We start from the raw sequence: 57,671 nt of genomic DNA, 5'->3' as shown, positions 1-57,671 counted from the left end.
GTCGCTCAAGATACGTTTATGTGCATTTCCGTCCGGAGTCGCGCTGTGGGAGGTCGACGCCGATGAGTCCGACGAGCCCCTCCGTCTCGCTCCCCTCCCCCAAGGAGCGGCGCCGACTGCGGGAGGCCCTCTCCCTCGGCGAGGACCAGGTCGCGGAGGCCCTGGGCGTCACCCGGGCCACCGTCCGCGCCTGGGAGACCGGCCGCAACTCCCCCCGCGGCCGCAAGCGCGAGGCCTACGCCAGACTCCTCGGCATCTACCCACCCCCACCCACCCGCCCGACCCCCGACGCGACCCGCCCCCGCCCGGCGACGAAGGGCCCCGCGCGCCCGCCGAAGGGAACGGGGACGACGGCAACGGGCCGCCCGGAGCCGGTGTGGCGGCCTGCGGCCGCCGCGGCGGCGGAGGCGGCCGGTGGCGGGCCCGCGGGCCCCGCAGGGCCTGCGGACTCTGCGCCGTCCGCGAGCGCGTCAGGGCCTGTGGAGTCTGCGCCGTCCACCGGACCCACCGGGTCCGCGGAACCCGCGGGGCCTGCGGGGCCCTCGGGTACCGCCAGGGCCACCGAAGCCGCGGCGAGCGGCGGATCTGAGGCATCAACGGCTCCCGCAGGGCGCACCGAGACTGTGGGCTCCGGCAAGCCCGCGGCGGGCGCCGGGGCTGGTCCCACAGGACCTGGTGCTCCCGCGAGCACCGCCGACCCCACCAGCGCCGTGGGCCCCAGCAAGCCCGCAGCAGACGCCGAGGCCCAGGCCAGGACGTCCACGACGCCCACCGGGCCTGGTGCGCCCGCAAGCACCGCCGACCCCAACAGCACCGTGGAACCCACCGAGCCCGCAGACACCGAGGCCCGGGCCAGGGTGTCCGCAAGCGCCGCAGGACCCACCGAGTCGGTGGGGTCCGCCGGGGCCGCGACGTCCGCGGGATCCGCCAGGCCCGCCGGGCCGACGCGAACCTCCCGGTCCGGCAAGGCCGACCCGCGGTCCGTCACCCGATCGGCCGATCGGCCTGAGCCGGCCGCCTCCCCGCCCCGCGAGGGGCGTCTGAAACCGTCACCGGCGCCCGCGCCCGCGGAGGCCACGGCCCCCTGGCCGACCCCCGAAGAGGCCTTCGACGCGCTCTACGATCACGCCGCGCCCGGGCTGGTCCACCAGACGTACCTGCTCACGGGGCGTCGGCGGCTCTCGCGCGAGTCGGTCGAGTACGCGTTTCATCACGCCTGGCAGCACTGGCCCGAGGTGGCCCGGGACGGCGACCCCGTCGGCTGGGTGCGGGCGACGGCGTACGAGTACGCGCTGTCGCCGTGGCACCGGTTCCGGCGGCGGCACCGGCATCCGGACGCGCCGCCGACCGAGGCGGCCCGGCGGGCGCTCCTCGGAGTGCTGCTCGACCTGCCCGCGCCGTACCGCCGCACCGTCCTGCTCTACGACGGTCTGGGCCTGGACCTGCCGGAGACGGCCGCGGAGACGGAGGCGAGCACTCCGGCCGCCGGGAACCGGCTGCTGCACGCCCGTACGGTGATCGGGCAGAAGATCCCCGACCTGGCCGAACCCGAGGCGCTGCAACGGCGGCTCGCCGCGCTCGTCGCAGAGGCGCCGACGGCCACGCTGCCCGCCGCACACGCGGTGCGGACCCGCAGCGAGCGGCGCCTGCGGCTGTTGACCCGGGCCGTGGCGGGCGTGTCGGCGGCGCTGATCGGCGTCACGGCCTTCACCGCGGCGACCGCCCCGACCCGCTACATCCCGGTGAACGCGCCGGGCGCGGCCGTCGAGGGCGTCCCGGTCCGCGGCGGCCCGCAGAAGCTGCGCCCGGAGGACAAGGAGCTGCGCGAGCGGCTGCGTACGGCCCCGAACCCGGGCCCGGAGCGCCTGGTCCCGGCCGCGCGGTAAGCGCACGTACGCGAGTGGGCCCCGCCACCCGCCCGGGGAACCGGGAGGGGGCGGGGCCCACTCACGCGTGGTGCTGGTGCGCGCCGAGGCGCGATCAGCCCGCGAGGATGGCGCGCGCCAGCTTCGCGGTCTCGGTCGGGGTCTTGCCGACCTTCACACCGGCGGCCTCAAGGGCCTCCTTCTTCGCCGCGGCGGTGCCGGAGGAGCCGGAGACGATGGCGCCGGCGTGGCCCATGGTCTTGCCCTCGGGGGCGGTGAAGCCCGCGACGTAGCCGACGACCGGCTTGGTGACGTTGGCCTTGATGAAGTCGGCCGCACGCTCCTCGGCGTCGCCGCCGATCTCACCGATCATGACGATCAGGTCGGTGTCGGGGTCCGCCTCGAACGCCGCGAGGGCGTCGATGTGCGTGGTGCCGATGACCGGGTCGCCACCGATGCCGACGGCGGAGGAGAAGCCGAGGTCACGGAGCTCGTACATCATCTGGTACGTCAGCGTGCCGGACTTCGAGACCAGGCCGATGCGGCCCGGCTTCGTGATGTCGCCCGGGATGATGCCGGCGTTCGACTGGCCCGGGGTGATGAGACCGGGGCAGTTCGGGCCGATGATGCGGGTCTTGCCGCCCTTCTCCACCGCGTACGCGTAGAACGCGGCGGAGTCATGGACCGCGATGCCCTCGGTGATGACGACGGCGAGCGGGATCTCGGCGTCGATCGCCTCGACCACGGCGGCCTTGGCGAAGGCCGGCGGGACGAAGAGGACGGAGACGTTGGCGCCCGTCTTCTCCATCGCCTCGGCGACGGTGCCGAAGACCGGGATCTCGGTGCCGTCGAAGTCGACGGACGTGCCGGCCTTGCGCGGGTTCACGCCGCCGACGATGTTCGTGCCGTCACCCAGCATGAGCTTGGTGTGCTTCATGCCCGTGGCACCGGTCATGCCCTGGACGATGACCTTGCTGTCCTTGTTGAGGAAGATAGCCATGGCTGTTTAGTCCTCGTCCCTTACTTCGCAGCCGCGAGCTCGGCGGCCTTGTCGGCCGCGCCGTCCATGGTGTCCACGCGCTGAACGAGCGGGTGGTTGGCGTCGGACAGGATCTTGCGACCCAGCTCCGCGTTGTTGCCGTCGAGTCGCACGACCAGCGGCTTGGTGACCTCTTCGCCCTTCGAGGCGAGGAGCTCCAGGGCCTGCACGATGCCGTTGGCGACCTCGTCACAGGCGGTGATGCCACCGAAGACGTTGACGAACACGGACTTGACGTCCTTGTCGCCGAGGATGATCTCCAGGCCGTTCGCCATGACCTCGGCGGAGGCGCCGCCGCCGATGTCGAGGAAGTTGGCCGGCTTCACGCCGCCGTGGTTCTCACCGGCGTACGCGACGACGTCCAGGGTCGACATGACCAGGCCGGCGCCGTTGCCGATGATGCCGACCTCGCCCTCCAGCTTGACGTAGTTGAGGCCCTTCTCCTTGGCAGCGGCCTCGAGCGGGTTGGCCGCCGCCTTGTCCTGGAGAGCCTCGTGGTCCGCGTGGCGGAAGTCGGCGTTGTCGTCCAGGGAGACCTTGCCGTCGAGGGCGATGACCTCACCGGAGGCGACCTTGGCGAGCGGGTTGACCTCGACGAGGAGCGCGTCCTCGGCGACGAAGGTCTTCCACAGGGTCACCATGACCTCGGCGACCTTCTCGGCGACCTCGGCCGGGAACTGGGCCGCGGCGACGATCTCGCGGGCCTTCTCGATGTCGACGCCCTTGTTGGCGTCCACCGGGACCTTCGCGACCTTCTCGGGGGTCTCCTCGGCGACCACCTCGATCTCCATGCCGCCGGCGACGGAGGCGATGGCGAGGAAGGTGCGGTTGGTGCGGTCGAGGAGGTACGAGACGTAGTACTCCTCGACGATCTCCGGAGCGGTCTCCGCGATCATCACCTTGTGGACCGTGTGGCCCTTGATGTCCATGCCCAGGATGTCCGTCGCGCGGGCGACGGCCTCGTCCGGGGTGGCGGCCAGCTTGACGCCGCCGGCCTTGCCGCGGCCGCCGACCTTCACCTGCGCCTTGACGACCGACTTGCCGCCAAGCCGCTCGGTGGCCTCGCGCGCCGCCTCAGGCGTGTCGATGACTTCACCGGCCAGCACCGGTACACCGTGCTTGGCGAAGAGGTCCCTCGCCTGGTACTCGAACAGGTCCACGCGCGTCCCTTTTCTAGATGATCGCGGTTCGTTGTCTGCGTGGGCGTGCCGCGGAGGGCAACGTGACTGCGCTGTCACTAGGGAGGCGTACACGGTGTCCGTGGACGCGGCATGTCCGTCTCGCAGGTTATCCCCGTGGGCCGTGGGTCCCTAAATCGCGGATCACCGAAGAGCGGTGATACGGGTCACAGACCGTAGGCACGACGGGGCGGTCCGGAGCGGTGGCGGCAAGGGCCGCCCGGCCCTTTGTGGCAGGCGGGAAACGGGGTTCGGCCCACTCACGGCGCGCCGGTCGGCACGGTGAGGGTGGGTGGGGCGCAAATGTGATATGGCCCTCAGTGCCGGGGGCGGCACCCGTCCGGGTGGGCGGGCAGGCGGGCGGGCGGGCGGCGACGGAATCCGTACCTGCGCCGGGGGCTCCGCTCAGGCCTCGGGTATCGGGAGCGGGCGCTTCTCCAGGGCGGCGGCCATGACCTCGGGGAAGAGGTCGGGGGTGCAGGCGAAAGCCGGGGCCCCGAGTGCGGCGAGCGCGGCCGCGTGCTCGCGGTCGTAGGCGGGCGCGCCCTCGTCGGAGAGCGCGAGCAGGGTCACGAACTGCACGCCCGAGGCCTTCATGGCCGCGACCCGCTTCAGCATCTCGTCGCGGATGCCGCCCTCGTACAGGTCGCTGATGAGGACGACGACGGTGTCGGCGGGCCGGGTGATCCTCGACTGGCAGTAGGCGAGCGCCCGGTTGATGTCGGTGCCGCCGCCGAGCTGGGTGCCGAACAGCACGTCGACCGGGTCGTCGAGCTGGTCGGTGAGGTCGACGACGGCGGTGTCGAAGACGACGAGGCGGGTGGCGATCGCCCGCATGGAGGCGAGGACGGCGCCGAAGACGGAGGCGTAGACGACGGAGGCGGCCATGGAACCGGACTGGTCGATGCACAGCACCACCTCCTTCTTCACCGCCTGCGAGGCGCGGCCGTAGCCGATGAGCCGCTCGGGGACGACGGTGCGGTGATCGGGGAGGTAGTTCTTCAGATTGGCCCGGAGGGTCCGGTCCCAGTCGATGTCCCGGTGCCGCGGCCGGCTGATCCGCGCCGACCGGTCGAGCGCCCCGGTGAGCGTGGCGCGGGTGCGGGTGGCGAGCCGCTTCTCCAACTGCTCGACCACCTTGCGGACGACCGCGCGGGCGGTCTCCTTCGTCGTCTCCGGCATCGCCTTGTTGAGCGACAGGAGCGTCCCGACGAGATGCACGTCCGCCTCGACCGCGGTCAGCATCTCCGGCTCCAGGAGCAGGTTGGCGAGTCCGAGGCGGTCGATGGCGTCGCGCTGCATGACCTGGACCACCGAGCTGGGGAAGTACGTCCGGATGTCGCCGAGCCACCGCGCGACGGACGGCGCGGACCCTCCGAGCCCGGCCGCCCGGTCCCGCCCGCTGCTGCTGCCGCCGCTCGCGCCGTAGAGCGCGCCGAGGGCCCCGTCCATGGCGACGTCGCTGCCGGTCAGCGCCCGCCCGGTGCCGTCGGCCTCCCCGCCCCCGAGTACCAGCCGCCAGCGGCGCAGCCGCTCGTCGTCCGTGCGGATCGTGGTCATGCGGGCACCTCCGTGCGGGGGTTGGGGTGGAGTGGGGCGGACGCGGGCGCGACCGCCGCTGCCGTACGGGCGGTCATGCGGCGGCCTCCGTGCCGAGGATCAGCCGGAGCAGGGGCAGTAGGGCGTCGGCCCCATGCGCGTCGGGTACGGGCGCGGGCGCTCATGCGGCGGCCTCCGTGCCGAGGATCAGCTGGAGCAACGGCAGGACGGCGTCGGCCCTCTGCGCGTCGGGTACGGGCGCGAAGCCCGGTGCGGTGACCGTGGCCGCCGCAGGACCTCCGGCGCCCGGGCCGCGGGCGACCAGTTCGCCGAGGGTGCGGCGGACGCCCGGCTCGTACGCGGCGAAGGTGCGCCGCAGCAGCGGCAGCACGTCGGTGAACGCGTCGGCGCTCACTCCGCTCAGCCAGTCGTCGACCAGTCCGAGCAGCCGCTCGTCGTGCACGAGCAGCAGCCCGCCCCCGGAGGCCCCGCCGACGAACCCCTCGACCCAGGCGGCGGCCTCGGCGGCCGGCGTCCCGGGCGACAGGGCGAGCCCCATCAGCCGGGCGGCCTCGTCCGCGCCGAACCGCCCCTCGTCGAGCAGCAACCGCACCGCTCTCCCCCGCACCACCCCGGGCACCCGGTCCCGCCCGGCGAGCCGCCGCAACACCCCGGCCCAGCGGTCGGCGAGACCGGAGCCGCCCTCGGCTCCACGTTCCCCTCCGCCCTCCTCCCGGTCGGCCAGCAGCGCGATCGCCGCGTGGACGCCGTCGACGCGTTCCCGCATCTCCGTGGCGGCGTCCGTGTCCAGGCCCGCGCAGGCGGGCGGCAGGCCGACGCAGATGCGGTCGGCGAGGCCGGTGGCGACCTCGGCGAGGGCGGTGGTGTCGGTGGCGCGGACGTCGCCGTAGCGGAGGGAGCGGGCCAGGGCGGGGAGGGCGTGGGCGAGGTGGGCGACGTCGGTGTCGAGGGCGGCGCGGTCGGCGAGGGCGTGGAGGACGGCGGGCAGGGCGTCGGTGAGCCCGGCGAGGAGGCAGTGCTCGGCGAGGGAGGTGATGGCGGCGAGTTCGCCGGCGGCGGCCGCCTGGGACTCGGCCCGGGCCGTCGCGGCGGCCTCGACGGTGGTCCCCCAGACGCCCGCCTCGGCGACCTGGACGTGGAGTTCGGGCTCCCAGCGCAGCCGCCAGCTCTCCCGGAAGGTGCCGGTGGAACCGCGGCCGGCGACCGGCGTGCCCCAGGCGACGCCGAGCAGCCGGAGCCGGTGGAGGAGCCGGCTGCGGGCGGCGTCGTTGTCCTTGCGCAGGTCGAGGTCGAGCTCGCGCTCCTGGGCCTCGGGCTTGAGCCGGAGCCCGCGCTGGAGTCGTTCGAGGTCGCGCTGGAGCGGGACGGCGGGCGCGCCGGCCGGGACCGTGCCGAGGACGTCGCCGACGACGAGCCGGTCGCGGACCAGGTCGAGGGCGACGTCGGAGCCGTCGCCCATGACCGCGCGGATCGCGTCGGTGGTCTCGCCGAGGCCGGGCAGCGGGCGCCCGCGCAGCACGGCGAGGGTGTCGGCCAGCCGTACGGCCTCGATGACATGGGCGGAGGAGACGGGCAGGTCCTCGTCCCGCAGCAGGCCCGCGACCTTGGTCATCCAGCGTTCGACCGGCCGGTCCGGGGCGGTGAACAGGTGCGCGTACCAGCCGGGGGCCTCGATGCCCGCGCCGTAGCCGGAGCGGCGGGCGAGCCGGCGGTGGGTCCAGGGCACCCAGGTCAGTTCGGTCTTCACCTTGGGCATGCCCTTGAGGAGGGCGCGGTCGGCGGCGAGGGTGGTCCGGCGGAGCAGCGCGGGCACGTGCCAGGCGCCGCAGACGACGGCGAGGTCGTCGCCGTACTCCTTCTGCGCGGCGCGCAGCCGGATCCGCATGTGCGCCTCGCGCACGAGGTCGCGGGGATGACCGCCGTGCCCGTACGCCTCGCGCAGCGCGCCCATGGCCTCGGCGAGGGCCTCGAAGGGGGCGAACGGGTCGGTGGCGCCGCGCAGTTCGACGACGTCCTCCCACCAGCGTTCGGCGTCATCGTGGCCGGCGGTACGGGCGAGTTCGGCGATGGGGTCGACGCGCAGCCCGTCCGCCCCCGCGTCCTCGGGGGCGTACTCCTCGCTGTCGTCCCAGGTGGGGTCGGAGGCGGCAAGGGTGTGGGCGGCGGGCAGGTCGATGAAGCGGACCTCGGCGCCGTGCGCGAGGGCCCAGCGGATCGCGGCCCATTCGGGCGAGAACGCGGCCATCGGCCAGAACGCGGCGCGCCCCGGGTCGTCCACGGCGTGCGCGAGCAGCGCGACCGGGGGCCGCATCTCCTCGTCTGCGGCGAGCGCCACCAGGGCGTCGGCCTCGGGCGGGCCCTCGACGAGGACGGCCTTGGGCCGCCCGGCATCAAGCGCGGCGAGCACGGCCCGCGCGGACCCGGGCCCGTGATGCCGCACACCGAGAACGAGCGGACCGCCCGCGGGCCGCGGCCGGCGGCCGGCGGTGGCGGCGGGTTCCGGGTGAGCGGCGGGGCCGGGACGGCCGGCAGTCGGCCCGGCGGGCGCGGGAGCCGTGCGCGTCGCGGCCAGGGGCGTGGGGGCGGCGGGGCGGGGGGTCATGCGCTCACCTCGCGGCACGCGCGGTAGAAGTCCTTCCATCCGTCTCTCTCGCGGACGACCGTCTCCAGGTACTCCTGCCAGACGACCCGGTCGGCGGCCGGGTCGCGGACCACCGCGCCGAGGAGTCCGGCGGCGACGTCGGCCGAGCGCAGCACACCGTCGCCGAAGTGGGCCGCGAGGGCGAGGCCGCCGGTGACGACGGAGATCGCCTCGGCCGTGGACAGCGTCCCGGAGGGCGACTTGAGCTTGGTGCGCCCGTCGGCGGTCACCCCGTCGCGCAGCTCGCGGAAGACGGTGACGACCCGGCGGATCTCGTCGACGCCCTCGGGCACGGCCGGCAGGTCGAGGGAGCGCCCGATCTGGTCGACCCGGCGGGCCACGATGTCGACCTCGGCGTCCGGCGTGGCGGGCAGCGGGAGGACGACGGTGTTGAAGCGGCGGCGCAGCGCGCTGGACAGGTCGTTGACGCCCCGGTCGCGGTCGTTGGCGGTGGCGATGAGGTTGAAGCCGCCGACGGCCTGCACCTCCTCGCCGAGCTCGGGGATCGGCAGGGTCTTCTCGGACAGGATGGTGATGAGGGTGTCCTGCACGTCGGCGGGGATGCGGGTCAGCTCCTCGACGCGGGCGGTGATGCCCTGGGCCATGGCCCGCATGACGGGGCTGGGCACGAGGGCGTCCCGGCTGGGGCCGTGGGCGAGCAGCTGCGCGTAGTTCCAGCCGTAGCGGATGGCCTCCTCGGGCGTGCCGGCGGTGCCCTGGACGAGGAGGGTGGAGTCGCCGCTGACGGCGGCGGCCAGGTGCTCGGACACCCAGGTCTTGGCGGTGCCGGGCACGCCGAGCAGGAGCAGGGCGCGGTCGGTCGCGAGCGTGGTGACGGCGACCTCGACGATGCGGCGCGGGCCGACGTACTTGGGTGTGATCACCGTGCCGTCGGGGAGCGTGCCGCCGAGGAGATAGGTGGCGACGGCCCACGGCGAGAGCTTCCAGCGGGCGGGCCGGGTCCGGTCGTCGTGGGCGGCGAGCGCGGCGAGTTCGTGCGCGAAGGCGTCCTCGGCGTGCGGCCGCAGCGCGCGGTCCTTCGCGCTGCCCGCCGCGGTGGTCGTGGTGGTTTCGGGCAGGGTCATGGGTCCCCCTCCAGATCGTTCGACCTGCTGTGGGATCCACGGTGCACCATGCCACTGACAATCGGTCACGGGCGATGGAAACCGCAGGTGGAAGGCGTGAGAGGAGGGTTTGTCAGTGGCGGCCCGTACGGTCGTTCGCATGACTGAGCAGGGGGTGCGCTGGACGGCGGACCAGGTGCTGGCACTGGCTCCTGACGACGCGTCGCGCAGAGCGGGAAGCAAGCTGGGTGCGCCCGGCCCGTGGTCCGGTGCGGGCTGCGACGGCCGGGCCGTCTGGGGTGCGTGCAAGGGCAGCGGGCGGACGCCGTACCGCACGGTGGTGGACACCACGGGCCCGGCGTATACATGCAGTTGCCCGAGCCGGAAGTTCCCGTGCAAGCACGCGCTGGGACTGCTGCTGCTGTGGGCCGGCGACCCGGACGGTACGGCGGTGCCGACGGCCGGCGAGGCGCCGGACTGGGCCGGGACCTGGCTCGCGGGCCGGCGCGCGCGGGCCGAGGCGGCACGGACCGCGGCGGACGCCGGGCCCGCCGACCCGGAGGCCGCGCGCCGCCGGGCCGAGCGCCGGGCGGCCCGGATCACCGCGGGCGCCCAGGAGTTGGAGCAGCGGCTCGCGGATCTGCTGCGCGGCGGGCTCGCGGCGGCGGAGCAGGCGGGGTACGGGCTGTGGGAGGAGACGGCGGCCCGCATGGTCGACGCGCAGGCGCCGGGACTCGCGGGCCGGGTCCGGGAGTTGGGGGCCATACCGGGCTCGGGCCCGGGCTGGCCGGTACGGCTCCTGGAGGAGTGCGCACTGACCCATCTCCTGGACCGCGCGTGGCTTTCGGCGGACCGGCTGCCGGACCCGCTGGCCGCGACCGTACGCAGCCGGGTCGGCCTCTCGGCGCCACCGGAGGGCCCGGCGCTGCGGGACCACTGGCTGGTGCTCGCCCAGTACGACACGGCGGACAGCCGCCTGACGACCCGTCGTATCTGGCTGCATGGCCGCGGCAGCGGACGTACGGCCCTGCTCCTCTCCTTCGGCGCCGCGGGCCGGGCACCCCAACTGGCCCTGCCCGTGGGCGCCGTCCTGGACGCGGAGCTGCGCCCGTACACCTCCGGCGGCGGCCTGCGCGCCGAGCTGGTGGAGCAGTTCGCCCCGCCCGCCCCCGCCGGCCCGCCGCCCCAGGGCACCCCGGTGGGCGCCGCCCTCGACGCCTACGGCCGCGCCCTGACCGAGGACCCCTGGCTCGACGCCTGGCCGGTCACCCTGGCCCACGTGGTCCCGGCCCACGCGGAGTACGGCTGGCAGCTCGCCGACACGGACCCGGGGCCCCTGCACCGCGAGGCGATACCCCTGACCCGGTCCGCCCAGCAGCACCCCGGCCTGTGGCGGCTGATCGCCCTGTCGGGCGGCGCCCCGGTCAGCGTGTTCGGCGAGGTCGGCCACCAGGGCTTCACGCCCTTGGCGGCCTGGTCGCCGGAGGCGCCGGGCGAGACCGTGCCGCTGGTGTAGGGGGGTGTCCGACGGCTCAGCGGCCCGCACGGCCCGCAGCGCCCGCCGCCCGGGCCCTCCTCGGCTCCGTCCTCCCACGGCCTTCGGCCGAGCAGCCCCCGCACCCGGCACAGCTCTCTCGACCCCGACCCCGACCCCGACCGAACAGCATCGCCCCCCTCTGGAGGAGTTCATGGACGCCTGGGAAGACCTCGTCACGTCGGCGCTGCTGGGCACCGACCGGAAGCCGCTCGCGCGCAGCGGCAGGGACGCGGCGCCCGCGGCGCTGCTCGATGCCGCCGCCGTGCACACCGTGCGGCGGCGGGCGGGGCTGCGGCCGGGGGCGGCCGCGGCGGCGTTGGAGCCGGCGCCCGAGGACGGCCGGGCGGAGCCGCCGGTGGCGGCGCGGCGGCGCCTTGGTCAGTTGCTGGCGGGCCGGGCCGCGCCCGCGCCGTCCGGGGGGCGGCGCGGGGCGGCACCGGATCTGACGGAGCTGTTGCCGCAGTGGCTGGCGGCCGCCAACGAGCGGGGCTATCGCGCGCCGTCCGCCGCGCTGCCCGCACTGCTCGACGCGGCCCGCGCCCGGACCGATCTGCGGCCCCAGGCGCTGGCTTTCGCGGGGCCGCGGGGGCTGTGGCTGGCCCGGCTCAACCCGGAGTGGAAGTTCGCGCTGCGCGGCGCGGCGGGCGGCGGTGCGGGCTCGCTGCCCGATCCGGCCGATCCGGACGCGGTCCTGGCGCTGTGGGAGGAGGGCCTGTTCGCGGAGCGGGTCGCGCTGCTCGGAGCCGTACGGGCCGAGGACCCGGCGCGCGGCCGGGAGCTGCTCGCTTCGACGTGGGGCACGGAGCGGGCCGAGGACCGGCTGATGTTCCTGGACTCGCTGCGGGCGGGGCTCGGACCGGCGGACGAGGAGTTCCTGGAGGCGGCCCTGTCCGACCGCAGCCGCAACGTACGGGCGACGGCCGCCGAGCTGCTCTCGGCGCTGCCCGCGTCCGCGCTCGCCGCCCGGATGGCGGGGCGCGCGGCCTCCTGCGTGTCCCTGGACCGTACGCGGGGCGCGGAGACGATCGTCGTGGAGGCGCCGCACGAGTGCGACGCGGGAATGCGGCACGACGGGGTGGTGCCGACGCCGCCGGCCGGACGCGGCGAGCGGTCGTGGTGGCTGGGCCAGCTGGTGGAGGCGGCGCCGCTGGACTGCTGGGCGGCCCGGTTCGGCGGGCGCGGGCCTGCGGAGATCGTGGCGCTGCCGGTCGCGGACGACTGGCAGGCCGAGCTGCACGCGGCCTGGTGCCGGGCGGCCGTACGGCAGCGGGACGCGGACTGGTCGCGGGCCCTGCTCGGTGCCCCGGCGGCCCCGCAGGCCGGCGGGCCGGGCACGTCCTCGCTGGCGGAACGGGCGCAGCTGCTCGCGACGCTGGGGCCGGCGGAGCGGGCCGGCTGGGTGGCCTCGTTCATCGCGGCGCACGGCCTGTCGGAGGCCTTCCAGCTGCTCGGGGTGTGCGCGGTGCCGTGGGCGGAGCCGCTGGGCCGGGCCGTCGTGGACGCCCTGGACATCGCCCGGGACGCCGGCAGCTACCCGTGGAGCTTCAGCGGGGTGATGGGGCTCGCCGAGCGCTGTCTGTCACCGGACACGGCGCCGCAGCTGGCGGCGCTGACCACCATGGCGGCCGAACCGGAGGACGCCTCCCCCGGCGCCGCCGGCTACTGGTCGGAGGCCTTCCAGCGCCTGGTGTCGACGCTGGAGCTCCGGGCGGCGATGCACGCCGAGCTGCGGGAGCCCCGGAAGCGGGAGCCCCAGGGGCCGGAATCAGCCGTTCCCTGCGCTCCCGGTGCCTCCGTCGCTCCCGTCACTCCCGTGGCTCCCGGCGACGCCCCCGGACTCCGGGGGAGGTGAGGCGTCAGGCCGCCACGCGCACGTTGGCGTTCACCCAGTCCACGATGGACGCGGTGGTCGCACCGGGGGTGAAGATCGCGGCCACGCCCTTCTCCTTGAGCGGGGCGATGTCGGCCTCCGGGATGATGCCGCCGCCGAAGACCTTGATGTCCTCCGCGTCGCGCTCCTTCAGCAGCTCCAGGACCTTCACGAAGAGCGTGTTGTGCGCGCCGGAGAGGATGGAGAGGCCGATCGCGTCGGCGTCCTCCTGGATGGCGGTGTCGACGATCTGCTCGGGCGTCTGGTGAAGGCCGGTGTAGATGACCTCCATACCGGCGTCGCGCAGCGCCCGCGCGATCACCTTGGCCCCGCGATCGTGGCCGTCGAGACCCGGCTTGGCGACCACCACGCGGATCGGACCGGTCACACCCATCACTGCCTCCACATGCGACCCCCGCGCTTCTTTGCCGGGGAGGTGAACGAACGTTATCGCCAGCATCCCGCACGCGCCCGTTTCGCGGTGGACAGCGAGGGGGAAATCACACGTGGGACATGGAGCGCTCCCTTCAGGAGCCGCCACGGGGTCGCCGTACACCCGCGCCGCCAGCCGCACGGCACGGAGGTGCGGCGGACCGCCGTACCGGACGGAGGCCGGCGATGGAGCACTTCCCCACCGCGTTCGCCGACCGCACCGGCCGGATCGACCACAGCGACCGGATCGACCACACCGACCGGACCGCCGGTGCCAACCGGCTCGACCGGCTGAAGGCGACCGCCCTGGAGCTCGCCGTCCTCACGGGACACCTGGTCCTCTACCCCTCGGGGCTCGTCGGCGAACGCCCGAAAGGAGCCGTTCTCCCCGCGGGCAAGGACGCCGACGGACGGGTCGGCCACGACGGGGGCACGGCCTCCCGCCCGGTGGTGCTGCTGCACGGCTTCGTCGACAACCGCTCGGTCTTCGTCCTGCTGCGCCGCGCCCTGGCCCGGCACGGCCACGACTGCGTCGCCTCGCTCAACTACTCCCCGCTCACCTGCGATCTGCGCTCCGCCGCCGAGCTGCTCGACCGCCGGGTGTCGGAGCTGCTCGACCGCACCGGGCACACCGAGGTCGATCTGGTGGGCCACAGCCTGGGCGGGCTGATCGCCCGTTATTACGTACAGCGCCTGGGCGGTGCCGCCCGGGTGCGCACCCTCGTCATGCTCGGCACGCCGCACTCCGGCACCGTCTTCGCGCCGCTGGCCGTGGCGGACGCGCACCCGCTGGTGCGCCAGATGCGGCCGGGTTCCGAGGTGCTGCGTGAGCTCGCGGGCCCGGCGCCGGGCTGCCGCACCCGTCACGTCAGCTTCTGGAGCGACCTCGACCAGGTGATGGTGCCGGTGGAGACGGCCCGGCTCGACCACCCTGACCTGCTCGTGCACAACGTACGGGTCAGTGGCATCGGGCACCTGGCGCTGCCGGTGCATCCCACGGTCGCGACCGGGATCCTGCGCGCCCTGGGCGGCGGCGGGCGCGCCGCCGGGGCGCAGGACGGCCCGGCGGGCACGTCCTCGGTGGCCTGACGACCCGCCGGAAGACCCCCCGGTCCCGCCCGTTCCCCGTCCATCCCCCTCCCGTTCTTCGAACGTTCTTCGAACACAGAGCCAAAGCTGTCCCCGCTACCCACCGAAAGAAGGCCGATTGCCCCTTTCCCCGCGGCTCGAAACACCTCGAAGATTGTCCGGCGTGCATACCGCCGGGTACAGTCACGCCACTGCTTGACCCCCTGCATGACCCCCTGCTGCCGAGGCGAGAGAGAAGTTGGTGAACGACCAGCACCCCCACGCCGGGTACGTCACGGACGCCACCCACACCACAGGCAGCTTCGCCGTCGACCCACTGTTCGGCACCGGCGCCACGGGCACCGAGTACAGCTACGCATACGGTTACGACACGGGTCAGAGCGGTTACGGCGAGTACGCGGCGCAGCCCGCGGAAGCCGCACAGCACGGCTACACGGCCGGCTACGCCGACCAGAGCGGCCAGTGGGACACCAGCGCCTACGGCTCGTACACCACCACCGGCCAGTGGGACGCCTCCGCCTGGACCGAGGCGCAGCAGACGGGACAGTACGAGGCCGCCGCCTTCGCCTCGTACGACACCACCGGCCAGTGGACGACGCCGGGCTACGAGACGGGCGCCTACGACGCCACCGCCTGGAACCAGGCCGCGGCCGAGCCGGTCGTCCCCCAGCAGTACACACCGGACCACGGCACGGAATACTCCGCAACCGAATTTCCCTCGGCCGAGTACGCCGCGACCGGGTACGCCTCCCCCGAGTACACGGCCCCCGAGTACTCCTTCGAGGGTTCCGCCGACACGTACGGCGCCGAGGCGAACACCGGCTACGGCTACGACTACGCCAACGACACCGCCGAGGGCGTCGCCGACACCGCGCACGAGTACGGCGACGAGTACGGGCTCGGGCACGAGGCCGAGCTCGGACACGACGAGCCGGACACTGCGCCCGACGCCTTCCACGACGCCGAGACCATGGTCGCCCTGGAGATCGACGCCGCCGAGCTCGCCGCCGGGGGCCGTTCCGGCGCCGAGCTCCCGGCCCGCCCGGTGCGCCGCGCCGGTGGCGGGGGCCGCGGCCGGCGCCGTACACCCGCCAAGCGCTCCGCGCTCCTCACGGTCGCCGTCCCGTCCGCCTGCGTGATGGGCGTCGCCGGCATCGCCGCCGCCTCGGTGAGCGGCCTGACCGACACCGGCACGGACGCGAAGGACGGCGCGACCACCATGGCGGCCGCCGACCCGGCCTCGGTGAAGGCGGTCGCCGCCAACAGCAAGCTGGACACCCAGCTCGCCGCGCTCAGCGCCGACGCCCGCGACTTCGGCGACCGCGCCAGCCGCACGCAGGAGCGCATCGACCTGAAGCAGCGCCAGGCGGCGGAGAAGAAGAAGCGCGAGGAGGAGGCCGCCCGCCGCGAGGCGATGCGTCCCAAGTTCCTGCTGCCGGTGAAGCTGCACCAGCTCAGCGCGCGTTACGGCCAGTCCGGCGTCAACTGGATGTCCCTGCACACCGGTATCGACTTCCCGGTCCAGTACGGCACGCCCGTGATGGCCGCGACCGACGGCACCGTGCGCACCCAGTGGAACAGCGCCTACGGCAACATGGCGATCGTGACCGCCCCCGACGGCACCGAGACCTGGTACTGCCACCTCAGCAGCACCAAGATCCGCTCGGGTTCGGTCAAGGCCGGCGACGTCATCGCGTACTCCGGCAACTCCGGCAACTCCACCGGCCCGCACCTCCACTTCGAGGTCCGGCCGGCCGGCGGCTCCCCGATCGACCCGCTGCCCTGGCTGCTCCGGCACGGTCTCGACCCCACCAGCTGAGCACCTCTGTCACGGCGAAGGGGCCCCGACCGATCACCGGCCGGGGCCCCTTCGCCGTACCAGGGGAACCGCTACAGCTTCTCGACCGGCGCGTACCGCAGCAGCAGGCGCTTCGGCTTCTCGTCGCCGAAGTCGATGGTCGCCTGCGCGTCGGAGCCCGCGCCCTGCACGGCCATGACCGTGCCGAGGCCGAACTGGTCGTGGGTGACCCGGTCGCCGATCTGGAGCGAGATCACCGGCTTGTCGGACGTACGCCGCGTGGCGAAGCCGGACGGGCCGGAGCGGGCGCGCGAGGAGGACAGTGAGGACGTGATCCCGGAGGTCGGCCCGGCGGGCTTGGCCATCGGTCCGGTCCGCTTCCACTCCAGATACGCGGGCGGGATCTCCTCCAGGAAGCGCGAGGCCGGGTTGTACGAGGGCTGGCCCCAGGCGCTGCGCATGGCGGAGCGGGTCAGGTAGAGCCGCTCGCGGGCGCGGGTGATGCCCACGTACGCCAGGCGGCGCTCCTCCTCCAGCTCCTTCGTCTGGCCGAGCGCGCGCATGTGCGGGAAGACGCCGTCCTCCATGCCGGTGAGGAAGACCACCGGGAATTCGAGGCCCTTGGCGGTGTGCAGGGTCATCAGGGTGATGACGCCCGCGCCCTCCTCGTCCTCGTCGGGGATCTGGTCGGAGTCGGCGACGAGCGCGACCTGCTCCAGGAACTCGGCGAGCGAGCCGCCCTCCTCACCGCGCTCCTGCTCGAACTCCAGGGCCACGGCGGCGAGTTCCTGGAGGTTCTCGATGCGGGTCTCGTCCTGCGGGTCGGTGGAGGCCTGCAGCTCGGCGAGATAGCCGGTGCGTTCGAGCACGGCCTCCAGGACCACGGCGGGTCCGGCGCCGGAGTCGACGATCGTGCGCAGCTCCTCCATGAGGGTGTTGAAGCGCTTGACGGCGTTGGCGGAGCGGGCCGCCATGCCGTACGCCTCGTCGACCCGCCGCAGGGCCTGCGGGAAGGTGATCCTCTCGCGCAGCGCGAGGGCGTCGATCATCGCCTCGGCGCGCTCGCCGATGCCGCGCTTGGGCACGTTGAGGATGCGGCGCAGCGGCACGTTGTCCTCGGGGTTGGCGAGGACGCGCAGGTAGGCGAGGACGTCGCGGACCTCCTTGCGCTCGTAGAAGCGCACGCCGCCGACGACCTTGTAGGGCAGGCCGACGCGGATGAAGATCTCTTCGAAGACACGGGACTGGGCGTTGGTGCGGTAGAAGACGGCGACGTCGCCGGCCTTGGCGTCGCCCGCGTCCGTGAGACGGTCGATCTCGTCGGCGACGAACTGCGCCTCGTCGTGCTCGGTGTCGGCGACATAGCCGGTGATCTGCGAACCGGCGCCCGCGTTGGTCCAGAGGTTCTTGGGGCGGCGGGACTCGTTGCGCTCGATGACGGCGTTGGCGGCGGACAGGATCGTCTGCGTCGAGCGGTAGTTCTGCTCCAGGAGGATCGTGGTCGCGTCCGGGTAGTCCTCCTCGAACTGGAGGATGTTGCGGATGGTCGCGCCGCGGAAGGCGTAGATCGACTGGTCGGCGTCGCCGACGACGCACAGCTCGGCGGGGCCGAGGTCCTCGTAGCCGGTGCCGACGAGCTCGCGCACGAGCATGTACTGGGCGTGGTTGGTGTCCTGGTACTCGTCGACGAGGACGTGCCGGAAGCGGCGGCGGTAGTGCTCGGCGACGTCCGGAAACGCCTGGAGCAGGTGGACCGTCGTCATGATGATGTCGTCGAAGTCCAGCGCGTTGGCCTCGTGCAGCCGCGCCTGGTACATCCGGTAGGCCTCGGCGAGCGTCTTCTCGAACCCGTCGGCGGCCTGGTCGGCGAAGGTCTCCTCGTCGATCAGCTCGTTCTTGAGGTTGGAGATCTTGGCGCTGAAGGACTTCGACGGGAACTTCTTCGGGTCGAGGTCCAGGTCGCGGCAGACCAGCGACATCAGGCGCTTGGAGTCGGCCGCGTCGTAGATCGAGAAGGAGGACGTGAAGCCCAGTCTCTTCGACTCGCGGCGCAGGATGCGCACGCACGCGCTGTGGAAGGTGGAGACCCACATGGCGTTGGCGCGCGGGCCGACGAGGTGCTCGACGCGCTCCTTCATCTCGCCGGCGGCCTTGTTGGTGAAGGTGATGGCGAGTATCTGGCCGGGGTGGACGTGCCGGGTGGCCAGGAGGTGCGCGATGCGGTGGGTGAGCACCCGGGTCTTGCCGGAGCCCGCGCCCGCGACGATGAGCAGGGGGGAGCCGGTGTGGACGACGGCGGCGCGCTGCTGCTCGTTGAGCCCTTCCAGGAGCGCGTCGGCGTCCACGACGGGGCGGTGCGCGCCGTCGCGGTAGTACGCGTCCCGGCCGGCCGGGGGCGCGTCGAAGTGCTCCCCGAAGAGGTCGTGCGGGACCTCCTCACCGGGCGGGGCGCCGTGGTCCTCGTCGTCGGTGGGGTGCGGGGGCTCCTCCGGGGCATGGCTCTGGAGGCTCGCCAGGAAGCTGTCGTCAAAGAGGCTGTTGCTCATCGCCTATCGAGTCTAGGGCGCCGGACCGACAGCCGGTCCCCGTCCCGCGAAGTGACCGGGGTGGGGCCGCGGGCGGGGCCGCGGGACGGCCGCGGGCGGGACCCCGGAAGGGGCCACGGAAGGGGCCACGGAAGGGCCGCGAACGTGACCGCGGACTCACGGAGGGCGACGGTCCGGTTCAGGTCACGAAAATGTATCGGACATATGGCACACCGGGCTTCCCACCCGTCCCGGGGCTCGCTAGCGTGCTCGCCCAAGCAGCCCGTCCCCTACCGCACTCCACCGTCGGCGAACCGCGCCGAGCGGGCGGCCCACGCCGACCCACGCCGTACCCGGCCCACCCCCACGCCACTCGGGCCTCGCGTGCCGGCGTCCACGGAAGGAGATGCCGGCCTTGGCGACCCATCGCAAGCCGCGCAGCACTCGTCCCCAGTCCCCCGCCATCGGCGTCACGACGGCCGCGCTCGCCTCGGTGACCCTGCTGTCCGGCCAGAGCGCGCAGGCCGCCCCGGCCGCGCCCACGCCCGCGGCCAAGCCCACGGTCGAGGAGATCAAGCAGAAGGTCGACCGGCTGTACCGGGAGGCCGGCGTGGCCACCCAGGAGTACGACCGGGCCAAGGAGGCCACCGACCGGCAGCGGCGCGAGCTGGCCGAGGTCCTCGACGACGTGGCCCGCCGCACCGACGAGATCAACACCTCGCGCCGGGCCCTCGGCTCGTACGCGGCGGCCCAGTACCGGGCCGGGGCGGTCGGCCCGACCGCCACCCTGATCTTCGCGGACAGCCCGCAGGACTACTTCGACCAGACGCACCTGATGGACCGGCTGTCGCAGCGGCAGCGCGAGGCGGTCCGGACGTACGAGTCCCAGCGCGCCGCCGCCGCGAAGGAGCGTCAGGAGGCCACCCGGAGCCTGGCCGCCCTCACCGCCTCGCAGAACAAGCTGCGGCGCACCAAGCAGACCGTGCAGGACAAGCTCACCGAGGCGCGCACGCTGCTCGCGAAGCTGACCGCCGAGGAGAAGGCGCGGCTCGCGGAGATCGAGCGCAAGCGGGAGGCCGAGGCGCGCCGCAAGGCGGAGGAGAAGGCCAGGGCGGAGGCGGCCGCGAAGGCGGCGGCCGAGGAGGCGGCGCGCAAGGAGGCCACTCCCACGCCCACCCCGACGCCGACGCCGACGCCTGAGCCGACGTCCACGACGCCTCCGTCGACCGGCGGCGGCTCGACGTACGCGGCGAAGGCCGCCGAGGCGCTGGCCTTCGCGCGCGCCCAGATCGGCAAGCCGTACGTATGGGGTGCGACCGGCCCCAGCTCGTACGACTGCTCCGGCCTCACCCAGGCCGCCTGGCGGGCCGCCGGAGTGGACCTGCCCCGCACCACCTGGGACCAGGTGAACGTCGGCACCCGGGTCGCCACGGCCGATCTGCTCCCCGGCGACCTGGTCTTCTTCTACGACGACATCAGCCATGTCGGCATCTACATCGGCGACGGGATGATGATCCACGCCCCGAAGCCGGGCGCCTATGTGCGCGAGGAGTCGATCTACTACATGCCGATCTACGGCAGCGTGCGCCCGGCCTGACGCACAGGCGGGCGCACGCGGGACGGCGGGAGCGGGACGGCGGGAGCCGGTCGGCCGGGACTGCGGCGGTCAGACCCAGAGGGTGGCGATGAAGATGTTCGCCAGGGTCAGGCCGCCGACCGCGCCGAAGAGGGCGTTGTCGACCTTCTCCTCGTCGCGCTTGACGTAGACCAGGCCGAGGATGACCACCAGGATCGCGAGCTTCACGCCGATCTTGATGTTGTTGACGGTGTGGCCCTCGGCCTGGTGGATGCCGACGAGGGCGACGCCCGTGATCAGCATGGTCAGGGCGCCGTGCAGCATCGACGGGGTGAAGCGGGCCGTACCGGCGCCCATCGCCTTCGTCTGGGTGAGGAATCCGCCGAGCAGCGCGCCGATTCCGATGATGTGCAGGGCGACGAAGACATTGATGAGTACGTCCATGGGGCGGAGCCTAACCGGGGCCCTAGCACCGCCCTCCGGGCGGGTCCAGCTGGAACCGCGGTTCGGTCGGGGCCTGCCGTAAGGGCCGCCCGAGCATCACCGCGACCGAACGGGAACGGTCCTTAAACGCCAAGCGCCGCCAATAGCGGTCACCGCCCGGCCCTCGGCGGGCGCCAGGTTTAGCGTCCTCCCCCAGGTGGCCGGCTCCCCACCACCGCTGTACTCCGGCGGTTGTCGGCCGCCCCCGCCGAGAAAACCGGCGGCGGCGCGTTCCCCTGTGCGGGCCGCCGCCGGCCCCGGCGGGCAGCGTCCCCCACAGGGAAAGGATGTGACCCGCCCTCGTGGCAGCACACCGCAAGCCCCGGCAGTCCCCCCTCGGCGGACGTCCCGTCCGCACCGCCGCCACCCTCGCCCTCGTCTCGGCGGCCGGCGCGACCCTCTTCGAGGGTTCCGGGCACGCAGCGCCCAGCCCCACTCCGGCGCAGGTCAAGGCCCAGGTCGACCGGCTCTACGAGGAGGCCGAGGTCGCCACCGAGAAGTACAACGGCGCGAAGGAGCAGGCCGACACGGCGCGGGCCGCCTTCGACCGGCTGCGCGACGAGGCCGCCCGCCGGACCGAGCGGCTCAACCGCTCCCGCGACGCGCTCGGCGCGGTCGCCGCCGCGCAGTACCGCTCCGGCGGGCTCGACCCGGCGATCCAGCTCGCGCTCACCTCCGACCCGGACCAGTACCTGGAGCGGGCCGCGATCGCCGAGAAGGCCGGGGACCGGCAGGCCGCCGCCCTCACCGCGGTACGGCGTGAGCTCGCCGTCGTACGGCAGCTGCGGGCCCAGTCCGAGGGCCGCCTCAAGGAACTGCGGACGCACGAGGCGGAGCTGCGGCGCCAGAAGACGGCCGTCCAGAGCAAGCTGGACGCCGCCCGGACCCTGCTCGCCCGGCTCACCGCCGAGGAGCGGGCCCGCTACGAGGCGGCCGTGGCCGCCGGCAGCCACGACGCGGCGAACGCCTCCGCCGCCCCGGCCACGGCCCGGGCCGACCGGGCGGGCACGGTGCGCGGCCCGATCTCCGCACCGACCGGCCGCGCCGCGGAGGCCATCTCCTTCGCCCGGGCGCAGCTCGGCAAGCCCTATGTGTGGGGCGCGACCGGGCCGTCCGCCTACGACTGTTCGGGGCTCACCCAGGCCGCCTGGCGGGCCGCCGGGGTGAGCCTGCCGCGCACCACGTACACCCAGATCAACGCCGGCCGCCGGGTCTCCCGCTCCGAACTGGCCCCCGGCGACCTGGTGTTCTTCTATTCCGGCATCAGCCATGTCGGCCTCTACATCGGCGGCGGCCAGATGATCCACGCCCCGCGCCCCGGCGCCCCCGTGCGGGTCGCCCCGATCGACGAGATGCCCTTCGCGGGCGCAACCCGGGTGGGCTGACCCGGATCCCGCCCCGGCCCGTCAGACGAGGCGGCGGGCGGTGGCCCAGCGGGTCAGCTCGTGGCGGTTGGACAGCTGGAGCTTGCGCAGCACCGCCGAGACATGGGACTCGACCGTCTTCACCGAGATGAAGAGCTGCTTGGCGATCTCCTTGTACGCATAGCCACGGGCGATCAGCCGCAGTACCTCGCGCTCCCGCTGGGTGAGCCGGTCGAGGTCCTCGTCGACCGGTGGGGCGTCGGTCGACGCGAAGGCGTCGAGGACGAAGCCCGCCAGGCGCGGCGAGAACACGGCGTCGCCCTCCTGGACCCGGAAGATCGAGTCGACCAGGTCGGTGCCGGTGATCGTCTTGGTGACATAGCCGCGGGCGCCGCCCCGGATCACCCCGATGACGTCCTCGGCCGCGTCGGACACCGACAGGGCCAGGAAGCGGACCGGGTCCTCGGCCGCCGCCATCAGCGGGGAGCAGCGGCGCAGCACCTCGACCCCGCCGCCGCCCGGCAGATGCACGTCGAGCAGGACGACCTCGGGGCGGGTCGCGGTGATCACGGTGACCGCCTGGTCCACGTCGGCGGCCTCGCCGACCACCTCGACGCCCGTCACGTCGGTGCGGCCGATCTCGGCCTGCACCCCGGTGCGGAACATGCGGTGGTCGTCGACGAGCACGACCCGCACCCGGCGTCCCGCACCTGCCGCCGCCTCGCTTCCGGTCACGGTCTCGTCGCTCATCCGTCCGCCCTCTCCATCTCCAGCTCCACTTCGGTGCCCCCGCCCGGCACGGATCTCAGCCGCGCCGATCCGCCGTTGCGCTGCATCCGGCCGATGATCGATTCTCGTACGCCCATCCGGTCGTCCGGCACCGCGTCCAGGTCGAAACCGGGGCCGCGGTCCCGCACCGAGACGAAGACCGTCCGGCCCTCCACCTCCGCGTAGACCTGCACCGGCCCGCCCTCGCCACCGTACTTGGCGGCGTTGACCATCGCCTCGCGCGCGGCCTGCATCTGCGCGCCCAGTTTCTCGTCGAGCGGGCAGTCGCCGACGACCACGACCTCCAGCGGCACCCCGTGCTTGTCCTCGACCTCGGCGGCGGCGCGCTTGACCGCCTCGGCGAGGGTCGAGGGCTCCTCGTCCTCGTCCTTGCCGGTGCCCTCCGGCCGGTACAGCCAGTTGCGCAGCTCCCGCTCCTGGGCGCGGGCGAGCCGGCGCACCTCGCCCGGGTCGTCGGCGTTGCGCTGGATCAGGGTGAGGGTGTGCAGGACGGAGTCGTGGACGTGCGCGGCGACCTCGGCGCGCTCCTGGGCGCGGATGCGCAGCGTCCGCTCCTCGCTGAGGTCCTGCGACATGCGTACCAGCCACGGCCCGGCGAGCAGGGCTATGCCGGTGAGGACGGCGACGGCCGCGGTCAGTGCGGTGCCGAGCTGGGCGACGGAGCCGCGGACCACCATGAAGACGGCGAGGCCGGTGCCGACCAGGCCGACGCCGACGAGGCCGCGCGCCAGCTGGAAGGCCCGGCGGCGCCGGTCGGGGTCGTGCCAGCTGGCCCGCCGGGCGTTGTCCGCCTGCCGCCAGACGAGGACGACACCGACGCCGATCAGCAGCGAGGGCCAGATGTAGCGCCCGGCCTGCTTGTCCACGTTGAGGTTGCCGACGAAGATGCTGATGCCGAGCGCCAGTGCCATCAGCGCGAAGATCTGTCCCCGGTCGGGCTTGCGGAGCCGCTTGCGGCCGTCGGGGGTGGTCTCGAACATCGGGCGGGGCGCGGAGCGGCCGCCGACGCCGAGCGGGACGACGATCCAGAACACCGCGTACAGCAGGGCGCCGAGCCCGTCGGCGAGCATCAGGGCCACGAAGAACGCGCGGACCCAGATCACCGGCAGGCCGAGGTGTCCGGCGAGGCCGCGCGCGACACCGCCGAGCCACCGGCCGTCGGCGCTGCGGTAGAGCTTGCGCACGGGCGGTTCGTCGAGGTCGGTGACACGAGCGGTTGCGGACATGCACCGATCGTCACACGTTCGGCGGTTCTCGGGCATCAGGGTCCGCCCGGATATCGACCCCGGAACCGTCTCGGGGTGCGGGGCCCCGGGAAGATCAGGGTCAAGGCAGGGTCGTTCCCGGTGCCGCTCCGGGGTCACGGGCGGTCACCATGGACGCATGACGAGTTCCATGCCTTCGCACCACGAGGCTCCGCCGCCGGCGGACGCCCCGCCCGCCCCGCCGCTGCGGCGGTCGCGCGGGCAGAAGGTCGTGGCCGGCGTGTGCGGCGGTCTCGGCCGGCACTTCGACCTGGACCCGGTGATCTTCCGGATCGCGCTGGGCGTGCTCGCGGTGACGGGCGGCATAGGACTGATCTTCTACGGCTTCGCGTGGCTGCTGATCCCGCTCGCGGGCGAGGAGGACAACGAGGGGCGCAGGCTGCTCACCGGCCGGGTGTCGGGTTCCTCGCTGTCCGCGGTGCTGATGGCTCTGGTGGGCTGCGGGATCTTCCTGTCGATGCTGCACAACGGGGCGACGCTGGCGTTCGCGCTGGTCCTCTCGCTCGCGGTGAGCGGTGCGGCGGTCTGGTCGCAGCGGCGGCCGGCGGTCGCGGCGGCGGCCGAGGAGGGCAGCCGGATCGAGGCGGCCGCGGCGCTCGCGGTCGCGGAGGCGCCGCCCGAGACCAAGGCACCGCCGCTGGTGGAGTTCCCGTCGTGGTGGCGGGACCCCATAGTCAAGGACGGTTCGACCGGCAAGGTGGCCGTCGGCTATCTGTGGGGCCCGCACGGGGTCGTCGGCAAGGACGGCGAGGTCGGCGGGAGCGTGCCGGCTCCCGGCGGTCGGTCCGGCCCAGCGAGGCCGGGGCGGCCGGTACCGTCCGCGCGGACGGGACGCGAGCCGCTGTCGATCGGCGGACTCGTGTTCCTGTTCGCCCTGATGGCCGGCGGGCTCGGCACGGGCCTGTCGTGGGACACGCATCCGCTGGGCACCAGCCTGCAGATCGGCCTCGCGGCGGCGCTCGGGGTGATCGGTCTGGGCCTGCTCGTCAGCAGCTTCCTCGGCCGCACCGGGTTCGGCACGCTGTGTCTGATGGTCCTCACGGCGGGCCTGCTCGCGGTCGCCTCGGCGCTGCCGAAGGAGATCTCCACCGTGTGGGCGCGGGAGACCTGGCGGCCGGTGGCGGTCGCCGGGGTGCAGCCGTACTACGAGCTGGGCACCGGCGTCGGCACGCTCGACCTGTCCCGGCTGGCCGTCCCGGCGGGGACGAAGGTGTCGACCCGGGTGGAGGTCGGCGCGGGCAAGCTGAAGGTGATCGTGCCGCGGAACGCGACGGTGACGCTGCGCGCCCAGGTGGGCCTGGGCGATCTGCGGCTGCCGCCGGACCAGCCGGGCCGCGCCCCGGCCCCGTCGGTCACCCCGCCCGCCGCGCCGACCCCGGCGAACCCCGGACACCCGTCCGTGTCGCCGGGTGCGATACCGGCGCCGGTGCCGCCGGCCGCGCCGTCGGAGCCGTCCGGACCTTCGGGTGACTCCGGGGACATCGACATCGCGCCGGATCTGGACGAGACCCGGACGCTCGTCCCGCCGCCGGGGCTCGTCCCGGGCGGCACGATCGACCTCTCTCTGGAAGTCGCCCTCGGACAGGTGGAGGTCATCCGTGCTGCTTCATGAGTTCCGCCCCGGGCGGCTGGTCCTCGGCGCGGCGGCGCTGTCCCTCGCGGCGCTGTTCCTGGGCGACGCGACGGGCGCCTGGTCGGTCGCCTGGTACGTGATGATCCCGGTGCTGTGCGGGGGCCTGGGGCTCGCCGCCCTCGCCTCCTGGATCGCCTACCGGATACGCCGCCGGTCGGCGAGGAGCGCGTCGAGCGACAGCACCGGGGCGCCGGCGAGCAGCAGCGGCAGCCAGGACATGAGGTAGGCGAGGTCGTTGCCGAGGTAGTACGGGCTCACCTGCCAGCTGACGGTCAGCCACAGGCTCAGCGAGATCAAGGCCCCGCCGAGGGCGGCGACCCGGGCGAAGAGTCCGAAGAGGGTGCCGATGCCGACGGCGAGTTCGCCGAGGGCGATGGCGTAGCCGAAGCCGACGGGGCTCTTGAGGGCCAGGTCGACGAGGGCGGGCAGGGCGGAGGTGTCCCGGACGCCCCGCATGACCTCGCCGATGGATCCGGGGCCGGTGTCGGCGAGGAAGGAGGGATCGGTCAGCTTGTCGAGTCCGGCGTAGAGGAAGGTGACGCCGAGGAAGATCCGCAGCGGGACCAGGGCGTAGCGGGTGGCGAGAGCCTTCCAGCCGCCGGGGCCGACCAGGCCGGTGAGGAGCGCGGAGCCGCCGTTCCGGTCACCGGAGTCCGGGCCCTCGCTCGTTCCGTCCGTCCGTCCCGCCATGTGCCGGCCACCTCTCCGAGCCTCGATCCCGTGGTCAGGGATCGATTCTCCCCGCATTCGGCCCGTGGGGACATTCCCCGGGCACGGAAGCCTGGAGGAAGTCTCCCCGCGGTGGGCACGGGGGTGGGCACGGGCCCGGCGTCGGGCGTCAGTCGAGGACGTCGATGGCGACGCGGTTGGTCTCGACGCCGGCGGCGGTCACCACCGACACCTCGACCCGGCCCGGTTCCACGTCGGCGGGGAGGGGGACGGTGAGGACGGTGTCGGTGGGGTTGGCGAAGCCGCCGGGGACGGGGACCAGCGGGACATGGGCGTGGACCGGGCCGATGCGGACGACAAGGCGGGTCAGCGGCTCCGGGGCGCCCGCACCCGCCGGGACGAAGCCGCTGCCGCGGATCTCGATGTCGTCGCCGGTACGGATCGGCGCGTCGAGGTCACCCGCCTCGCGGGAGCGGACCACCGAGAAGATCTTGGGGCGGCCGCCCTCGGCGCACTTGCCGGCGAGGTAGCAGGTCACGGAGACGGCGAGCAGGAGGACCAGGGCCCAGGGGAGTTCGGGCAGCCGGCCGGGGGCGCGGCAGAACCGCACGGTGGCCACGACGAGGACGGCGGTGGAGACCAGGACGTACTGGACGTCGGCGAGGTCGGCCCGGCCGTCGTCGTCGCACAGCAGGTCGGCGGGCCGGGGCCGGTCGGCGCGGACCTTCTGCAGCCGCCGGGCGGCCACCCGCAGCGACACGACGAGACGGGAGGTCACCACGGTCCAGCCGACGAGGGCGAGCACGGCGAGGAGTCCGGCGCCGCGCCGCAGGCCCAGGTCCACGGCGGGGGTGCCGGCGGCGAGCAGCAGGGAGAGATGGAGCAGGGCGTAGACGGAGAGGAGGAGCCAGCAGGCGGCGACGGTGCGGGAGGTGGAGAGCCGGTTGTCCTCGCCGAGCAGCGGGGCGAGGACCCCGCCCCGGTCGCGGTGCAGCCGGGCGGCGCCGGTCAGGGCGGCGGCGAGCAGCGTGGCGGCGCCGAGGGCGGCGCTGCGGGGCGCGGTCCAGCCGGTGCCGAGGGCGGTGAGCGCCTGTCCGAGGAGCAGGGCGAGGACGGCGCCCCACACGGTGGCGAGGGTGGTGCGGTAGACCCGTCCGGACCGGGCCGGGCCGGTTCGGGGGCCGTGCGCCGCGACCGTACGGGCGGACTGGGCGAGTTCGTCGGAGACCCACTGGCGGGAGGCGACCGGTGAGTGGGCGAGGGCGGCGGGCACCCCGTGGCCGGTGGCGAGTTCGTCGCGCCGGGCGAGGAAGGCGGCGACGGCCCGCCGGTGTCCGCAGCGTTCGCAGTGCGGGCAGCGGCCGCCTTCCGCGAGGCATGCCCCGTCCTGTCTCGCCTCTTGCACCGCCACGGCGCCGCCCCCTTCCCGGTCGGTCAACTCACTGTTGATTCCTGGGAATTGTGCCGCACCCGCTGCCCGTTCGCTGGGTTCCGCACCCTTCGCGCGGGAGTGATTGAAGAGTCATCACATTGACGGAAAGGAGGGTTCTACGACAGGAGTTCGGGCTGGGCGGTGCTGATCCGCCGCCACAGCGGCTGGTAGTTGATCCAGGCCACCAGGTCGCTGCCGAGCTGCTCGCGGGTGGCGACGGCGTCGCGGTGGTCGATGAGCACCGGCTTGCCGGCGGCCCGGGCGGTCAGCTGGATCTGGGCGCAGCGCTCCATGGCGATGAACCACCAGGCCGCCGCGTCCACCGAGGAACCGACCGTGAGCAGCCCGTGGTTGCGCAGCACGATCCCCTTGAGCGAGCCCAGGGCGACCGCGATCCGCCGCCCCTCCTCGGGGTCGACGGTGACCCCGGTGTAGGCGTCGTACAGGGCGTGGTCCTGGTAGAAGGCGCAGGACTCCTGGGTGATCGGGTCGAGCAGTTCGCCGAGCGCGGCGAGCGCCCGCCCGTGCGGGGAGTGGGTGTGGGCGACGGCCACCACGTCGGGCCGGGCCCGGTGCACGGCCGCGTGCACGGTGAAGGCGGCCTGGTTGACGTGGTGGGCGCCGTGCACGACCTGCCCGTCGCCGTTGACCAGGATCAGATCGCTCGCGCAGAGATCGCCGAGGGGGGCGCCGAAGGGGTTCACCCAGTAGCAGTCGGGGTGCTCCGGGTCGCGGGCGGTGATGTGCCCGGACACGCCCTCCTCGTAACCGAACCGTCCGAAGATCCGCAGCGCGGCGGCCAGCCGCTGCTTGCGGTGGGCCCGTTCCTCGGCGGCCGTCGCGTGGACGGGCGGCATCGCGAACTGAAGCCGGTCGACGGGGACGGGAGCCGGGACGGACGCCGGTATCTCGGTCATGCGCCGGAAGGTAGTGCCCGGACGGGCAACCCACCAGAGTCCGGACGGACAAACACCCGGACATGCCCTGTGCCTCGGAACGGCCGAGCGGCGGAACGGCAAAGCCGCCGCCCCTGGTGCGAATCAGGGGCGACGGCTTCACTCACGAACGGGAGGGACTACTCCCACTCGATGGTGCCCGGCGGCTTGCTGGTCACGTCGAGGACGACGCGGTTGACGTCGGCGACCTCGTTGGTGATGCGGGTCGAGATGCGGGCGAGCACGTCGTACGGCAGCCGCGACCAGTCGGCGGTCATGGCGTCCTCGGAGGACACCGGACGCAGCACGATCGGGTGACCGTAGGTGCGGCCGTCGCCCTGGACACCGACGGAGCGCACGTCGGCGAGCAGCACGACCGGGCACTGCCAGATCTCACGGTCGAGACCGGCGGCGGTCAGCTCCTCGCGGGCGATGGCGTCGGCCTCGCGCAGCAGGTCCAGGCGCTCCTTGGTGACCTCGCCGACGATGCGGATGCCGAGGCCGGGGCCGGGGAACGGCTGGCGCTGGACGATCTCCTCGGGCAGGCCGAGCTCCTGGCCGACCATGCGGACCTCGTCCTTGAAGAGCTGGCGCAGCGGCTCGACGAGCTCGAACTCCAGGTCCTCGGGGAGGCCGCCCACGTTGTGGTGGGACTTGATGTTGGCGGTGCCGGTGCCGCCGCCGGACTCGACGATGTCCGGGTACAGGGTGCCCTGGACGAGGAAGGCGACCTCGGGGCCCTCCTCCTGGAGGATCTCCAGCTGCGCCTGCTCGAAGACGCGGATGAACTCGCGGCCGATGATCTTCCGCTTGGTCTCCGGGTCCGAGACGCCGGCGAGGGCGGCGAGGAAGCGCTCCTCGGCGTCGACGACCTTCAGGTTGGCGCCGGTGGCGGCCACGAAGTCCTTCTCGACCTGCTCGGTCTCGTTCTTGCGCATCAGACCGTGGTCGACGTAGACGCAGGTGAGCTGCGAGCCGATGGCCTTCTGCACGAGCGCGGCGGCCACGGCGGAGTCGACGCCGCCGGACAGACCGCAGATGGCGCGCTTGTCGCCGACCTGGGCGCGGATGGCCGCGACCTGCTCCTCGATGACGTTGCCGGTCGTCCAGGTGGGCTCGATGCCGGCGCCGCGGTAGAGGAAGTGCTCCAGGATCTGCTGGCCGTGCGTGGAGTGCAGCACCTCGGGGTGGTACTGGACGCCGTACAGCTTCTTCTCGTCGTTCTCGAAGGCGGCGACCGGCACGACGTCGGTGGACGCGGTGACGGCGAAGCCCTCGGGCGCGGCGGAGCAGGCGTCGCCGTGCGACATCCACACCGACTGCTCGGTCGGCGTGCCCTCGAAGAGGGTGGAGCCGGCCTTGGAGACGTGCAGCGGGGTACGGCCGTACTCGCGGGCGCCGGTGTTGTCGACGGTGCCGCCGAGCGTGGTCGCCATCAGCTGGAAGCCGTAGCACATGCCGAAGACGGGGACGCCGGCCTCGAAGATCTCGCGGTCGAGACGCGGGGCGCCCTCGGCGTAGACCGACGACGGACCGCCGGACAGGATGATCGCCTTCGGGTTCTTGGCCAGCATCTCGGCCACCGGCATGGTGGACGGGACGATCTCGCTGTAGACCCGCGCCTCACGGACGCGACGGGCGATGAGCTGGGCGTACTGGGCCCCGAAGTCGACAACGAGGACTACGTCCGGGTTGGTGACGTCGGGCGCGGCAGCGGGGGGCGCTGATGACACTACGGCGGCCTTCCGGCGGTAGGAGCGGTTCCCCCGAAGGGGGCTATTTGTCGATTCTACCGGCGCGCCACGGCCGGTTTTCGTCTCACCATCCGAACCCGGGTTGCCTCCGGCTTCCGCGCGGGGTCCATACTGGGGCCATGCGCAAGCACACGACCTTCGTCTTTACCTATGGCAACCGGCCCACCGGCTGCCATGGTCGTGCTGCTTGAGCAACTGACAAGCGACTTCCCAGGCGCCCCGGGCCGACAAGGCCCGGGGCGTTCTGCTTGTCCCGGGCGAAGCCGCCCCGGGGCCCCGGACCCGACATCCCGAGGAGCCCCACCATGACGCCGAACACCGCCACCGCGCAGACCCTCACCGAGCAGACCGGCGCCCGCACCGACGAGGCGGCCGAGCTGATCGGCGGCGCCCGCGAGCGCATCGACGCGCTCGACGACCGGATCATCGGTCTGATCCAGGAACGGATGGCCGTCTCGGCCGTCATCCAGGAGGCCCGGATCTCCTCCGGCGGCCGCCGGGTCAACCTGGCCCGCGAGATGGAGGTGCTCGGCCACTACCGGGACGCCCTGGGCAAGCCGGGCACGGCGCTGGCCATGACGATGCTGGAGCTGTGCCGCGGCCGCGTCTGAGCCCGCGGCATCCACGGGGGTGCGCCCCCGCACCCGAGTTCGGGCGCCGTCTCACCCGTACGGCGCGTGACCGCGCCGGGCACCGCTTCGTTGGGCGTGGTGTCCGTGCCAGCCAGGGGCGGGCCCGAAAAAGACCACGCGTGGCTTCGCTGGGACGTGTGACGCATCTCTGGTGCGTCGTGGGACCTCGCCCCAGCGCGCGTGACCGGACGGCAGGGGACAGCAGCCCGGTCACCCAGAAAGGGCGGTCGGTCCCGGGGACGCCCGGGACCGACCGCAACCGGCCGAACAGACGACTCGAGACCCGAGACCCGAGACCCGCGTCCCGCTCCCCCACACCCCCGCACCACCCCGACACCACCACGGCGCTCCACCCCCCGGCGCCGTGCCCCAGGCACCGCCGCAGCCCTGACGCCGGTGCCGCTTCCAGGGGCCCCGCGCCCGCGACCGGAATCGCGACGCGGGGCCCCTGTGTCGTACGCCCCCACCCCACGTGACGCGCGTCACACAAAGATCTCGTGGCCGGGCTACAACCAATCCCCCAGGTCACCGGTCACCTATGCAGCACCACACAAAAGCTGGAGGGGCGCTGCACTCGGAGGGGGGTGCAGCGCCCTTTCACCTTTCCGGAGTCCGCCCAGGGACGTGTCCCCCGGCCCCTCAGGCCTTCTTCGGCGGGACCGCCGGGATGCCCAGGAACGGCAGCTTCAGCGCGCCGAAGGCCTCCGCCGGGACGGCCGGGGCCACCGGCTCGACCGGCGCCACCCGGACGTACGCCTCGCCCGGGCCCGGTCGCGGGTCGTCCTCGCCCTTGTTGGGCCAGAAGGACATGGCGCGCTCGGCCTGCGCCGTGATCGTCAGCGAGGGGTTGACGCCGAGGTTGGCGGAGACGGCCGCGCCGTCGACCACCGAGATGCCCGGGTGCCCGTAGAGACGGTGGTACGGGTCGATGACCCCGGACTCGGCGTCGGCGCCGATCGGGCAGCCGCCCAGGAAGTGGGCGGTGAGCGGGGTGCCCATCAGCTCGCCGATGTTGGAGCCGGCGAAGCCGTTGATCTCCTCGGCCATCAGGGAGGCGGCCCGGCTCGCGGCCTCGATCTGGGTCGGGTTGGGCGCGCCGTGGCCCTGGCGGGCGGTGAGCAGGCCCTTTCCGAGGCCGCCGGTCTTGCGGTAGGTGGTCAGGGAGTTGTCCAGGGACTGCATGACCAGGCCGATGATGGTGCGCTCCGACCAGCGCCGGTTGGACAGCGAGCGCAGGGCGAGGGCCGGGTGCTTGACGATCTCCAGGAGCCAGTTGCGGACCCGGTGGGCGCCGTAGGGCACCTGGAGGACGGTGAGGCCGCCCATCGAGTTGGAGCCCTTGCCGTAGCGGACCGGCTCGATGTGGGTGTTCTCGTCGGGGTGGATGGACGAGGTGATCGCGACGCCCTTGGTGAAGTCCGCGCGCTCCGCGCCGTGCCGCTCGCGGTAGCGGCGGTCGGTGGTCTGCGAGCCGACCAGGGCCTCCGAGTTGGTGCGGGTCAGCTCGCCGAGCCGGCCGGAGATGCGGGGAAGGAGTCCGGTGTCCTTCATCCGGTGCAGCAGGGTCTGCGTGCCGTACGTGCCGGCCGCGACGACCACCCGGCGGGCGGTGAAGGTGCGCCCGGCGCCCTTCTTGCGATTGTCGGTGGGGAGCGTCTTGACGGCGTAGCCGCCACGCGAGTCCTCGGTGAGGGCGACCACCGTGGTCATCGGGTGGACGACGGCGCCGGCCTTCTCGGCGAGGTAGAGGTAGTTCTCGTTGAGCGTGTTCTTGGCGCCGTGCCGGCAGCCGGTCATGCACTCGCCGCACTCGGTGCAGGCCTTGCGGGACGGGCCCCGGCCGCCGAAGTAGGGGTCGGCGACCTCGCCGCCGGGCCGCGCCTTCGCCGTACCGTCGGAGTCGGATCCGTCGCCGAAGAAGACGCCCACCGGCGCCATGTGGAAGGTGTCGCCGATGCCCATGGCCTGGGCGGTGGCCTTCAGGTGCACGTCGGACGGGGTCATGGTCGGGTTGAGCCGGACGCCGAGCATCCGCTTGGCCTGGTCGTAGTACGGGCCGAGCTCGTCGCGCCAGTCGGTGATGTCCTTCCACTGCGGGTCGTCGAAGAACGGCGCGAGCGGCTCGTAGAGGGTGTTGGCGTAGTTGAGCGAGCCGCCGCCGACACCGGCGCCCGCGAGCACCATGACGTTGCCGAGCAGATGGATGCGCTGGATGCCGTAGAGACCGAGGGTGGGGGCCCAGAGGAAGTTCTTCAGGTCCCAGGAGTTCTTCGGCAGGCTCTCGCGGGTGTAGCGGCGGCCGGCCTCCAGGACGCCGACCCGGTAGCCCTTCTCGGTGAGCCGGAGGGCCGTGACCGAGCCGCCGAAGCCGGAGCCGACGACGAGGACGTCGTAGTCGTACGAGGCGTCGCCGGCGTCCCCGGCGTGCGCGCCGTCCTCGGCCCGGTCCTGGGCGGCCTGGTTCTGGGCAGGGGGTACCGCGGTCATGGCTCTCCTCGTGCGAAAAGGCGCGAAACGGGTTGTCGGGAAAGGGCGTCAGCGCAGGCGCAGGGCCTTCATCACCTTCAGGGACGTGCTCATGAAGGCGGCGTACTTCTCGTCGTCCATGCCGAACGACGGCGCGAGCGGCATCACCCGCTGCTGGGCGACGGTCTGGGCCTCGGTGTACTTGAGGATGCCCTCGGAGCCGTGGCGCCGGCCGAGGCCGGACTCCTTCATGCCGCCCATCGGGGCGCGGACGCTGCCGTACGCGGGCGCGTACCCCTCGTTGATGTTGACGGTGCCGGTGCGCAGCCGGGCGGCGACGGCGTGGCCGCGGCGCGAGTCCGTGGTCCAGACCGAGGAGTTCAGGCCGTACGGGGTGCCGTTGGCGAGCGTGACGACCTCGTCCTCGTCGGTGAAGCGGTAGACCGAGACGACCGGGCCGAAGGTCTCCTCGGCGCAGACGGCCATCGGGGCCTCGACGCCGTCGAGGATGGTCGGCTCGTAGAAGAGCGGGCCGATGTCGGGGCGGGCGACGCCGCCGGCGACCAGCTTGGCGCCCTTGGCGACGGCCTCCTCGACATGCCGGGAGACGGTCTCCAGCTGCCGCTCGCCGACCAGGGAGCCCATGTCGGCGCCGTACGCGAGGGAGTTGCCGAGCCGCATGGCCTTGGTGCGGGCGGCGAAGCGGGCTAGGAACTCGTCGGCGATCGACGCGTGGACGTAGAGCCGCTCGATGGAGATGCACAGCTGGCCGGCGGAGGAGAAGCAGGCGCGGACGGCGCCGGCGGCGGCCTTCTCGATGTCGGCGTCCTTGAGGACCAGCATGGCGTTCTTGCCGCCGAGTTCGAGGGTGACGCCGACGAGCCGGGCGGCGGCGCCCTGGGCGACCTCGCGGCCGGTGCGGGTGGAGCCGGTGAAGGAGACGTAATCGGCGTGCCGGACGACCTCGGGGCCGACGACCGGGCCCTCGCCGAGCACGATCTGGAAGACCTCGGCCGGGAGGCCTGCCTCGATCAGGAGGTCACGGGCCCACAGCGCGGTCAGGGCGGTCTCGGTGTCGGGCTTCATCACGAGCGCGTTGCCGGCCACGAAGGCGGGCAGGGCGTCGCCGACCGACAGCTCCAGGGGGTAGTTCCACGGCGCGATCTGGCCGACGACCCCGCGCGGCTGGCGCAGTTCGGTGACCTTGGTGAGGGTCGGGACGACACCGATGTGCCGCTTGGGGCGCAGATACGAGGGGGCCGTCCGGCCGTAGTGGCGGGCGGCGACGGCGACCGCCTGGACCTCCTCGTGGGCGTGCAGCCGGGCCTTGCCGGTCTCCAGCTGGATGAGGTCGAGGATCTCGCCCTGGCGCCGGAGGACCAGGTCGTGGAAGCGCAGCAGCACGGCGGCCCGGGCCCTGACGGGGGTCGCGGCCCAGGCGCCCTGGGCGGCGCGGGCGCGGCGGAAGGCCTCGGCGACGTCCTCGGGGGTGGCCTCGGGCAGGTCCGCCAGCTTGTCCCCGGTGAAGGGGGTGTGGTTGGCGGTACGGCCGGAGCCGGTGATCCCGCGGGTGAGCCGGGCGACCAGCTCGGGCGTGACCACGTCGGCGGCGGTGCGGACGCCGGCGGGGGCGGGCGCGACGGGGTTGGTGCCGGGGGTGGCCGCCGCGGTTGCCGGGGCGGCCTGGGCCGTGACCGTGGCCTGGGTCGTGAGTGCCTGCGAGTCCGTCATGAGGGCGAGAGTAGGCCGCATTCCGGGCTTTGGGTACCCGTCGGTAACGCGTTTTCACCGGGTGCGCACATTGCGCCAGTGTTTGCTGGCACATAAGCCCTGATCAGGGGCTTGTGCCCGGACGGGCGTGCCGAATGTGTGATCTCCGTCCGCCCATGGATCCGGTCCGTCCGCCCGTGGATCCGGTCCGGTCCGGTCCGGTCCGATCCGGTCCGGTCCGTCCTACTGCTCCCCCGGGGCCCGCCAGTGCTGCAGGACGACGTCGAACTGCTCCCGGGTGGTCTCCCAGCTGTTCTCCGGTGACGCCATGTACACGGCGTACTCGGTGCCGTCGTCCCCGTAGTAGATCTGGTCGATCGCGTGCCGGGGGCCGGGGAACTCCTGCCTCTCGGTCCAGCTGAACTCCCACCGCGCGGACTTGACCTGGTCGCGGTAGGTGTTCTGGTTCAGCAGGATCCGGTCGTAGTCGAGCCGCTTCTTGAGCGTCTTCTCCAGGTCGAGGACGTGCATGTAGGGGTTCTCGAAGTCGGGCGCGGGGTCGATGCTGATCCGGATGCGGTGGCGTCCGTTGTCCGGCGTGTAGTCGATGTTGTCGCCGTCCTTCTGCCGCTTCCAGCCGTCCGGGACGACCAGGCTGAAGCCCTCCGGGTCCTTGACCCGGTGCCAGCCGGCCGGGACGTCGCCCTTCGCCGGGTCCTTGGCGGGATCCTTCGAGGGGTCCGCGGACGGGTCCTGCGTCGTGCTGTGCCGGCCGGCCGGGGTGCCCTTGTCGCCGAGCCGGGTCATCGCGAAGAAGACCGCGCCGCCCGCGAGCAGGCCCGCGAGGACGGCGGCGAGCAGGGCGGGGCGCCAGCGGGAACGGCCCTGGATCCGGCCGGAGCCGGACGGCACACCGCCCGGGACGGTCGCGCCGGCAGGCAAACCGGGCGAACCGGGGACGCCGGGCACGCCGGGCGGCCCGAAGGCCTGGGCAGGCCCGGGGGCCGGGGCGGGCACGGGAGCCGGGGTGGCCACGGGCGCGGATGCGGACGCGGACGCGGGCGTGGGGTGGTCGGTGCGGGCGGGCTGCTCCTCGTACGGCGGTACGGGCAGCGGCGTCGTGCTCCCGTGCGCGGCGGCGGCCAGCTCCTCGGGCCCCATCCGCTGCGTCGGCACATACGCCTGCGCGGCCTGCGGCGTACGCCCCTCCATGGCGTCGAGCAGCATCCGCTCGGTCTCGTCGGCGTGCGGGCGCTGCGCCGGGTCCTTGCGCAGCAGCGCCACGATCACCGGCGCGAGCGCGCCGGCCCGCTCCGGGAACGGCGCCTCTTCCGTCACCACGGCCTGCATGGTGCTGATCGGCGAGCTGCGGCGGAACGGCGAGCCGCCCTCCACCGCCGCGTACAGCGTCGCGCCGAGCGACCACAGGTCGGAGGCCGGGCCGGGGTCGCCGCCCCGTACCCGCTCGGGCGCCAGATAGTCGATGGAGCCGACGAGTTCGCCGGTCCGGGTGATCGAGGAGTCGCCCTCGATCGCGGCGATGCCGAAGTCGGTGATGAGCACCCGGCCGTCGCGGGCGAGCAGCACATTGGCCGGTTTCACGTCGCGGTGCAGCACCCCGGCGGCGTGCGCCGCGCGCAGCGCGCCGAGGACGTGCAGCCCGATCCGGGCCGCCTCGCGCGGAGCGATCGGCCCGGACTCCTTGGTCGCGTCGGCGAGCGAGGGCCCGTCCACGTACTGCATGACGATCCACGGGCGGTCGTCGTGCTCCAGGACGTCGTGCACGGTGACCACGCCCGGGTGGGTGATCCGGGCGGCCGCCCGGGCCTCCTTCTGGGTGCGGGCGTGCAGGACCAGCCGGTCGGCCTCGGCCACGAACCGGCCCGCCGTCAACTCCTTGACGGCCACCACCCGGTGCAGCACCTCGTCGTGGGCGCGCCAGACCTTGCCCATGCCGCCGCGCCCGATGGACTCGGCCAGCCGGTAGCGCCCGGCCAGCAGAAGGCCGGTGCCGGTTTCGGCGCTCTCAGAATGTTCCACGTGCCCCCGCTTGGTCGCTTCGGACACAAGATTACGGAGGGGAGGAGGGCATGCGGAACCTCGGGGCGGGCTTTGGGAACAACCTGTGACCAGCGGCGGTTTCAAGCCACGGCGTGTGACTGTCGGTCACCGGGTGGCGCGGTAGGCCTTCACCGCCTGGTCGTAGATCTCGGAGACCTTGTCCCGCTCGTTCTCCGGGCCGATGACCTGCACGAGGTGATAGCGACCGCCCTCGATGAGGGCCAGGTTGCGCACGAACACCTGGCGCCCGGTGCTGTCCGTCCAGGTGAACTGCCCGACCGCCATGGACTGGCGGCCGATGTCGATCCGGCGCAGCCCGGACGCGCTGGACCAGGAGGAGTCCCGCCAGGGCTGGAGCTCGCGTTCCTTGAGGCGCTGGTACGCCATCGGGTCCGCGCCGTTCGCCGCGACGGTGTCCCGGCCGGGCACCACGATCAGCGTGAAGTCACCCCCGGTGAAGCGCACTTGCCCGGCGTCGTTGATCGGGCTGCGCCGCCAGCCGCGCGGCACGCCGACCTGGAAGCCCTCGGTGTCCCGCCGCAGCTCGTAACCGGCGAGCAGGGACGGCATCGAGGGGTCCACGGGCGGTGGGGTCGAGGCGGGCTTCGACGGCGTGGCCCCGGTGGTGGGCGGGGTGGCGGGCGCGGTCGTGGGCCTGGTGCCGGCCGAGGGGCTCGCCGGGGCACCGGACGGCGCCGGGGGCGCGCCCGAACCGCCGCTCTTCTCCCCCGTCTTGGGCAGGAACCAGACGGCGTACGCGACGGCTCCGGCGAGCAGCAGCAGGATCAGGAGCAGCAGCATCCGGCCGAGGGCGCGCGGGGACCCCGAGGGGCGCCCGGGATCGCGGGGCGCTCGGGGGGCGCGCTGCGGTATCTCCTCGTGCACGCCCGGCTCGTCGGGGTACGGGGCGTACGCGGGGGGGGCGTGCGTGGCGGAGGCGTACGCCGGGGAGCCGTAGGCCTGGGAGCCGTACGCCGGGGAGCCATGGGCCTGGGAACCGTAGGCCGTCTCCGGGGACGCCATGTACTCGGCTTCGCCCCCGGCGCGCCCCTTCGCACGCCGGTTGCGGTGCCGGCCGCCGCCCGCGCCCCCGCGCCGACGGCGCACCAGCTCACCGCGGCGGCGCACGATGGGCAGCCGGGTGGCGTCGGGCGAGGGCAGCGGTACGACACCCATGCCCGCCTCCGGCTCGGGCGCCGAACGCACCAGGGAGCGCAGCCAGCCGCTCAGTTCCTCGACGTCGGGGCGCTCGATGGGGTCCTGACGCAGCAGCGACTCCACGACCGGCCGCAGCGGGCCGGACTCCTCGGCGAAGGCGGGCGGTTCGGCGCACACCAGCTGGACCAGTTCGGCGGCGCTGTCCTCGGGGTACGGGGCGTGGCCCTGCACGGCCCGGTAGAGCAGCGCGCCGAGCGCCCACAGGTCGGTGGCGGGGCCGATGGGCGGGGCGAGCCGCCAGTGCTCGTGGACCGGGCCCGCCTGCTCGGGCGCCCATCGCTCGGTGACGGCGCCGACCACGGCGATCCGGGTCTGCCGGGCCCGCTCGGCGGCGAGCCGGGTGACGGGGCCGCGGTACGCGTCGGCGCCCTGCCCGGGCTCCGGAGCGCCGGTGGGCACCGGGACCGGCTCCGGGGTGGCCGCCCGGTATCCGGCGGGGAGCGCGGGCAGCGCGGAGCCGCCGGAGCCGCCGGCCGGGACGGGGCGGTCGCCGTCGCGGGCGGCGTGCGGGCCGTCGGTCCAGCTGCCCTTGAGGTACGCGCGGGGCGGCGGCGTCCGGCCGTACGCGCCGCCGGTCTCGTCGTCGTCGCCGTCATCGTCGTCGTCCTCGCCGACCCGGGCCCACCACTGGGGCTCGGGCGGCGTGGGCGGTCCGGGCGGCGGACCGGCGGGCTCCGCAGGTTCGGCAGGTTCGGCTGGGCGCTGGAGCGGGAGGGCCCCGGTCTCCCCGATCCGGGCGGCGGCGCGGGCGCCCGCCCGGTACGCGGCGATGGCCCCGGCCCGCGCCTGCCGCAGGTCTCCGGCGGGCGGCACGGCGGGCGCGGGCACGCCGGGCCCCGGGGGCAGCTCGGCCCGGGCGGCCCGCCCGGGGCCGTACGGGGTGCCGCCGTGCGGGCCGTAGCCGGTGGCGCCGGGCGTGTCCGGGGTGCCGGGGTCGTCCGGCTCCTTGGGATCGTCCCCGGCGGGACCCGAACCGTCGAGATACGCCTCGTCGGGCGCCGTCCCGGCCAGATAGGCCTCGTCGGGGTAGGCCTCGTCCGAGTAGCGCTCGTCGGGCTCCCGGGGCGGCGGCAGGACGGTCCCGTACGCCTCGGACCCACGGCCCCCGGGCTCGTACGGCTCCGTCTCGTACACCTCGGTCTCGTACGGGTCGAAGTCCTCGGTCTCGTCGATCCCGTCCGTGTCGTCGTCCCCGTACGGAACTTCGGCCTCGTCCGTCCCGTCCGTCTCCTCCGTGTCCTCCGTCTCGTCGGGCTCGTACGGGGCGGGCTCCCGCTCGTACACCGGGAAGGCGTCCGGCTCCTCGTCCGGCACCGGGGCGTAGCCGCAGAGGGCCTCCTCGGCGGCGCCGGCGGCGAGGCCGGTGAGGACGACGCGGCCGTCGTCGCAGACCAGGACGGTGCGCGCGGTGACGTTGCGGTGGGTCCAGCCGTGGGCGTGGAGGGCGCGCAGGGCGGTGAGCAGGTCGGCGCCGATCTCGGCGGCCCGGTAGGGGCTGAGCGGGCCCTCGGCGAGGAGGTCGGAGAGCGGGGTGGCGGCGACGAACTCGCTGACGATCCACAGCGAACCGGCCTCGGCGAACACGTCGAAGACCTGGTCGAGGCGCGGGTGGTCGGGGATCCGGGCGGCGGCCTGGGCCGCCTCGACGGCACGCCGGACGGTCGGGTCGGCGGGGCGGCGGGTGGCGCGGCCGGGGTCCGCGTAGGGCTGCCCGTCGAGGAGTTCGGCGTCGACGATCTCGGGCAGCGGCACCTGACGGATGCGCACTTCCTGGCCGCTGTAGGTGTCGAAGGCGCGCGTCTCGGCGGATTCGTACGCGTCCGGCGGCGGCAGGGGCAGGCGGTAGCGGTCCGCGAGCACCCTTCCGGCGTAGTCGTCCACGACGCCTCCCCATGCGCCTGCTGTCCCCCGTGCCCCGCCCTCACGGTGTCGGGCGGGGCCTCTCACGATACGTGCGCCGTTCAGTCCTTGGGGCTGAACGTGGCGAACGCGGTGTCCCGCAGGGTCTTGCACTCCGTGTCGTTCCAGGCGTCCGCCGCGCAGCTGATCATGATCGAGTAGCCGTGGTCGGCGTCGACCTTGAAGCCGCGGTTGAGGACGTGGATCCGCTGCCCGCCCTGGGTGCGCTCGAACTCCCAGTCGGCGACGGTCGGATAGCCCTTGTAGGAGACCGGCCCGATGCCGATGTGCTTGTACCCGTTGCTGCTGGCGGCGACGCCGGCCATCGCGGCGCGCCAGGCGGCGGCCGCGTCGTCCTTCGGGCTGTCGTTGAAGTCGACCTGGACGCGCGGGAACGAGCCCTGGGAGGCATTGAAGATGCCGCCCGAGTTCTCGCCCGCTATGGCGGTCATCTTGAAGGTGGCGGGCATCGCCATGGAGAAGTGGAACCGGGCGTTGGTCACCATGACGTAGCCCGCGGGCAGCTGTGCCCCGGAGCCGCCGTCACCGCCGTCGTCACCCTGGTCGCCCTGGTCGCCGCCGGGCTGCCCGGAAGGCGTGGCGCCGCTCTGGCCGCCGCTGCTGGCGGCCGGCTTGCCGCCGCTGCCCTGCTGGGTGGGGTCGCCCCCGGTCTTGTCCTTGTTCTGCCCGTCGGTGCCCGCGGAGTCGCTGCCGGCGGAGGCCGTGGCGCCGCCGCTGTTGCCGCCCTTGCCCTCGGCGCCCTCCTTGCCGCCGCCGAGGGCGACGTACAGGATCGTGCCGAGCAGCGCGGCGACCAGGACCGCGGCGATGATCACCAGGGTGCGGCGCGGGACGACGTCGGTGATCGAGGCCCTGGCGGCCGCCGGCCGGTTCGGGGCGCCGGGGCCGGTGGCCGGGCACGGCGGCTCGGTGCGGGACGCGGCGGCGTTGCGTACGGACGTGAGGGCGCCGCGCATCCGGTCGGAGGCCGCGTCGGCGGGCCGGGGCTCGCGGCCGGCCGTCGGCGGGTTCTCCGGGAGCGGGGGCAGCGGCACGACCCGGGTCGCCTCGGGCGAGGGCTCCGGCGGCGCCTCGGGCGCGTCGAGGACGGCACGCAGAAGAGCACGGGTGCCGGCGTCGTCGAGCCGCTGGGCGGGGTCCTTGGCGAGCAGGCCGTAGATGACCTTCTCGAGCTCGGGCCCGGCGTTCCTCGGCGGGTCGACCGGCTCGGTCATCACCGCGGTGAGCGTGGCGATGGCGGAACCCTTGTCGTACGGCGGGCTGCCCTCGACGGAGGCGTAGAGGAGCCCGCCGAGCGACCAGAGGTCGGCGGCGGGACCGGGCTTGTGGCCGCGGGCCCGCTCGGGCGAGATGTACGAGGGGGCGCCGACGAGCATGCCGGTGGAGGTGATCGAGGGGTCGCCCTCGACCTGGGCGATGCCGAAGTCGGTGAGCACGACCCGGCCGTCCTCGGCGATCAGCACGTTGGACGGCTTCACGTCGCGGTGCAGGATGCCCTCGCGGTGCGCGGAGCGCAGCACGTCGAGGATGGCGAGGCCGACCTCGGCGGCGCGGCGCGGGGTGAGCGTGCCGTCCTCGCGCACGGCGTCGGCGAGGGACTTGCCCTCGATGAGCTCCATGACGATCCACGGGCGGTCGTCCTCGTCGACCACGTCGTAGACGGTCACGGCGCCGTTGTTGCGGATCCGGGCGATGGCCTTGGCCTCGCGCAGGGTCCGGGTGATGAGGCGTCGCTTCTCGTCGTCGTCGATGCTGTTGGGGAAGCGGAGCTCCTTGACGGCGACGGTCCGGCCGAGGGTCTCGTCGACCGCCCGCCACACCGTGCCCATGCCGCCGCGGCCGAGCACCACGCCGAGCCGGTAGCGCCCGGCGAGCAGCCGCCCCTCGGCCGACGCGGCGTCAGCCCGCCCGCCCCGGCCGCCGGTTCCGCCCGCGTCCGCCCCGAACCCGGCCGCGGGCGCGGCCCCGTCGGTCGACCCGCCGGGGCCCTTGTCCTGAGCCTTGCCGAGCCCGACCACCGGCCGCGCCTCGCGCGCGGCGCGCGCCGGTTCGGCCTGCGCCGCAGACTCCGCTGCGGCGGGCCGGACATCCTCGGGCGTCGCCGAGGCCCGCCCGGCGGCCGATCCGGCGCCGGGCGTGGTCCCGGACTTGGGCGCGGCCTTGGCCAGGGCGACCGGGGCGGCATCGGCGTCCTTCGGCGCAGCCCCGCGCCCACCGGCGTCTGCCGGCTCACCGGCCTTCCCCGCGGCGCCCTTCCCGCCGACAGGTCCGTCCGCCCGCGCGGCACCCGCACCGCCGCCCCGCGGCTCCGCCGCGTTCTCGTCCCGCTCCGCCTTGCGCGCGGCCGGAACCGCACCCCGGTCGCCGTCGGTGGCGGCGCCCGCGGCGGAGTCCCGCCGGGGGTCCTGCCCCGTGTCCCGCGACTGCTCCGCCTCCGACATGCGTCCCCTCTGCGATCCCTGTTTCTCGCCCGCGTCGGGCGCTCCCGCGCGATGCGGCAACCAGCCCTGGAAGAGAGCTCATTGTCCCTCACTCCGGGACCGCTGACTCCCCCGGGTCCGCACTCCGAGAACGCCGGACACCCCCGGGAGGTGCCCTGATCGGGTCAGATCGGCACGATGTCCGGCGCTCCGAGGCGTGCCGCGTCGGCCGTCAGGTCGTCGGGCTGGCGCTGGGACTCCCGCTCGGCCTCGACCCTTTTCTCGTAGTGCTCGACCTCCTTGTCGATCTGCCGGGCGTCCCAGCCCAGCACCGGCGCCATGAGTTCGGCGCACTCGCGGGCGCTGAGAGTGCCCCGGTCGAAGGTCTCGATGGAGATGCGGGTGCGCCGGGTGAGGACGTCGTCGAGGTGGCGGGCGCCCTCGTGCGAGGCGGCGTAGACGATCTCGGCCTTCAGATAGTCCTCGGCGGCGGGCAGCGGCGCGGCGAGCGCCCGGTCGGCGGCGATCAGGTCGAGGATCTCCTCCGTCAGGGCGCCGTAGCGGTTGAGCAGATGCTCGACCCGGGCGACATGGAGTCCGGCGCGCGCGGCGATGCCCGCGCGCGCGTTCCACAGCGCCCGGTAGCCCTCGGCCCCGATCAGCGGGGTGTCCTCGGTGACACAGGCGGCGACCCTCTTGTCGAGGGCGTGGACGGCCTCGTCGACGGCGTCCTTGGCCATGACGCGGTAGGTCGTGTACTTGCCGCCGGCGACCACGACGAGGCCCGGCACCGGGTGGGCGACGGTGTGTTCGCGGGAGAGCTTGCTGGTGGCGTCGGACTCGCCGGCGAGCAGGGGCCGCAGGCCCGCGTAGACCCCCTGCACGTCATCGCGGGTGAGCGGGGTGGCCAGCACGGTGTTGACGCGTTCGAGCAGGTAGTCGATGTCGGCGCTGGAGGCGGCGGGGTGGGCCTTGTCGAGGTCCCAGTCGGTGTCGGTGGTGCCGATGATCCAGTGCCGGCCCCAGGGGATGACGAAGAGCACGGACTTCTCGGTGCGCAGGATGAGTCCGCTGGTGGAGTGGATGCGGTCCTTGGGCACGACGAGGTGGATGCCCTTGGAGGCACGGACGTGGAACTGGCCGCGCTCGCCGATGAGGGCCTGGGTGTCGTCGGTCCACACCCCGGTGGCGTTGACGATCTGACGGGCCCTGATCTCGTACTCCCCGCCGGTCTCGACGTCCCGCACCCGCGCGCCGACGACCCGCTCGCCCTCGCGCAGGAAGCCGACGACCCGGGCCCGGCTCGCGACGTGCGCCCCGTAACTCGCGGCGGTGCGGACCAGGGTGGTGACGAAGCGGGCGTCGTCCATCTGGGCGTCGTAGTACTGCAGGGCGCCGACCAGGGCGTCCTTGCGCAGACAGGGCGCGACCCGCAGGGCGCGGCGGCGGCTGAGGTGGCGGTGGACCGGGAGGCCGCGGCCGTGTCCGGAGGAGACCGACATCGCGTCGTACAGCGCGACGCCCGAGCCCGCGTACAGCCGCTCCCAGCCCTGGTGCCGGAGCGGGTAGAGGAAGGGGACGGGCTTCACGAGGTGGGGCGCGAGCCGTTCGAGGAGGAGTCCGCGCTCCTTCAGCGCCTCGCGGACCAGCGCGAAGTCGAGCATCTCCAGATAGCGCAGGCCGCCGTGGATCAGCTTGCTCGACCGGCTCGACGTGCCGGAGGCCCAGTCGCGGGCCTCGACCAGGCCGGTGGCGAGGCCTCTGGTGACGGCGTCGAGGGCGGTGCCGGCGCCGACCACTCCGGCGCCCACGACCAGCACGTCCAGTTCGTGCTCGGCCATCGCCGTGAGCGCCTCGGTGCGCTCGGCGGGTCCCAGTGTCGCTGTCCTCACGGTTGCTGCCTCCCGTCGTCCCCCGTCCGCCGGCATCCACGCCTGTGGCCCGGCTCACAGACTCGATTCTGGCGCGGCCCCGCGACTTCAGCCACCGCCCCCGCCCCACCCTGTGGATAACACTCGGCGACCTTGGGGCCCACAATCCCACGAATCGGTCATATTTACTCTTAGTCTGACATTGCGTCCGCCCCTTCGGTCCACAGGGCTTGCGCTCCGCGTTCCCTCCGGCTACTGGAAGGACGGCCCACCCCCCATGCCCGCTGATCTCGCCGTCATCGGCCTCGGCCACCACGGACTCCCGCTCGCCCGGGCGGCCACCTCGGCCGGCATCGAGACCGTCGGCTACGACACCGACCCGCGCCCCGTCGCCGAACTCGCCGCCGGGCGTCCCCCGGTCGACGGCTCCCTCACCGCCGCCGAGATCCGCCGGATGCTGTCCGGCGGCTTCAAGGCCGTCACCGACCCCGCCGAACTCGGGCGCGTCCGCACCGCCGTCATCTGCGCCCCCACCCCGCCGGGCCCCGACGGCGCGCTCGACCTCACCGCGGTCACCGACGCGGCCCGCGCCCTCGCCGCGCGGCTGCGCCCGCACACCACCGTGCTCCTGGAGTCCCCGGTGCCGCCCGGCACCACCGAGGGCCCGCTGCGCGACCTCCTGGAGACCGGCTCCGGGCTGCGGGCCGGCCGCGACTTCCACCTCGCGTACTCCCCCGGGCGCCTCGACCCCGGCAGCCGGGTGCACGGCGGCGCGCGGGGCCTGGCCGCCGCGCCCAAGGTGATCGGCGGGCTCACGCCCGCGTGCACCGAGTCCGCCGCCGCCTTCTACGGGCGCCTCACCGACAAGGTGGTACGCGCCAGGGGGCCGCGCGAGGCCGAGACGGTCAAGCTCCTGGAGACCAACTTCCGGCACGTCAACATCGCGCTCGTCAACGAGATGGCGGTGCTCTGCCACGAGCTCGGCGTCGACCTCTGGGACGTCATCCGCTGCGCCGAGACCAAGCCCTACGGCTTCCAGGCCTTCCGCCCCGGCCCCGGCGTCGGCGGTCACGGCGTCCCCGTCGACACCGTCGGCGGCCACCGCCCGCTGCGGCTCGTCGAACTGGCCGGCCAGGTCAACGAGCGGATGCCGCAGTACGTCGTCCAGCGCTGCGCGACGCTCCTCAACGAGCACGGCAAGTCCGCGCGCGGTGCCCGGGTCCTTCTGCTCGGGATCACGTACAAACCCGATTTCGCCGACCGCCAGGGCGCGCCCGCCGACGAGATCGCCCGCCGCCTGATGGACCTCGGCGCGACCCTCAGCTACCACGACCCGTACGTCCCCGACTGGCGCGTCCGCGACCTCCCGGTCCCCCGCGCCGACTCCCTCTACGAGGCCGCCGCCCGCGCCGACCTGACGGTCCTCCTCCAGCACCACCGCACCTACGACCTCCAGGGCCTCGCGGTGAAGGCCCAGCTCCTCCTCGACACCCGGGGCGCGACCCCGGCGGGGGCGGCGCACCGGTTGTGACGGGGCCGGCCGATCGTGGCGGGGCCGCCCGTCACGGGCCCGTCACGGGGCCGCGCCGCCGATATCCCCTGGGCTCTGTCAGCGCGGGCTGCTAACCTCCGGGCGCTCGATCGCACAGCCGTGCGTCACCGTCCCAGGGGGGATTCCCAGATGAGCCAGTCCGTTCCGCCGCCCGGCAACCCGTTCGCGCAGGGCACCGAGCCCCAGCCGTACCCGGTCGCGCCGCCGGCCCCGCCGGCCCGCTCCAACGTCGGGCTCGGCATCGTCGCCGCCGTGGTCGCCGCGCTCGTCGCGGGCGGGGTGTACGGCGCGATCGCCGGCGGCATCGAGCGGGAGATCGGCTGGGCGGCCGTCGGCGTGGGCTTCCTCGTCGGCTTCGCCGCCGGCAAGGCGGGCGGCCGCAACCCGGCCCTGCCGGTGATCAGCGCGGTGCTCTCGCTCGGCGCGGTCTACCTCGGCCAGCTGGTCGCCCTGGCGATCATCGGCGGCAAGGAGCTGCACGTCTCGGCCACCACGATCTTCTTCGACCACTTCGACGTGCTCACGCAGGCGTGGAAGGAAGACCTGGACCCGCTGACCTTCCTGTTCTTCGCGCTCGCCGCCTTCGCCGCGTTCAGCGGCTCGAAGAAGGCCTCGGGCTGAGCCGTACCGCACCGCACGGCCAAGGCCGTACGACGACGAGGGCCCCGCACCGGGTGGTGCGGGGCCCTCGTCGTCGTGCCGTTCGCGTGCGTGCGACAGCAGGTCAGCGCTTGTGCTCGGACTCGGCGACCGTGACCTCGACGCGCTGGAACTCCTTCAGCTCGCTGTAGCCCGTGGTGGCCATCGCGCGGCGCAGGGCGCCGAAGAAGTTCATCGAGCCGTCGGGGGTGTGGGACGGGCCCGCGAGGATCTCCTCGGTGGTGCCGACCATGCCGAGGTCGACCAGCTTGCCGCGCGGCACGTCCTCGTGGACGGCCTCCATGCCCCAGTGGTGACCCTTGCCGGGCGCGTCCGTGGCGCGGGCCAGCGGGGAGCCCATCATGACCGCGTCGGCACCACAGGCGATGGCCTTCGGGAGGTCGCCGGACCAGCCCACGCCGCCGTCGGCGATGACGTGCACGTAGCGGCCGCCGGACTCGTCCATGTAGTCGCGGCGGGCCGCGGCCACGTCCGCGACGGCGGTGGCCATCGGGACCTGGATGCCGAGCACGTTACGGGTGGTGTGCGCGGCGCCGCCGCCGAAGCCGACCAGGACGCCCGCGGCGCCGGTCCGCATCAGGTGCAGGGCGGCGGTGTAGGTGGCGCAGCCGCCGACGATCACGGGGACGTCGAGCTCGTAGATGAACTGCTTGAGGTTCAGCGGCTCGGCGGCGCCGGAGACGTGCTCGGCAGAGACGGTGGTGCCGCGGATCACGAAGATGTCCACGCCCGCGTCGACGACGGCCTTGGAGAACTGCGCGGTGCGCTGCGGGGAGAGCGCGGCGGCGGTGACCACACCCGAGTCGCGCACCTCCTTGATGCGCTGCCCGATCAGCTCCTCCTTGATCGGCGCCGCGTAGATCTCCTGCAGACGGCGGGTCGCGGTGGCCTCGTCCAGCTCGGCGATCTCGTCCAGCAGCGGCTGCGGGTCCTCGTAGCGGGTCCACAGGCCCTCGAGGTTCAGCACGCCGAGGCCGCCGAGCTCGCCGATGTGGATGGCGGTCTGCGGCGAGACGACCGAGTCCATGGGGGCGGCCAGGAAGGGCAGCTCGAAGCGGTAGGCGTCGATCTGCCAGGCGATCGAGACCTCCTTCGGGTCCCGGGTGCGCCGGCTCGGTACGACGGCGATGTCGTCGAACGCGTACGCCCTGCGGCCGCGCTTGCCGCGCCCGATCTCGATCTCAGTCACGTTGTGTGGCCTTTCCGTTGTCTGCGCCTACCAGTATCCGTTACTCAGACCCGCGGCGACTCTCAGCATCCCGGGAATTTCGGCCCGGAAGGTCCGTCTCATCACCAGAGCGTGAGGGCTTCGGCTTGAGTACGGTCTCTCGCTTCCTTCCCGCGCGGGGCGGGGATCGCGCCGCCTGCCCGCCCCGGCCCGGCCTTGCGGCCGGGCCGGATGGCGCGGGTCTTCTGGTCGGCTCCACGAGGATTCGACACCGTGAGGGTGTCCCGGTCTCCGGCCACTCCGGTACCGGTCGTACGGGTCGCCGCGAGGGCGACGAGGTTGAGCCCGGCGTTGTCGTCCCGGTCGATGACCAGGCCGCAGACCTCGCACCGGTAGGTCCGGACGTGCAGCGGCAGCTTGGCTTTCACCGCGCCGCACCCGGAACAGGTCTTGGAGGACGGGTACCAGCGACTCGCCACGATGATACGGGTGCCGTGCCGTTGGCGGGTCTTGTAGCCGAGCCGGCGCCGGATCTCGCCGAACCCGGCGTCCGCGATCTTCCGCGCGAGGCGCCGGTTCTTCAGCATGCCGGTGACGCCCAGGTCTTCAATCACGATGGTGCCGTACTCGGCCGCGAGCGCGGTGGTGAACTTGTGCAGGGCGTCCTCGCGGAGGTTCGCGACCCGGTGGTGGACCTTGTTGCGGGCCGCATTGGCCTTCTCCCACCGCTTCGACGGCTTGCGGCCGGTCCTGCGGTCCGGTCCCCGACGGCGGGAGACCGTCCGGGAGGCGCGGCACAACCGCTTGAGCGCACCGTCATAGTGCCGGGGGTTGGAAATGGTGCGGATCTCGCCGGTCGAGTCGGCCAGCACCGCGAGGGACTTCACACCGAGATCCACGCCCACGGCGACTTCGGGGCGGGCGACACGGGCCAGGTCGCGCTTCACCTCCACCTGGAAAGAGGCAAACCAGCGTCCGCGCTCGTGGCGGACGGTGGCGGACAGGATGCGCGCGGTTCCGGCGCGCACGTGCGTGAGGAGCTTGGCGGTGGGCTCGTGGGTGCGGATCGTGCCCAGTCTCGGCAGCGTCACATGCCGGCCGTCGCCCTCAACACGGATCGTGCCGGTGGTGAACCGGCAGGCCAGAGGTGCCTTCCGCTTCACCTTGAACCGGGGCGCACCCACCCTCTTGCCACGCCGCCTACCGATCTTCGACTTGGCGTGGTTGTCGAACGCCGCGGCCGCGTTCGCCAGGCCCGTGGAGTACGCCTCCTTGGAGTTCTCCTCCCACCAGCCGGCGAAGCGCGAGTCAGTCTTCTTGGCGGCGTTGAACGCCTTCCGCAGCGAGGGCAGCGACCACGGCCGCCACGGCGTCAGCTCCGCCTCGGGGATGTCGTAGGTCTCCTCGGCCCTGCGCTGCCACCACGACGCGGTCACCCAGCCGACAGCCCAGTTGTACGCCGCCCGCGCCGCACCGCAGTGTGAATGCAGCGAGGACTCCTGGGAGGCATTCGGGTCCAGTGCGAAGCGGTACGCCTGCACCACGACCCCGGGCTGCGGCTGGAACTTCTTCACCCGTCGGCCTCGCCGGTCGCCACGGCCACCGCACGGACGGCCCGCGTCCTCGCCGCCCGCCGCCCGTACAGTCGCGCACACATCGACGTGATTACCTCAGTGATGTCCCGCACCAGGTCATCGGTCGTCTCGGCGGGATCAAGGACGACCAGACGCCGACCGGACGCCGACAGCGCGGCCTCCAGGTGTTCGACGCCGAACCGGGCAAGCCGGTCACGGCACTCCACCACGATCACCGCCGCCTGCGGGTCGGACAGCACCCGGTGCAGCTTGCGCCGACGCCCGTCCAGTCCCGAACCCACCTCGGTCACGACCTCCGCAACCGGCAGGCCGAGCCCTGTGGCTCCCTGGACCACGCGCGCGACCTGCCGGTCAAGGTCCGGCTTCTGATCCGCCGACGAGACCCGGCAGTACGCCACCACCCGCCCGGACACTTCCACGGCGGGCTCGTCGACCAGCCACGTACCGGACGGGGTCTGGCGTACCGGGACCGGCATACGGCCCTCTTTCGCCCACGTCCACGCCGTCTGGTAGTGCACGCCATTGCGCGACGCCCACTCGGAAAGCTTCACACGATCAAGATAACAGGTGATAAAGACTGAGGATCACTGATAAATCCGCCGACAGCTATCGGCGCCCGGCACACACCGAAGGGGCGGCTCCGGCCACATGCCGGAACCGCCCCCTGGGTCACGCCGAGTTACTGCGGGCGTTACTTACGGCTGTAGTTCGGCGCCTCGACCGTCATCTGGATGTCGTGCGGGTGGCTCTCCTTGAGGCCCGCCGCGGTGATCCGGACGAAGCGGCCCTTGGACTCCATCTCGGCGACGGTGGCCGCGCCCACGTAGCCCATGGTCTGACGCAGACCGCCGACGAGCTGGTGCAGCACGTTGGCCAGCGGGCCGCGGTAGGGCACCTGGCCCTCGATGCCCTCGGGCACGAGCTTGTCGTCGGAGGCGACGTCGGCCTGGAAGTAGCGGTCCTTGGAGTACGACCGGCCCTGGCCGCGGGACTGCATGGCGCCGAGCGAGCCCATGCCGCGGTACGACTTGAACTGCTTGCCGTTGATGAAGAGCAGCTCGCCCGGAGACTCCTCGCAGCCCGCGAGCAGCGAGCCGAGCATCACGGTGTCGGCGCCGGCGGCCAGCGCCTTGCCGATGTCGCCGGAGTACTGCAGGCCGCCGTCGCCGATCAGCGGGACGCCCGCCGCACGGGCGGCGAGGGAGGCCTCGTAGATCGCGGTGACCTGCGGGACACCGATGCCGGCGACCACGCGGGTGGTGCAGATGGAGCCGGGGCCCACGCCGACCTTGATGCCGTCGACACCGGCGTCGATCAGCGCCTGCGCGCCGTCGCGGGTGGCGACGTTGCCGCCGATCACGTCGACGTTCACGCTGGACTTGATCTTCGACATCCAGCTCAGCGCGTTGCTGTTGTGGCCGTGCGAGGTGTCGACGACCAGGAAGTCCACTCCGGCCTCGGCGAGAGCCTGGGCGCGCTCCAGGGCCTCGGGGCTGGCGCCCACGGCGGCACCGACGATGAGGCGGCCCTCGGCGTCCTTGGCGGCGTTCGGGTACTGCTCGGCCTTGACGAAGTCCTTGACCGTGATGAGGCCCTTGAGGATGCCCGCCTCGTCGACCAGCGGAAGCTTCTCGATCTTGTGGCGGCGCAGCAGCTCCATGGCGTCCACGCCGGAGATGCCGACATGGCCGGTGACCAGCGGCATCGGCGTCATGACCTCGCGGACCTGACGGCTGCGGTCGCTCTCGAAGGCCATGTCGCGGTTGGTCACGATGCCGAGCAGCTTGCCGGCCGGGTCGGTGACCGGGACACCGCTGATGCGGAACTTCGCGCACAGCGCGTCCGCCTCGCCGAGCGTCGCGTCCGGGTGCACGGTGATCGGGTCGGTGACCATGCCGGACTCGGAACGCTTCACGAGGTCGACCTGGTTGACCTGGTCCTCGACGGACAGGTTGCGGTGCAGCACGCCGACGCCGCCGAGGCGGGCCATGGCGATCGCCATGCGGGACTCGGTCACCTTGTCCATCGCCGCGGAGAGCAGCGGGATGTTGACCCGGACATTGCGGGAGATGCGGGACGAGGTGTCGACCGCGTTAGGGAGCACCTCGGATGCACCCGGCAGCAACAGCACATCGTCGTAGGTCAGCCCGAGTGTCGCGAATTTCTCGGGCACTCCGTCGACGTTGGTCATGACACCTTCCCCAATGGCCTTGATCGGTGCGGATGTCCATGCTAACGGGCTGCGGCCGTGTCTCATTCCACGAGCAAGATCACCAAGGATCTTTGGACATTCCTACGTGTACGTGAGGGACACCCCTGAACGGAGACCCTTACTGCTCGGCGAGTGCCCGCAGCCGGCTCAGCGCGCGGTGCTGGGCCACCCGGACCGCGCCCGGGGACATCCCGAGCATCTGCCCGGTCTCCTCGGCAGTCAGCCCGACGGCCACCCGCAGCACCAGCAGCTCGCGCTGGTTCTCCGGGAGGTTGGCGAGCAGCCGCTTGGCCCATTCGGCGTCGTCGCTGAGCAGCGCGCGCTCCTCGGGGCCGAGGGAGTCGTCGGGCCGCTCGGGCATCTCGTCGGAGGGCACGGCCGTCGATCCGGGGTGCCGCATGGCTGCCCGCTGGAGGTCGGCGACCTTGTGTCCGGCGATGGCGAAGACGAAGGCCTCGAAGGGGCGGCCGGTGTCCTTGTAGCGCGGCAGCGCCATGAGGACGGCGACGCAGACCTCCTGCGCGAGGTCCTCGACGAAGTGACGGGCGTCGCCGGGAAGCCGGTTGAGCCGCGTGCGGCAGTAGCGCAGGGCGAGCGGATGCACGCGCGCGAGGAGGTCGTGGGTGGCCTGCTCGTCCCCCTCGACCGCCCGGTGCACCAGTGCACCGATCTCCCCCTGCCCGCCGGGCAGGGGTGACCCCACGGTCTCGTCGTCGCGCATCGCTCCATGGTGCCCCGACGCCCGCTGGTTCGCGGCACCGCGTCCGTAGTTGTGCACCGAAGCGTTATGAGCAGGTGCGACGGGACTCATCTCCTGCGCCCTCCCCTTCCGCTCGATCTCCGCCGGCTCGTTCGTCTCGTCCCCGGGGAACTCCACACCTTCAAGGATGCGGCATTCCGCGGGGAAGTGACACAAGCCCACCCCGTCCGCCCCTCGGCATACGTGGATGCGTACGCGGATGCGGACGGGGGCGCGGCCGGTGGCCGCAGGTCCGGCCGCAGGTCCGGCCGCAGGTCAGCGGACCAGACCCCAGCGGAATCCGAGCGCGACGGCGTGCGCCCGGTCGGAGGCGCCCAGCTTCTTGAAGAGGCGCCGGGCGTGCGTCTTGACCGTGTCCTCGGAGAGGAAGAGCTCGCGTCCGATCTCCGCGTTGGACCGGCCGTGGCTCATGCCCTCCAGGACCTGGATCTCACGCGCGGTGAGGGTGGGCGCGGCGCCCATCTCGGCCGAGCGGAGCCGGCGTGGGGCGAGCCGCCAGGTCGGGTCGGCGAGGGCCTGGGTGACGGTGGCCCGCAGCTCGGCGCGCGAGGCGTCCTTGTGCAGATAGCCACGGGCACCGGCGGCGACGGCGAGTGCGACACCGTCCAGGTCCTCGGCGACGGTGAGCATGATGATGCGGGCGCCGGGGTCGGCGGACAGCAGCCGGCGGACGGTCTCCACGCCGCCCAGGCCGGGCATGCGCACGTCCATCAGGATCAGGTCCGAGCGGTCCGCGCCCCAGCGGCGGAGGACTTCCTCGCCGTTGGCCGCGGTGGTCACGCGCTCGACGCCGGGCACGGTCGCGACCGCGCGGCGGAGCGCCTCTCGGGCAAGCGGGGAGTCGTCGCAGACGAGGACGGATGTCATGACTGACCTCCGCGGCTCTCGCAGCTGATGCGCGTCACCTTGAGCCTCCAGGGGCTGGTACGTCGGGTCACCTGTGCGGTTGACGCCCTCGGACACCTGCCCGAGCGCTTGTTCCTTCAACCGCCTCGCACTCTCAACGATGGTCACTCGAAAGAGTTACGGGTCGGACGGCCGCCTTCGGCACTCTACGTGAGGGCTCGTGTGCGGAGGAGAGCGTCGCAGGTCATCCGTCCTTCAGCCGAAGCTATGCCCCATTTAGCGGGTTTTCTTCCCTTTTCGCGGTGTCTGTGGCTAGATTCGCAATGAGTCATATTTACATCTACTCGGACAGTAGTTGTACGGTCGGACTCGAACCCGCGAGAGCGGGAACCCGAGACCCAGCGGGGGGCGAAGGGCCCCCGTTCGATCAGCCATCCACCCGCCCACCTATCCGTTCGAAACGGTTTCAACGGTTTCAAGGGGACAAGCGCAATGGCAGATTTCTCCCGCCTTCCCGGACCCAACGCCGATCTGTGGGACTGGCAGCTCCTCGCGGCCTGCCGCGGGGTCGACAGCTCCCTGTTCTTCCACCCCGAGGGAGAGCGCGGCGCGGCACGGAGTGCGCGCGAGAACTCGGCGAAAGAGGTCTGCATGCGGTGCCCGGTGCGCGCGGAGTGCGCGGCACACGCGCTCGCCGTACGCGAGCCCTACGGCGTCTGGGGCGGCCTCACCGAGGACGAACGCGAGGAACTCATGGGCCGGGCGCGCAATCGCCTGGTCACCACGGCGGCCGCGCCGACGGCGGCAGCGGCGGCCCGAGCGTCCGCGGCCGGTCCGGCCGGCCTGCCGACGCATGCCTGAAGGAACGTTTCTTCCCAACCGCCCGACGTGACCGGCGGCCTGACGGGGTGACACACCTGGCGAGACATCCGACGAGACATCCGCCGGACAGGCCCTAGGGGCGACCTCCAGGACCCGGAGCCCTGGGCCCCGTCCGCCGCGCCGCACGCGGCCCGGGGGCGTACGGCGCGGGGTGGCGGTGCCGGTGTACGCGGGTGAGCCCGCCCGCGCCCTCACCCGTACGGCCCGACCCGGACGCCCCGTACGGCGGCGGCCCGGTGCGGCCCTGTCGCCCGGCCGGCCCCGTGGCCCTCCCCCGTACGGCCGCGGGCCCGTCACTCCGACGGCCCGCGGCGCCTCACCCGTACGGGCCGGGGGCGCACGCGCGTACGACCGTTCACGCTCGGCCGGTGCAGCGGGGCCGGCCACCCGTACGGCGGAGGGCGGGACCACCCGTACGGACGCGGCCGCGCTTCACCCGAACGGCGGCCCGCAGGGCTCAGCCGCCCAGACGGGCCGCGGCGCGGGCGAGCTCGTCGAGGGTGGCGGCGACCGCCGGGACCTGCGCCAGGTCCGGAAGGGTGAGCGCCACGATCTCCCGCTCCACCGCGGGCTCCACGCCCACGGTCACGGCGCCCCTCGGGCGTACGGAATCGATGGCGAGCTCCGGCAGGACCGCGACGCCCAGGCCCGCGCCGACCAGGCCCACCACGGCCGGGTAGTCGTCGGTGGCGAAGTCGATCCGGGGGGTGAAGCCGGCCGTCTCGCAGACGTCGACCAACTGGCGGCGGCAGCGCGGGCAGCCCGCGATCCAGGGGTCCTCGGCGAGTTCGCCGATCGCGACCGAGCCGGCGCCGGCAAGACGGTGCGCCTCGGGGACGAGGCCGACGAGCCGGTCGGCGAGCAGCGGGCGCACCACCAGGTCGTCCCAGGCGTCCGGACCCGGACCGCTCCCGTAACGGAAGGCGAGCGCCACGTCGCAGTCGCCCTCGCGCAGCATCTCCACCGAGCGCGGCGGCTCGGCCTCCACCAGGGAGACCCGGGTGCCGGGGTGCGCGGCGCGCAGTGCGGCGAGGGCGGTGGGGACCAGGGCGGAGCTGCCGCTGGGGAAGGAGACCAGGCGCACCCGGCCGGCCCGCAGGCCCGCGATGGCGGCGACCTCCTCCTCGGCGGCGGTCAGCCCGGCGAGGATGCCGGAGGCGTGCCGCACCAGGGCCTCGCCGGCCTGGGTGAGCCGCATCTCGCGGCCGGTGCGGACCAGGAGCGGGGTGCCGGCGGAGGCTTCGAGCGCCTTCATCTGCTGGCTCACCGCGGGCTGGGTGCAGCCGAGTTCACGGGCGGCGGCGGAGAACGAGCCGGTCGCGGCGACGGCGCGCAGGACACGGAGGTGGCGGGCCTCGATCATCTTTCGAGCATAAGCGAATCTTGGGTCCGAGCGCGAATCCCAATAAATCCCTTTGAGGTCTGGACCTCTCCCCGCTTAGGCTTCCCCCATGGAGCTGCTGAGTGTGAACGTGGGCCGGGCCAGGGCCGTGGAGTACACCAACGCCCCCTCGGGGACCTCGGGGATCGACAAGCGCCCGGTGGACGGACCCGTACGGGTCGAGTCGCCGCAACCCGGCGGGGCGAGCGGGGCCGCCGGGGACGACGTGTGCGACCTGCGCTTCCACGGCGGTCCCGACCGGGCGCTGTACGCCTTCGCGCGCGAGGACCTGGACACCTGGGAGAAGGAGTTGGGGCGCGCCTTCGTGCCCGGCTCGTTCGGCGAGAACCTCACCACCCGCGGCCTGGACGTCAACAGCGCCCTGATCGGCGAGCGCTGGCGGATCGGCGACACGGTGGTCGTGGAGGTGACCGGCGGCCGCATCCCGTGCCGCACCTTCGCGGGCTTCGTCGAGGAGTCCGGCTGGGTGCGCCGTTTCAACGAATCGGCGGCCGGGCCCGGGGCGTTCCTCCGGGTGCTTGTCCCCGGCGAGATCCGGGCGGGCGACCCGTTGGAGATCGTCCACCGCCCGGCGCACGACATCACCGTCGCCCGCCTGCACCACGCGGCCGTCCGCGACCGCACGCTGCTGCCGGAGACCCTGGTGGCGGCCGAGTGGATGGAGTCGGGACTGCTCGGACTCGCCCGTACGTACGCCGAGAAGTACGCGGGCGGCGACGGGGAGTGACCCCTGGTCCGCGCGGGGGCGGCGCCCGCCGCGGACCTGACGGATTCCCGCACACGGCGTTCACCCGGCGCGAGTTAACGTGCCGCCTATGACGACTGCACTGATTACGGGGGCCACCGCCGGCATCGGCGCCGCCTTCGCGCGGCGGCTGGCCGCCGACGGACATGACGTGGTCCTTGTGGCACGCGATGTGAAGCGGCTGCGCGAGCAGGCGACCGAGCTGCACGACCGGCACGGGATCGAGGCCGAGGTGCTGGCCGCGGACCTGTCCACGGAGGACGGGATCGCGGCGGTCGAGGCGCGGCTCTCGGACGCCAAACGGCCGGTCGATCTCCTCGTCAACAACGCGGGGTTCGGCAACAAGGGCCGTTTCCTCGAGGTGTCCATGGCCGACGAGCTGACCATGCTGAAGGTGCACTGCGAGGCGGTGCTGCGGCTGACGTCCGCGGCGGCCGCCTCGATGCGCTCCCGGGGCCGGGGCGGGATCGTCAACGTCGCGTCCGTGGCCGCGTTCGTGCCGCGCGGCACCTACGGGGCGTCGAAGTCGTGGGTCGTGCAGTTCACCCAGGGCGCGGCGCGCGACCTCGCGGGCAGCGGGGTGCGGATGATGGCGCTGTGCCCCGGGTTCGTGCGGACGGAGTTCCACGAGCGGGCGGGAATGGGGACGGACAACATCCCGGGCTGGATGTGGCTGGACGCGGACAAGCTGGTGGCCGCGGCGCTCGCCGATCTGGCCCGGGGGCGCACGCTGTCCATCCCCGATCCCCGTTACAAGGCGCTCATGGGCGTGGTGAAGCTGGCCCCGCGCGGGCTGCTCGGCGGGGTGTCGTCGAGGGCGGGACGCAAGTACGGGCCGAAGTAGGCGCGGGCCGAAGGAGACGCGAGCCGAAGGAGACGCGGGCCGCGGACCTGAGCCGGCCCGCCTAGACTGGAGAGGTCCTACTCCGCCCTCGGACGTCTCCGGGAGGCGTCATGAGCTTTGTACAGATCATCGACTGCAAGACCAGCCGGATCGAGGACCTCAACCGGCTGATGGATCAGTGGGTCGAGCAGACCAAGGGCAAGCGCACC

43 protein-coding genes and 1 pseudogene (1 of these 44 running past the window's edge) are annotated in these 57,671 nt (G+C 73.5%); 17 read left to right on the top strand and 27 right to left on the bottom strand.

Features of this window, described 5'->3' with window-relative positions:
* Positions 1-62: 62 nt before the first annotated feature.
* Positions 63-248 (top strand): annotated as a pseudogene (locus AB0C73_RS03060) (helix-turn-helix domain-containing protein); the annotation flags it as partial.
* Between the two features lie 462 nt (positions 249-710).
* The gene (locus AB0C73_RS03055) at positions 711-1,886 is read left to right on the top strand and encodes a DNA-directed RNA polymerase sigma-70 factor (RefSeq protein ID WP_362523887.1); all 1,176 of its coding nucleotides are present in this window, start codon (positions 711-713) and stop codon (positions 1,884-1,886) included.
* A 94-nt stretch (positions 1,887-1,980) separates the two neighbouring features.
* Here the strand turns inward: AB0C73_RS03055 and sucD are convergent, their stop codons facing one another.
* The 5 genes from sucD to AB0C73_RS03030 form a co-directional block, all read right to left on the bottom strand.
* Positions 1,981-2,865 (bottom strand): succinate--CoA ligase subunit alpha, encoded by an 885-nt coding sequence (sucD, locus tag AB0C73_RS03050; RefSeq protein ID WP_362523812.1) that lies wholly within the window; start codon positions 2,863-2,865, stop codon positions 1,981-1,983.
* 20 nt (positions 2,866-2,885) lie between these two features.
* Positions 2,886-4,064: an ADP-forming succinate--CoA ligase subunit beta gene (sucC, locus tag AB0C73_RS03045; RefSeq protein ID WP_362523810.1), complete on the bottom strand. Its 1,179-nt coding sequence runs from the start codon at positions 4,062-4,064 to the stop codon at positions 2,886-2,888.
* A gap of 423 nt (positions 4,065-4,487) precedes the next feature.
* Complete coding sequence (locus tag AB0C73_RS03040) at positions 4,488-5,642, bottom strand: VWA domain-containing protein (RefSeq protein WP_362523808.1); 1,155 nt, start codon at positions 5,640-5,642, stop codon at positions 4,488-4,490.
* A 160-nt stretch (positions 5,643-5,802) separates the two neighbouring features.
* Positions 5,803-8,244 carry a DUF5682 family protein gene (locus AB0C73_RS03035; protein ID WP_362523806.1) on the bottom strand — a complete coding sequence of 814 codons (2,442 nt, stop codon included), beginning with the start codon at positions 8,242-8,244 and terminating at the stop codon, positions 5,803-5,805.
* Complete coding sequence (locus tag AB0C73_RS03030) at positions 8,241-9,368, bottom strand: AAA family ATPase (protein WP_362523804.1); 1,128 nt, start codon at positions 9,366-9,368, stop codon at positions 8,241-8,243. Before AB0C73_RS03030 ends, AB0C73_RS03035 begins: the two co-directional genes overlap by 4 nt.
* Positions 9,369-9,507: 139 nt before the next feature.
* Between AB0C73_RS03030 and AB0C73_RS03025 the strand changes: the two genes are divergently transcribed.
* Both AB0C73_RS03025 and AB0C73_RS03020 read left to right on the top strand, forming a co-directional pair.
* Positions 9,508-10,863 (top strand): SWIM zinc finger family protein, encoded by a 1,356-nt coding sequence (locus AB0C73_RS03025; RefSeq protein WP_362523802.1) that lies wholly within the window; start codon positions 9,508-9,510, stop codon positions 10,861-10,863.
* Positions 10,864-11,035: 172 nt separating this feature from the next.
* On the top strand, positions 11,036-12,736 hold the full coding sequence (locus AB0C73_RS03020; RefSeq protein ID WP_362523800.1) for a DUF5691 domain-containing protein: 1,701 nt from the start codon (positions 11,036-11,038) through the stop codon (positions 12,734-12,736).
* 4 nt (positions 12,737-12,740) lie between these two features.
* Here the strand turns inward: AB0C73_RS03020 and AB0C73_RS03015 are convergent, their stop codons facing one another.
* Entirely contained in the window at positions 12,741-13,148 is a 408-nt protein-coding gene (locus AB0C73_RS03015; protein ID WP_362523798.1) for a cobalamin B12-binding domain-containing protein, read from the bottom strand.
* A 224-nt stretch (positions 13,149-13,372) separates the two neighbouring features.
* Between AB0C73_RS03015 and AB0C73_RS03010 the strand changes: the two genes are divergently transcribed.
* Both AB0C73_RS03010 and AB0C73_RS03005 read left to right on the top strand, forming a co-directional pair.
* Positions 13,373-14,275 carry an alpha/beta fold hydrolase gene (locus AB0C73_RS03010; RefSeq protein ID WP_362523796.1) on the top strand — a complete coding sequence of 301 codons (903 nt, stop codon included), beginning with the start codon at positions 13,373-13,375 and terminating at the stop codon, positions 14,273-14,275.
* A 241-nt stretch (positions 14,276-14,516) separates the two neighbouring features.
* Positions 14,517-16,094 (top strand): peptidoglycan DD-metalloendopeptidase family protein, encoded by a 1,578-nt coding sequence (locus tag AB0C73_RS03005; protein ID WP_362523795.1) that lies wholly within the window; start codon positions 14,517-14,519, stop codon positions 16,092-16,094.
* Positions 16,095-16,165: 71 nt separating this feature from the next.
* Here AB0C73_RS03005 and pcrA read toward each other — a convergent pair whose 3' ends face one another.
* The gene (gene pcrA, locus AB0C73_RS03000; RefSeq protein WP_362523793.1) at positions 16,166-18,619 is read right to left on the bottom strand and encodes a DNA helicase PcrA; all 2,454 of its coding nucleotides are present in this window, start codon (positions 18,617-18,619) and stop codon (positions 16,166-16,168) included.
* Positions 18,620-19,004: 385 nt separating this feature from the next.
* Between pcrA and AB0C73_RS02995 the strand changes: the two genes are divergently transcribed.
* Positions 19,005-20,195 carry an NlpC/P60 family protein gene (locus AB0C73_RS02995; RefSeq protein ID WP_362523791.1) on the top strand — a complete coding sequence of 397 codons (1,191 nt, stop codon included), beginning with the start codon at positions 19,005-19,007 and terminating at the stop codon, positions 20,193-20,195.
* Between the two features lie 69 nt (positions 20,196-20,264).
* Here the strand turns inward: AB0C73_RS02995 and AB0C73_RS02990 are convergent, their stop codons facing one another.
* Positions 20,265-20,618 (bottom strand): hypothetical protein, encoded by a 354-nt coding sequence (locus AB0C73_RS02990; RefSeq protein WP_362523789.1) that lies wholly within the window; start codon positions 20,616-20,618, stop codon positions 20,265-20,267.
* Positions 20,619-20,959: 341 nt separating this feature from the next.
* Here AB0C73_RS02990 and AB0C73_RS02985 point away from each other — a divergent pair, with 341 nt between their 5' ends.
* Positions 20,960-22,042: an NlpC/P60 family protein gene (locus AB0C73_RS02985; RefSeq protein WP_362523787.1), complete on the top strand. Its 1,083-nt coding sequence runs from the start codon at positions 20,960-20,962 to the stop codon at positions 22,040-22,042.
* 21 nt (positions 22,043-22,063) lie between these two features.
* On the opposite strand, the gene AB0C73_RS02980 is transcribed toward AB0C73_RS02985, so the two are convergent.
* On the bottom strand, positions 22,064-22,771 hold the full coding sequence (locus AB0C73_RS02980) for a response regulator transcription factor (RefSeq protein WP_362523785.1): 708 nt from the start codon (positions 22,769-22,771) through the stop codon (positions 22,064-22,066).
* On the bottom strand, positions 22,768-24,036 hold the full coding sequence (locus AB0C73_RS02975) for a PspC domain-containing protein (RefSeq protein WP_362523784.1): 1,269 nt from the start codon (positions 24,034-24,036) through the stop codon (positions 22,768-22,770). Before AB0C73_RS02975 ends, AB0C73_RS02980 begins: the two co-directional genes overlap by 4 nt.
* A 169-nt stretch (positions 24,037-24,205) precedes the next feature.
* Between AB0C73_RS02975 and AB0C73_RS02970 the strand changes: the two genes are divergently transcribed.
* Together AB0C73_RS02970 and AB0C73_RS02965 are read left to right on the top strand one after the other, a co-directional pair.
* On the top strand, positions 24,206-25,687 hold the full coding sequence (locus AB0C73_RS02970; RefSeq protein ID WP_362523885.1) for a PspC domain-containing protein: 1,482 nt from the start codon (positions 24,206-24,208) through the stop codon (positions 25,685-25,687).
* Positions 25,674-25,934: a hypothetical protein gene (locus AB0C73_RS02965; protein ID WP_362523782.1), complete on the top strand. Its 261-nt coding sequence runs from the start codon at positions 25,674-25,676 to the stop codon at positions 25,932-25,934. The genes AB0C73_RS02970 and AB0C73_RS02965 overlap by 14 nt, the downstream gene beginning before the upstream one ends.
* Here AB0C73_RS02965 and AB0C73_RS02960 read toward each other — a convergent pair.
* The 4 genes from AB0C73_RS02960 to guaA form a co-directional block, all read right to left on the bottom strand.
* Positions 25,844-26,398 carry a DoxX family protein gene (locus tag AB0C73_RS02960; protein ID WP_362523781.1) on the bottom strand — a complete coding sequence of 185 codons (555 nt, stop codon included), beginning with the start codon at positions 26,396-26,398 and terminating at the stop codon, positions 25,844-25,846. The two genes, AB0C73_RS02965 and AB0C73_RS02960, sit on opposite strands and share 91 nt — an antisense overlap.
* A 148-nt stretch (positions 26,399-26,546) precedes the next feature.
* The gene (locus AB0C73_RS02955; protein WP_362523779.1) at positions 26,547-27,788 is read right to left on the bottom strand and encodes a hypothetical protein; all 1,242 of its coding nucleotides are present in this window, start codon (positions 27,786-27,788) and stop codon (positions 26,547-26,549) included.
* A gap of 137 nt (positions 27,789-27,925) precedes the next feature.
* Positions 27,926-28,726, bottom strand: a complete 801-nt coding sequence (locus AB0C73_RS02950) for a class II aldolase/adducin family protein (protein WP_362523777.1) — start codon at positions 28,724-28,726, stop codon at positions 27,926-27,928.
* Positions 28,727-28,884: 158 nt separating this feature from the next.
* Complete coding sequence (guaA, locus tag AB0C73_RS02945; RefSeq protein ID WP_362523775.1) at positions 28,885-30,477, bottom strand: glutamine-hydrolyzing GMP synthase; 1,593 nt, start codon at positions 30,475-30,477, stop codon at positions 28,885-28,887.
* A 326-nt stretch (positions 30,478-30,803) separates the two neighbouring features.
* On the opposite strand from guaA, the gene AB0C73_RS02940 reads away from it, so the two are divergent.
* Complete coding sequence (locus tag AB0C73_RS02940) at positions 30,804-31,109, top strand: chorismate mutase (protein ID WP_362523773.1); 306 nt, start codon at positions 30,804-30,806, stop codon at positions 31,107-31,109.
* Between the two features lie 660 nt (positions 31,110-31,769).
* On the opposite strand, the gene AB0C73_RS02935 is transcribed toward AB0C73_RS02940, so the two are convergent.
* The 6 genes from AB0C73_RS02935 to AB0C73_RS02910 all read right to left on the bottom strand — a co-directional run bounded on the left by AB0C73_RS02935 (position 31,770) and on the right by AB0C73_RS02910 (position 44,817).
* The gene (locus tag AB0C73_RS02935) at positions 31,770-33,617 is read right to left on the bottom strand and encodes a GMC family oxidoreductase (protein WP_362523771.1); all 1,848 of its coding nucleotides are present in this window, start codon (positions 33,615-33,617) and stop codon (positions 31,770-31,772) included.
* Between the two features lie 48 nt (positions 33,618-33,665).
* Positions 33,666-35,327 carry a succinic semialdehyde dehydrogenase gene (locus tag AB0C73_RS02930; RefSeq protein WP_362523770.1) on the bottom strand — a complete coding sequence of 554 codons (1,662 nt, stop codon included), beginning with the start codon at positions 35,325-35,327 and terminating at the stop codon, positions 33,666-33,668.
* 222 nt (positions 35,328-35,549) lie between these two features.
* Positions 35,550-37,346 (bottom strand): serine/threonine-protein kinase, encoded by a 1,797-nt coding sequence (locus AB0C73_RS02925; protein WP_362523768.1) that lies wholly within the window; start codon positions 37,344-37,346, stop codon positions 35,550-35,552.
* Positions 37,347-37,472: 126 nt separating this feature from the next.
* A complete protein-coding gene (locus AB0C73_RS02920) occupies positions 37,473-40,466 on the bottom strand; it encodes a protein kinase (protein WP_362523766.1) in 2,994 nt (997 codons plus the stop codon).
* An 80-nt stretch (positions 40,467-40,546) separates the two neighbouring features.
* On the bottom strand, positions 40,547-42,946 hold the full coding sequence (locus AB0C73_RS02915; protein WP_362523764.1) for a serine/threonine-protein kinase: 2,400 nt from the start codon (positions 42,944-42,946) through the stop codon (positions 40,547-40,549).
* 164 nt (positions 42,947-43,110) lie between these two features.
* Positions 43,111-44,817, bottom strand: a complete 1,707-nt coding sequence (locus tag AB0C73_RS02910) for a glycerol-3-phosphate dehydrogenase/oxidase (RefSeq protein WP_362523762.1) — start codon at positions 44,815-44,817, stop codon at positions 43,111-43,113.
* Between the two features lie 256 nt (positions 44,818-45,073).
* Between AB0C73_RS02910 and AB0C73_RS02905 the strand changes: the two genes are divergently transcribed.
* Complete coding sequence (locus tag AB0C73_RS02905; protein ID WP_362523760.1) at positions 45,074-46,327, top strand: nucleotide sugar dehydrogenase; 1,254 nt, start codon at positions 45,074-45,076, stop codon at positions 46,325-46,327.
* Between the two features lie 150 nt (positions 46,328-46,477).
* On the top strand, positions 46,478-46,969 hold the full coding sequence (locus AB0C73_RS02900) for a hypothetical protein (RefSeq protein WP_362523758.1): 492 nt from the start codon (positions 46,478-46,480) through the stop codon (positions 46,967-46,969).
* 103 nt (positions 46,970-47,072) lie between these two features.
* Here AB0C73_RS02900 and AB0C73_RS02895 read toward each other — a convergent pair whose 3' ends face one another.
* The 6 genes from AB0C73_RS02895 to AB0C73_RS02870 form a co-directional block, all read right to left on the bottom strand.
* Positions 47,073-48,197 carry a GuaB3 family IMP dehydrogenase-related protein gene (locus AB0C73_RS02895; RefSeq protein ID WP_265867533.1) on the bottom strand — a complete coding sequence of 375 codons (1,125 nt, stop codon included), beginning with the start codon at positions 48,195-48,197 and terminating at the stop codon, positions 47,073-47,075.
* Between the two features lie 101 nt (positions 48,198-48,298).
* Positions 48,299-49,750, bottom strand: coding sequence for an IS607 family element RNA-guided endonuclease TnpB (tnpB, locus tag AB0C73_RS02890; RefSeq protein WP_362523756.1), 1,452 nt, complete (start codon positions 49,748-49,750; stop codon positions 48,299-48,301).
* Positions 49,747-50,322, bottom strand: a complete 576-nt coding sequence (locus AB0C73_RS02885) for an IS607 family transposase (protein ID WP_362523754.1) — start codon at positions 50,320-50,322, stop codon at positions 49,747-49,749. Before AB0C73_RS02885 ends, tnpB begins: the two co-directional genes overlap by 4 nt.
* Before the next feature lie 140 nt (positions 50,323-50,462).
* On the bottom strand, positions 50,463-51,962 hold the full coding sequence (gene guaB, locus AB0C73_RS02880) for an IMP dehydrogenase (RefSeq protein ID WP_362523752.1): 1,500 nt from the start codon (positions 51,960-51,962) through the stop codon (positions 50,463-50,465).
* 139 nt (positions 51,963-52,101) lie between these two features.
* Positions 52,102-52,704: a sigma-70 family RNA polymerase sigma factor gene (locus AB0C73_RS02875; RefSeq protein WP_362523750.1), complete on the bottom strand. Its 603-nt coding sequence runs from the start codon at positions 52,702-52,704 to the stop codon at positions 52,102-52,104.
* Positions 52,705-52,998: 294 nt separating this feature from the next.
* On the bottom strand, positions 52,999-53,610 hold the full coding sequence (locus AB0C73_RS02870) for a response regulator transcription factor (protein ID WP_003948568.1): 612 nt from the start codon (positions 53,608-53,610) through the stop codon (positions 52,999-53,001).
* Positions 53,611-54,081: 471 nt separating this feature from the next.
* Between AB0C73_RS02870 and AB0C73_RS02865 the strand changes: the two genes are divergently transcribed.
* The gene (locus AB0C73_RS02865) at positions 54,082-54,450 is read left to right on the top strand and encodes a WhiB family transcriptional regulator (protein WP_362523748.1); all 369 of its coding nucleotides are present in this window, start codon (positions 54,082-54,084) and stop codon (positions 54,448-54,450) included.
* A 478-nt stretch (positions 54,451-54,928) separates the two neighbouring features.
* Here AB0C73_RS02865 and AB0C73_RS02860 read toward each other — a convergent pair whose 3' ends face one another.
* A complete protein-coding gene (locus AB0C73_RS02860; protein ID WP_362523746.1) occupies positions 54,929-55,834 on the bottom strand; it encodes a LysR family transcriptional regulator in 906 nt (301 codons plus the stop codon).
* Between the two features lie 88 nt (positions 55,835-55,922).
* Here AB0C73_RS02860 and AB0C73_RS02855 point away from each other — a divergent pair, with 88 nt between their 5' ends.
* The 3 genes from AB0C73_RS02855 to AB0C73_RS02845 form a co-directional block, all read left to right on the top strand.
* Positions 55,923-56,600 (top strand): MOSC domain-containing protein, encoded by a 678-nt coding sequence (locus AB0C73_RS02855; protein ID WP_362523744.1) that lies wholly within the window; start codon positions 55,923-55,925, stop codon positions 56,598-56,600.
* Positions 56,601-56,688: 88 nt separating this feature from the next.
* On the top strand, positions 56,689-57,462 hold the full coding sequence (locus AB0C73_RS02850) for an SDR family oxidoreductase (RefSeq protein ID WP_362523742.1): 774 nt from the start codon (positions 56,689-56,691) through the stop codon (positions 57,460-57,462).
* A gap of 110 nt (positions 57,463-57,572) precedes the next feature.
* On the top strand, positions 57,573-57,671 hold the start of the coding sequence (locus tag AB0C73_RS02845; protein ID WP_362523740.1) for an ester cyclase. The gene runs 600 nt beyond the window's last position; only the first 99 of its 699 coding nucleotides appear in the window; the start codon lies at positions 57,573-57,575; its stop codon lies off the right edge, out of view.

This window comes from Streptomyces sp. NPDC048623 (assembly GCF_040650755.1).
Taxonomy (GTDB): Bacteria; Actinomycetota; Actinomycetes; order Streptomycetales; family Streptomycetaceae; genus Streptomyces.
This window is presented reverse-complemented; position numbering and strand designations above follow the sequence as displayed.

Coding starts and splice junctions, on each gene's coding strand:
- sucD (WP_362523812.1), bottom strand. CDS start 2,865: ATGGCTATCTTCCTCAACAAGGACAGCAAGGTCATCGTCCAGGGCATG.
- AB0C73_RS03040 (WP_362523808.1), bottom strand. CDS start 5,642: ATGACCACGATCCGCACGGACGACGAGCGGCTGCGCCGCTGGCGGCTG.
- AB0C73_RS03035 (WP_362523806.1), bottom strand. CDS start 8,244: ATGACCCCCCGCCCCGCCGCCCCCACGCCCCTGGCCGCGACGCGCACG.
- AB0C73_RS03030 (WP_362523804.1), bottom strand. CDS start 9,368: ATGACCCTGCCCGAAACCACCACGACCACCGCGGCGGGCAGCGCGAAG.
- AB0C73_RS03025 (WP_362523802.1), top strand. CDS start 9,508: ATGACTGAGCAGGGGGTGCGCTGGACGGCGGACCAGGTGCTGGCACTG.
- AB0C73_RS03020 (WP_362523800.1), top strand. CDS start 11,036: ATGGACGCCTGGGAAGACCTCGTCACGTCGGCGCTGCTGGGCACCGAC.
- AB0C73_RS03015 (WP_362523798.1), bottom strand. CDS start 13,148: ATGGGTGTGACCGGTCCGATCCGCGTGGTGGTCGCCAAGCCGGGTCTC.
- AB0C73_RS03010 (WP_362523796.1), top strand. CDS start 13,373: ATGGAGCACTTCCCCACCGCGTTCGCCGACCGCACCGGCCGGATCGAC.
- pcrA (WP_362523793.1), bottom strand. CDS start 18,619: ATGAGCAACAGCCTCTTTGACGACAGCTTCCTGGCGAGCCTCCAGAGC.
- AB0C73_RS02995 (WP_362523791.1), top strand. CDS start 19,005: ATGCCGGCCTTGGCGACCCATCGCAAGCCGCGCAGCACTCGTCCCCAG.
- AB0C73_RS02990 (WP_362523789.1), bottom strand. CDS start 20,618: ATGGACGTACTCATCAATGTCTTCGTCGCCCTGCACATCATCGGAATC.
- AB0C73_RS02980 (WP_362523785.1), bottom strand. CDS start 22,771: ATGAGCGACGAGACCGTGACCGGAAGCGAGGCGGCGGCAGGTGCGGGA.
- AB0C73_RS02975 (WP_362523784.1), bottom strand. CDS start 24,036: ATGTCCGCAACCGCTCGTGTCACCGACCTCGACGAACCGCCCGTGCGC.
- AB0C73_RS02970 (WP_362523885.1), top strand. CDS start 24,206: ATGCCTTCGCACCACGAGGCTCCGCCGCCGGCGGACGCCCCGCCCGCC.
- AB0C73_RS02960 (WP_362523781.1), bottom strand. CDS start 26,398: ATGGCGGGACGGACGGACGGAACGAGCGAGGGCCCGGACTCCGGTGAC.
- AB0C73_RS02950 (WP_362523777.1), bottom strand. CDS start 28,726: ATGACCGAGATACCGGCGTCCGTCCCGGCTCCCGTCCCCGTCGACCGG.
- AB0C73_RS02940 (WP_362523773.1), top strand. CDS start 30,804: ATGACGCCGAACACCGCCACCGCGCAGACCCTCACCGAGCAGACCGGC.
- AB0C73_RS02935 (WP_362523771.1), bottom strand. CDS start 33,617: ATGACCGCGGTACCCCCTGCCCAGAACCAGGCCGCCCAGGACCGGGCC.
- AB0C73_RS02930 (WP_362523770.1), bottom strand. CDS start 35,327: ATGACGGACTCGCAGGCACTCACGACCCAGGCCACGGTCACGGCCCAG.
- AB0C73_RS02915 (WP_362523764.1), bottom strand. CDS start 42,946: ATGTCGGAGGCGGAGCAGTCGCGGGACACGGGGCAGGACCCCCGGCGG.
- AB0C73_RS02905 (WP_362523760.1), top strand. CDS start 45,074: ATGCCCGCTGATCTCGCCGTCATCGGCCTCGGCCACCACGGACTCCCG.
- AB0C73_RS02900 (WP_362523758.1), top strand. CDS start 46,478: ATGAGCCAGTCCGTTCCGCCGCCCGGCAACCCGTTCGCGCAGGGCACC.
- guaB (WP_362523752.1), bottom strand. CDS start 51,962: ATGACCAACGTCGACGGAGTGCCCGAGAAATTCGCGACACTCGGGCTG.
- AB0C73_RS02875 (WP_362523750.1), bottom strand. CDS start 52,704: ATGCGCGACGACGAGACCGTGGGGTCACCCCTGCCCGGCGGGCAGGGG.
- AB0C73_RS02870 (WP_003948568.1), bottom strand. CDS start 53,610: ATGACATCCGTCCTCGTCTGCGACGACTCCCCGCTTGCCCGAGAGGCG.
- AB0C73_RS02865 (WP_362523748.1), top strand. CDS start 54,082: ATGGCAGATTTCTCCCGCCTTCCCGGACCCAACGCCGATCTGTGGGAC.
- AB0C73_RS02860 (WP_362523746.1), bottom strand. CDS start 55,834: ATGATCGAGGCCCGCCACCTCCGTGTCCTGCGCGCCGTCGCCGCGACC.
- AB0C73_RS02855 (WP_362523744.1), top strand. CDS start 55,923: ATGGAGCTGCTGAGTGTGAACGTGGGCCGGGCCAGGGCCGTGGAGTAC.
- AB0C73_RS02850 (WP_362523742.1), top strand. CDS start 56,689: ATGACGACTGCACTGATTACGGGGGCCACCGCCGGCATCGGCGCCGCC.